This is a genomic window from Bacillus sp. 0102A (genome assembly GCF_036765155.1).
Lineage (GTDB): Bacteria > Bacillota > Bacilli > Bacillales > Bacillaceae > Bacillus > Bacillus subtilis_G.
The window spans coordinates 172,656-230,326 of record NZ_JBAIZW010000005.1; the positions used below are offsets into that span (position 1 = coordinate 172,656).

The 57,671-nt window shown below is 45.3% G+C and carries 56 protein-coding genes (2 of these 56 cut by a window edge); 41 read left to right on the forward strand and 15 right to left on the reverse strand.

What is annotated here, in order from left to right:
• From V6D41_RS13295 to V6D41_RS13305, 3 genes are all read left to right on the forward strand, one after another.
• Positions 1 to 937, forward strand: partial view of a NupC/NupG family nucleoside CNT transporter gene (locus V6D41_RS13295; RefSeq protein ID WP_333518506.1) — the 3' portion only. It extends 278 nt beyond the left edge of the window; the window shows 937 of its 1,215 coding nt (coding positions 279-1,215); the start codon falls outside the window, past its left edge; the stop codon is at positions 935 to 937.
• A gap of 121 nt (positions 938 to 1,058) precedes the next feature.
• Positions 1,059 to 1,913: a diaminopimelate epimerase gene (gene dapF, locus V6D41_RS13300; protein WP_333518507.1), complete on the forward strand. Its 855-nt coding sequence runs from the start codon at positions 1,059 to 1,061 to the stop codon at positions 1,911 to 1,913.
• A 78-nt stretch (positions 1,914 to 1,991) separates the two neighbouring features.
• The gene (locus V6D41_RS13305; protein ID WP_148963999.1) at positions 1,992 to 2,354 is read left to right on the forward strand and encodes a HesB/IscA family protein; all 363 of its coding nucleotides are present in this window, start codon (positions 1,992 to 1,994) and stop codon (positions 2,352 to 2,354) included.
• A gap of 53 nt (positions 2,355 to 2,407) precedes the next feature.
• Here V6D41_RS13305 and guaC read toward each other — a convergent pair whose 3' ends face one another.
• On the reverse strand, positions 2,408 to 3,388 hold the full coding sequence (guaC, locus tag V6D41_RS13310; RefSeq protein ID WP_333518508.1) for a GMP reductase: 981 nt from the start codon (positions 3,386 to 3,388) through the stop codon (positions 2,408 to 2,410).
• A gap of 277 nt (positions 3,389 to 3,665) precedes the next feature.
• On the opposite strand from guaC, the gene V6D41_RS13315 reads away from it, so the two are divergent.
• Complete coding sequence (locus tag V6D41_RS13315; RefSeq protein WP_087993310.1) at positions 3,666 to 3,806, forward strand: hypothetical protein; 141 nt, start codon at positions 3,666 to 3,668, stop codon at positions 3,804 to 3,806.
• A gap of 38 nt (positions 3,807 to 3,844) precedes the next feature.
• On the opposite strand, the gene yumC is transcribed toward V6D41_RS13315, so the two are convergent.
• Entirely contained in the window at positions 3,845 to 4,843 is a 999-nt protein-coding gene (gene yumC / locus V6D41_RS13320; RefSeq protein WP_333518509.1) for a ferredoxin--NADP reductase 2, read from the reverse strand.
• A gap of 330 nt (positions 4,844 to 5,173) precedes the next feature.
• On the opposite strand from yumC, the gene V6D41_RS13325 reads away from it, so the two are divergent.
• The 4 genes from V6D41_RS13325 to spsC all read left to right on the forward strand — a co-directional run bounded on the left by V6D41_RS13325 (position 5,174) and on the right by spsC (position 7,845).
• Positions 5,174 to 6,394 (forward strand): NAD(P)/FAD-dependent oxidoreductase, encoded by a 1,221-nt coding sequence (locus V6D41_RS13325; RefSeq protein ID WP_333518510.1) that lies wholly within the window; start codon positions 5,174 to 5,176, stop codon positions 6,392 to 6,394.
• A 173-nt stretch (positions 6,395 to 6,567) separates the two neighbouring features.
• Positions 6,568 to 6,711, forward strand: a complete 144-nt coding sequence (locus tag V6D41_RS13330; protein WP_003243733.1) for a YuiA family protein — start codon at positions 6,568 to 6,570, stop codon at positions 6,709 to 6,711.
• A gap of 52 nt (positions 6,712 to 6,763) precedes the next feature.
• A complete protein-coding gene (locus V6D41_RS13335) occupies positions 6,764 to 7,084 on the forward strand; it encodes a YuiB family protein (protein ID WP_148963995.1) in 321 nt (106 codons plus the stop codon).
• Positions 7,085 to 7,188: 104 nt separating this feature from the next.
• Positions 7,189 to 7,845, forward strand: a complete 657-nt coding sequence (gene spsC, locus V6D41_RS13340; RefSeq protein ID WP_148963994.1) for a stationary phase survival protein SpsC — start codon at positions 7,189 to 7,191, stop codon at positions 7,843 to 7,845.
• Positions 7,846 to 8,132: 287 nt separating this feature from the next.
• Here spsC and V6D41_RS13345 read toward each other — a convergent pair whose 3' ends face one another.
• Positions 8,133 to 8,609: a divergent PAP2 family protein gene (locus V6D41_RS13345; RefSeq protein ID WP_087993305.1), complete on the reverse strand. Its 477-nt coding sequence runs from the start codon at positions 8,607 to 8,609 to the stop codon at positions 8,133 to 8,135.
• Between the two features lie 157 nt (positions 8,610 to 8,766).
• Here V6D41_RS13345 and V6D41_RS13350 point away from each other — a divergent pair, with 157 nt between their 5' ends.
• Together V6D41_RS13350 and V6D41_RS13355 are read left to right on the forward strand one after the other, a co-directional pair.
• Positions 8,767 to 10,269: a leucyl aminopeptidase gene (locus tag V6D41_RS13350; protein ID WP_333518511.1), complete on the forward strand. Its 1,503-nt coding sequence runs from the start codon at positions 8,767 to 8,769 to the stop codon at positions 10,267 to 10,269.
• Between the two features lie 144 nt (positions 10,270 to 10,413).
• Complete coding sequence (locus tag V6D41_RS13355) at positions 10,414 to 11,742, forward strand: Na+/H+ antiporter family protein (RefSeq protein WP_333518512.1); 1,329 nt, start codon at positions 10,414 to 10,416, stop codon at positions 11,740 to 11,742.
• Positions 11,743 to 11,812: 70 nt separating this feature from the next.
• Here the strand turns inward: V6D41_RS13355 and V6D41_RS13360 are convergent, their stop codons facing one another.
• The gene (locus V6D41_RS13360) at positions 11,813 to 12,415 is read right to left on the reverse strand and encodes a biotin transporter BioY (protein WP_148963990.1); all 603 of its coding nucleotides are present in this window, start codon (positions 12,413 to 12,415) and stop codon (positions 11,813 to 11,815) included.
• Between the two features lie 101 nt (positions 12,416 to 12,516).
• On the opposite strand from V6D41_RS13360, the gene V6D41_RS13365 reads away from it, so the two are divergent.
• From V6D41_RS13365 to V6D41_RS13400, 8 genes are all read left to right on the forward strand, one after another.
• On the forward strand, positions 12,517 to 13,113 hold the full coding sequence (locus V6D41_RS13365; RefSeq protein WP_333518513.1) for a sulfite oxidase-like oxidoreductase: 597 nt from the start codon (positions 12,517 to 12,519) through the stop codon (positions 13,111 to 13,113).
• A gap of 213 nt (positions 13,114 to 13,326) precedes the next feature.
• Positions 13,327 to 14,196, forward strand: coding sequence for a ferri-bacillibactin esterase BesA (gene besA / locus V6D41_RS13370; RefSeq protein WP_333518514.1), 870 nt, complete (start codon positions 13,327 to 13,329; stop codon positions 14,194 to 14,196).
• Positions 14,197 to 14,393: 197 nt separating this feature from the next.
• Entirely contained in the window at positions 14,394 to 15,179 is a 786-nt protein-coding gene (locus V6D41_RS13375; protein ID WP_333518515.1) for a 2,3-dihydro-2,3-dihydroxybenzoate dehydrogenase, read from the forward strand.
• Between the two features lie 25 nt (positions 15,180 to 15,204).
• The gene (dhbC, locus tag V6D41_RS13380; protein ID WP_333518516.1) at positions 15,205 to 16,401 is read left to right on the forward strand and encodes an isochorismate synthase DhbC; all 1,197 of its coding nucleotides are present in this window, start codon (positions 15,205 to 15,207) and stop codon (positions 16,399 to 16,401) included.
• Between the two features lie 28 nt (positions 16,402 to 16,429).
• A complete protein-coding gene (locus tag V6D41_RS13385) occupies positions 16,430 to 18,049 on the forward strand; it encodes a (2,3-dihydroxybenzoyl)adenylate synthase (protein WP_333518517.1) in 1,620 nt (539 codons plus the stop codon).
• Between the two features lie 31 nt (positions 18,050 to 18,080).
• Entirely contained in the window at positions 18,081 to 19,016 is a 936-nt protein-coding gene (locus V6D41_RS13390; protein ID WP_333518518.1) for an isochorismatase, read from the forward strand.
• 19 nt (positions 19,017 to 19,035) lie between these two features.
• Entirely contained in the window at positions 19,036 to 26,172 is a 7,137-nt protein-coding gene (locus V6D41_RS13395; RefSeq protein WP_333518519.1) for an amino acid adenylation domain-containing protein, read from the forward strand.
• A 15-nt stretch (positions 26,173 to 26,187) separates the two neighbouring features.
• Positions 26,188 to 26,397, forward strand: a complete 210-nt coding sequence (locus V6D41_RS13400; protein ID WP_087993294.1) for an MbtH family protein — start codon at positions 26,188 to 26,190, stop codon at positions 26,395 to 26,397.
• 61 nt (positions 26,398 to 26,458) lie between these two features.
• Here the strand turns inward: V6D41_RS13400 and V6D41_RS13405 are convergent, their stop codons facing one another.
• From V6D41_RS13405 to adeR, 3 genes are all read right to left on the reverse strand, one after another.
• Positions 26,459 to 27,136, reverse strand: coding sequence for a YukJ family protein (locus V6D41_RS13405; RefSeq protein WP_333518520.1), 678 nt, complete (start codon positions 27,134 to 27,136; stop codon positions 26,459 to 26,461).
• 113 nt (positions 27,137 to 27,249) lie between these two features.
• Positions 27,250 to 28,386 carry an alanine dehydrogenase gene (gene ald, locus V6D41_RS13410; protein ID WP_333518521.1) on the reverse strand — a complete coding sequence of 379 codons (1,137 nt, stop codon included), beginning with the start codon at positions 28,384 to 28,386 and terminating at the stop codon, positions 27,250 to 27,252.
• A 101-nt stretch (positions 28,387 to 28,487) separates the two neighbouring features.
• A complete protein-coding gene (gene adeR / locus V6D41_RS13415; RefSeq protein WP_333518522.1) occupies positions 28,488 to 29,711 on the reverse strand; it encodes a sporulation transcriptional activator AdeR in 1,224 nt (407 codons plus the stop codon).
• Between the two features lie 563 nt (positions 29,712 to 30,274).
• Here adeR and V6D41_RS13420 point away from each other — a divergent pair.
• The 9 genes from V6D41_RS13420 (at position 30,275) to V6D41_RS13460 (ending at position 42,435) form a co-directional block, all read left to right on the forward strand.
• Positions 30,275 to 30,568: a WXG100 family type VII secretion target gene (locus V6D41_RS13420; protein ID WP_003220661.1), complete on the forward strand. Its 294-nt coding sequence runs from the start codon at positions 30,275 to 30,277 to the stop codon at positions 30,566 to 30,568.
• A 70-nt stretch (positions 30,569 to 30,638) separates the two neighbouring features.
• Positions 30,639 to 30,878, forward strand: a complete 240-nt coding sequence (gene yukD / locus V6D41_RS13425) for an ESX secretion system protein YukD (protein WP_010329928.1) — start codon at positions 30,639 to 30,641, stop codon at positions 30,876 to 30,878.
• Positions 30,879 to 30,892: 14 nt separating this feature from the next.
• On the forward strand, positions 30,893 to 32,245 hold the full coding sequence (gene essB, locus V6D41_RS13430) for a type VII secretion protein EssB (RefSeq protein WP_333518523.1): 1,353 nt from the start codon (positions 30,893 to 30,895) through the stop codon (positions 32,243 to 32,245).
• 60 nt (positions 32,246 to 32,305) lie between these two features.
• A complete protein-coding gene (essC, locus tag V6D41_RS13435) occupies positions 32,306 to 36,793 on the forward strand; it encodes a type VII secretion protein EssC (protein ID WP_333518524.1) in 4,488 nt (1,495 codons plus the stop codon).
• Positions 36,790 to 39,999, forward strand: a complete 3,210-nt coding sequence (esaA, locus tag V6D41_RS13440; RefSeq protein ID WP_333518525.1) for a type VII secretion protein EsaA — start codon at positions 36,790 to 36,792, stop codon at positions 39,997 to 39,999. The genes essC and esaA overlap by 4 nt, the downstream gene beginning before the upstream one ends.
• A 31-nt stretch (positions 40,000 to 40,030) precedes the next feature.
• On the forward strand, positions 40,031 to 40,486 hold the full coding sequence (essA, locus tag V6D41_RS13445) for a type VII secretion protein EssA (RefSeq protein WP_333518631.1): 456 nt from the start codon (positions 40,031 to 40,033) through the stop codon (positions 40,484 to 40,486).
• 63 nt (positions 40,487 to 40,549) lie between these two features.
• The gene (locus V6D41_RS13450; protein WP_333518526.1) at positions 40,550 to 41,281 is read left to right on the forward strand and encodes a (S)-benzoin forming benzil reductase; all 732 of its coding nucleotides are present in this window, start codon (positions 40,550 to 40,552) and stop codon (positions 41,279 to 41,281) included.
• 196 nt (positions 41,282 to 41,477) lie between these two features.
• Positions 41,478 to 42,008, forward strand: coding sequence for an HD domain-containing protein (locus V6D41_RS13455; protein WP_148963974.1), 531 nt, complete (start codon positions 41,478 to 41,480; stop codon positions 42,006 to 42,008).
• A gap of 190 nt (positions 42,009 to 42,198) precedes the next feature.
• Positions 42,199 to 42,435, forward strand: a complete 237-nt coding sequence (locus V6D41_RS13460; RefSeq protein ID WP_087993285.1) for a YuzF family protein — start codon at positions 42,199 to 42,201, stop codon at positions 42,433 to 42,435.
• A 40-nt stretch (positions 42,436 to 42,475) separates the two neighbouring features.
• Here V6D41_RS13460 and V6D41_RS13465 read toward each other — a convergent pair whose 3' ends face one another.
• Complete coding sequence (locus tag V6D41_RS13465) at positions 42,476 to 42,865, reverse strand: DUF2283 domain-containing protein (RefSeq protein ID WP_333518527.1); 390 nt, start codon at positions 42,863 to 42,865, stop codon at positions 42,476 to 42,478.
• Between the two features lie 113 nt (positions 42,866 to 42,978).
• Here V6D41_RS13465 and V6D41_RS13470 point away from each other — a divergent pair, with 113 nt between their 5' ends.
• The 7 genes from V6D41_RS13470 (at position 42,979) to pdeH (ending at position 48,662) form a co-directional block, all read left to right on the forward strand.
• Positions 42,979 to 44,088: an AI-2E family transporter gene (locus V6D41_RS13470; RefSeq protein WP_148963972.1), complete on the forward strand. Its 1,110-nt coding sequence runs from the start codon at positions 42,979 to 42,981 to the stop codon at positions 44,086 to 44,088.
• Positions 44,089 to 44,147: 59 nt separating this feature from the next.
• Positions 44,148 to 44,369: a spore germination protein gene (locus V6D41_RS13475; RefSeq protein WP_087993284.1), complete on the forward strand. Its 222-nt coding sequence runs from the start codon at positions 44,148 to 44,150 to the stop codon at positions 44,367 to 44,369.
• 72 nt (positions 44,370 to 44,441) lie between these two features.
• The gene (locus V6D41_RS13480; protein ID WP_333518528.1) at positions 44,442 to 44,690 is read left to right on the forward strand and encodes a YueH family protein; all 249 of its coding nucleotides are present in this window, start codon (positions 44,442 to 44,444) and stop codon (positions 44,688 to 44,690) included.
• Positions 44,691 to 44,761: 71 nt separating this feature from the next.
• Entirely contained in the window at positions 44,762 to 45,160 is a 399-nt protein-coding gene (locus tag V6D41_RS13485; RefSeq protein ID WP_333518529.1) for a YueI family protein, read from the forward strand.
• 96 nt (positions 45,161 to 45,256) lie between these two features.
• Positions 45,257 to 45,808, forward strand: a complete 552-nt coding sequence (locus V6D41_RS13490) for a cysteine hydrolase family protein (protein ID WP_087993281.1) — start codon at positions 45,257 to 45,259, stop codon at positions 45,806 to 45,808.
• 15 nt (positions 45,809 to 45,823) lie between these two features.
• Positions 45,824 to 47,296 carry a nicotinate phosphoribosyltransferase gene (locus V6D41_RS13495; RefSeq protein ID WP_148963969.1) on the forward strand — a complete coding sequence of 491 codons (1,473 nt, stop codon included), beginning with the start codon at positions 45,824 to 45,826 and terminating at the stop codon, positions 47,294 to 47,296.
• A 136-nt stretch (positions 47,297 to 47,432) separates the two neighbouring features.
• A complete protein-coding gene (gene pdeH, locus V6D41_RS13500) occupies positions 47,433 to 48,662 on the forward strand; it encodes a cyclic di-GMP phosphodiesterase (protein ID WP_087993279.1) in 1,230 nt (409 codons plus the stop codon).
• On the opposite strand, the gene V6D41_RS13505 is transcribed toward pdeH, so the two are convergent.
• A complete protein-coding gene (locus V6D41_RS13505; protein WP_333518530.1) occupies positions 48,641 to 49,006 on the reverse strand; it encodes a hypothetical protein in 366 nt (121 codons plus the stop codon). The genes pdeH and V6D41_RS13505 overlap by 22 nt on opposite strands.
• Positions 49,007 to 49,038: 32 nt before the next feature.
• On the opposite strand from V6D41_RS13505, the gene V6D41_RS13510 reads away from it, so the two are divergent.
• The 7 genes from V6D41_RS13510 (at position 49,039) to V6D41_RS13540 (ending at position 54,330) form a co-directional block, all read left to right on the forward strand.
• A complete protein-coding gene (locus V6D41_RS13510; protein WP_176365307.1) occupies positions 49,039 to 49,176 on the forward strand; it encodes a hypothetical protein in 138 nt (45 codons plus the stop codon).
• 289 nt (positions 49,177 to 49,465) lie between these two features.
• Positions 49,466 to 49,606: a degradation enzyme regulation protein DegQ gene (gene degQ, locus V6D41_RS13515; RefSeq protein ID WP_003220708.1), complete on the forward strand. Its 141-nt coding sequence runs from the start codon at positions 49,466 to 49,468 to the stop codon at positions 49,604 to 49,606.
• A 184-nt stretch (positions 49,607 to 49,790) separates the two neighbouring features.
• Positions 49,791 to 50,660, forward strand: coding sequence for a polyprenyl synthetase family protein (locus V6D41_RS13520; protein WP_333518531.1), 870 nt, complete (start codon positions 49,791 to 49,793; stop codon positions 50,658 to 50,660).
• Entirely contained in the window at positions 50,657 to 50,878 is a 222-nt protein-coding gene (comX, locus tag V6D41_RS13525) for a competence pheromone ComX (protein ID WP_289347988.1), read from the forward strand. The genes V6D41_RS13520 and comX overlap by 4 nt, the downstream gene beginning before the upstream one ends.
• A gap of 15 nt (positions 50,879 to 50,893) precedes the next feature.
• Entirely contained in the window at positions 50,894 to 53,206 is a 2,313-nt protein-coding gene (locus V6D41_RS13530; RefSeq protein ID WP_333518532.1) for a histidine kinase, read from the forward strand.
• An 80-nt stretch (positions 53,207 to 53,286) separates the two neighbouring features.
• The gene (comA, locus tag V6D41_RS13535; protein WP_202328144.1) at positions 53,287 to 53,931 is read left to right on the forward strand and encodes a two-component system response regulator ComA; all 645 of its coding nucleotides are present in this window, start codon (positions 53,287 to 53,289) and stop codon (positions 53,929 to 53,931) included.
• 18 nt (positions 53,932 to 53,949) lie between these two features.
• Complete coding sequence (locus V6D41_RS13540) at positions 53,950 to 54,330, forward strand: hotdog fold thioesterase (RefSeq protein WP_253268529.1); 381 nt, start codon at positions 53,950 to 53,952, stop codon at positions 54,328 to 54,330.
• Between the two features lie 38 nt (positions 54,331 to 54,368).
• Here the strand turns inward: V6D41_RS13540 and mnhG are convergent, their stop codons facing one another.
• The 6 genes in view from mnhG to V6D41_RS13570 are tightly spaced (at most 5 nt apart) and all read right to left on the reverse strand, a layout consistent with a single transcriptional unit that may run on beyond the window.
• Positions 54,369 to 54,743, reverse strand: a complete 375-nt coding sequence (mnhG, locus tag V6D41_RS13545) for a monovalent cation/H(+) antiporter subunit G (protein WP_087993405.1) — start codon at positions 54,741 to 54,743, stop codon at positions 54,369 to 54,371.
• Positions 54,727 to 55,011 (reverse strand): Na(+)/H(+) antiporter subunit F1, encoded by a 285-nt coding sequence (locus tag V6D41_RS13550; protein WP_289347984.1) that lies wholly within the window; start codon positions 55,009 to 55,011, stop codon positions 54,727 to 54,729. Before V6D41_RS13550 ends, mnhG begins: the two co-directional genes overlap by 17 nt.
• Positions 55,011 to 55,487, reverse strand: coding sequence for a Na+/H+ antiporter subunit E (locus V6D41_RS13555; protein ID WP_333518533.1), 477 nt, complete (start codon positions 55,485 to 55,487; stop codon positions 55,011 to 55,013). The genes V6D41_RS13550 and V6D41_RS13555 overlap by 1 nt, the downstream gene beginning before the upstream one ends.
• A 5-nt stretch (positions 55,488 to 55,492) precedes the next feature.
• Positions 55,493 to 56,974: a Na+/H+ antiporter subunit D gene (locus V6D41_RS13560; RefSeq protein WP_333518534.1), complete on the reverse strand. Its 1,482-nt coding sequence runs from the start codon at positions 56,972 to 56,974 to the stop codon at positions 55,493 to 55,495.
• Entirely contained in the window at positions 56,967 to 57,308 is a 342-nt protein-coding gene (locus tag V6D41_RS13565) for a Na(+)/H(+) antiporter subunit C (protein ID WP_010329900.1), read from the reverse strand. Before V6D41_RS13565 ends, V6D41_RS13560 begins: the two co-directional genes overlap by 8 nt.
• Positions 57,308 to 57,671, reverse strand: partial view of a Na(+)/H(+) antiporter subunit B gene (locus tag V6D41_RS13570; RefSeq protein WP_148963957.1) — the 3' portion only. Its footprint extends 68 nt past the window's final position; 364 of the gene's 432 nt are visible here — the last part of the coding sequence; the start codon falls outside the window, past its right edge; the stop codon is at positions 57,308 to 57,310. Before V6D41_RS13570 ends, V6D41_RS13565 begins: the two co-directional genes overlap by 1 nt.

Here is a 57,671-nt window from a genome sequence, read left to right on the forward strand (position 1 = left end):
TGTACTGCCCGTTATCATTTTCTTCTCAGCACTGATTGCCGTTTTATATCATTTGAAAATCATGCAGCTCGTTTTCCGTGTCATCGGGGGCGGATTGTCGAAGCTTCTTGGGACAAGCAAAACGGAATCTCTTGCGGCTTCTGCTAATATTTTTGTGGGACAATCCGAATCTCCGTTAGTGATCAGGCCCCTGATTGCCGGTCTGACGCGCTCTGAATTGTTCACGATTATGACGAGCGGTCTATCGGCTGTTGCGGGTTCAACCTTGTTTGGATACGCGCTTCTCGGTATCCCGATTGAATACTTGCTTGCGGCCAGCTTTATGGCTGCTCCGGCTGGCCTTGTCTTTGGTAAATTGATTATACCCGAAACAGAAAAGCCGCAAACTATAAAAAGCGATTTCAAAATGGATGAAGGAGAAGGCGCAGCCAATGTCATTGACGCAGCTGCAAAGGGAGCTTCAACCGGACTGCAAATTGCCTTAAACGTCGGAGCGATGCTTCTTGCGTTCGTTGCATTAATCGCCGTAGTAAACGGTGTCCTTGGCGGAGTATTCGGCTTGTTCGGCTTAAAAGGTGTCACATTAGAATCCATTCTCGGCTATGTGTTTTCTCCAATCGCCTTTTTAATTGGCGTTCCTTGGCATGAAGCGTTGCAGGCAGGAAGTTATATCGGCCAGAAATTGGTGCTGAATGAGTTTGTCGCTTATTCTAACTTCGGTCCGCACATCGGTGAGTTTTCTAAGAAAACCGCTACGATTATCAGCTTCGCGTTATGCGGATTCGCCAATTTTTCATCAATTGCGATTATGCTTGGTACGCTTGGCGGTTTAGCGCCTAGCCGCCGTTCGGATATCGCGCGCCTCGGCCTGAAGGCTGTTCTTGCGGGAACATTAGCCAATCTGCTCAGCGCAGCCATTGCCGGCATGTTTATATAAACGATAAAAGCTCCTTGCGATTTGCAAGGAGCTTTTATGTATGAAAAACGGGGGATAATTATATTGTGTCCGTTTATAATAGCTCTTATACTAAAAAAAAGAAAAAAAGTTGGAGGCACCTATGAATTCATTTCGATTTACCAAAATGCACGGTCTGGGTAACAGCTATATCTATGTGAATCAATTTGAAGAGCAGCTCCCGGAAGAAAAACTGTCTGAGATTGCCATTCAGGTTTCTTCTGTTTATACAGGGATCGGTTCCGACGGAATGATCCTGATATGCCCTTCAGATCAAGCGCCTGTTAAAATGCGGATTTTTAATAATGACGGGTCTGAAGGAAAAAATTGCGGCAATGGTTTGCGCTGCGTCGCAAAATATGCGTATGAGCATAAGCTGGTTGAGGAAACATCTTTTCTGATTGAAACCCTCTCCGGGCTTGTGAGAGCGGAGGTTCAAGTTGAAAATGGGAAAGTGAATGTGGTTACTGTCGATATGGGCGAACCGCGCCTGACAAAAGCCGAGCTTCCGATGCTTGACGGCGGGGAAGAGCACACGATCAATGAAACGATGGCATTTGGGGAAGTTGAACTAACAGGCACTGCCGTTTCAATGGGAAATCCCCATATCGTTTTTCCGATCGCTGACATTGAACAGGCACCTCTGACGACACTAGGACCGGTGATTGAGAAAGATCCGAGATTTCCGGAAGGCGTCAATGTGGAATTCGTCGAAACCGTGAATGATCATGAGTTGCATTTCCGCGTCTGGGAACGGGGATCAGGTGTTACTCAGGCATGCGGGACAGGAGCATGTGCAGCTGCGGTTGCATCTGTGTTAAACGGCGTATCAAAACGAAATCAGGACATCACGGTGCATTTAGCAGGCGGAGATTTGGTGATTAACTGGAAAGACAACGGCCATGTGATGATGACAGGGCCGGCTGAGACCGTTTGCGAGGGTGTCTATTTTTTGTAAAACACCTCGTTTGAGAATTGGACGAATCATGTTTATAATAAAAGACAACATCCGGTTTTTAAAAGGAGGTTCATAATGATGAGCAACCCGGTAACAATTACAGAAGCAGCTGCTTTGCATATAAAAGATATGATGAAAGAGCATGAAGAAGAAAACGCGCTTTTACGAGTAGGCGTAAAAGGCGGCGGCTGCAGCGGCCTTTCATACGGAATGGGCTTTGAACATGAAAAAGGTGAAAAAGACAGTGTATTTGAGGAACATGGCATCACTGTTCTCGTTGACAACGACAGCCTTGATATCATGAACGGCACGATCATTGATTTTAAACAATCCATGCTTGGCGGCGGTTTCACCATCGACAATCCAAACGCCATCGCTTCATGCGGCTGCGGTTCTTCGTTTAGAACAGCGACGAATGCTGGTAAGCCTGAAGAGTGCTAATAACAGAAAACGCCAAGTCAAGCGGCGAACCGCTGGCTTGGCGTTTTTTATTTTTAATACTTATCCCCATTAAAAATCGAATTCTTCACAATCACATAATCCACATTGCGGATCGCGTCAAGCTTCGTTCCACCTGCATAAGAAATAGAAGATTGCAGATCCTGTTCCATTTCAATCAGTGTATCCTTGATAGAGCCTTTATGCGCCACGTGCATTTTTTTGCCTTCTACATTTTTCTTTTCGCCTTTTTGGAATTCAGAGGCCGAGCCGAAGTACTCTTTGTAGAGCTCTCCGTCTTTTTCGATCGTTTGGCCTGGTGATTCTTCATGTCCGGCAAATAGTGAACCGATCATGACCATCGTTGCGCCGAATCTGATTGATTTTGCGATATCGCCATGTGTGCGGATGCCGCCATCTGCGATAATCGGTTTGCTGGCTGCTTTGGCGCACCAGCGCAGCGCCGCTAACTGCCAGCCTCCTGTGCCGAAGCCGGTTTTGATTTTCGTAATACATACTTTCCCCGGACCGATGCCGACCTTAGTGGCATCCGCTCCCGCGTTTTCAAGTTCTCTGACTGCTTCCGGCGTTCCGACATTGCCGGCAATGACAAAGCTGTCCGGCAAATGTTTTTTGAGATGCTGGATCATTTCGATAACGGCATTTGAATGACCGTGCGCAATGTCAATTGTCACGTAATCGGGAGTCAGGTTTTCTTCTGCCAGCTGGCGGACAAATTCATACTCCTCATCTTTGACGCCCACGCTGATAGAAGAGAATAATCCGCGTGCGTGCATATCTTTCATAAAATCAATTCGTGTTTCAGGTTCAAATCGGTGCATCACATAAAAGTAGCCATTTTCGGCTAATTGAATGGCTAGCTTTTCATCTATAATCGTCTGCATATTGGCAGGAACGACGGGCAATTTAAATGTGCGTCCGCCTAAACGTATGGATGTATCACATTCTGAGCGGCTGTTTACAATGCATTTTGCAGGAATTAGCTGAATATCTTCATAATCAAATACGTTTTCCATGTTTTTCACTCCTAAAAACGAATATTTAAAAGAATAATAAATGAAATGTTCGCCTTGTATAATGTACTCTGTTTTATTTAGGATGTCAAACGTTTTTATTTGCTTACAGGTGTGGGCAAGCGCCGATGCTTGTCATGCACAGTGAGTTTGGGTATGATAGTTTTAACGAATGGTCTTAGAGAGCGGATCAAAATGCGAATCATATACGTTCAGCAAAGCTTAGTCGTTCAGCACCAGGCTTTCTTTATGACATGAACGTGTGAAAGGAGCGAATCAGATGACTCAAAACGAAGGAAAAACACCGAAGTCGCAAAAGATCCAAGATCGCATTATCATGGCAATGATCTGGATCGTCGCAGCCCTTGTGATTGCGCTGGTTATTGGAACTGCGATGAATTATATCAATATCTTCAAATAAAAAAGGAGCTGTGTCGCTGACACAAACTCCTTTTTTTATTATTTATTTTCAAAAAGACTTGTTGAGTGAAGAGGCTGTACGCGGGCTTTTGGATCCATGTAAGCTTTGGCGTTGTTCACTGCTGTCGGCGCCTCGCCGAAGCCGCTTGCGATCAGGTTGACTTTTCCTTCGTATGTGCAAATGTCACCTGCGGCAAAGAAGCCTTCGATGTTTGTTTCCATAGTTGATTTGACGACAATAGAATTTTTCTCGATGTCCAGACCCCAGTTTTTAATCGGTCCAAGAGATGAAACGAAACCGTAGTTGACGATTAAGTCATCAATTTCTAAAATCTCTTTGCGATCGCCTTTCACTTCTTCAAGCACTAGCTGTTCAATTTTGTCTTCCCCGATCAGCTCCGCAGGGACGAATGGCGTCAGGACATTAACCTTCGACGCATGAAGGTTTTCCACACTGTGCTCGTGCGCGCGGAACTTATCGCGGCGGTGAATGATGGATACTTCTTTTGCGATTGGCTCAAGCATAAGCGCCCAGTCAACCGCTGAATCTCCGCCGCCAAGGATTGCAACTCGTCTGCCGGCGAATTTTTGCAAATCGTCAACGAAGTAATGAAGGTTTTTGTTTTCATACTGCTCGGCATTTTCAAGTTCCAGCTTTCTCGGTTTGAATGCGCCGTTTCCTGCAGTAATGATCACTGTTTTGGAGTAGTGGATTTCTTCATTTGTCACAAGCTTAAACACGCCATCCGCTTGTTTCTCAACAGATTCAACGGCTTGCTCCAGACAAATGGTTTGTTCGAATTTCGCCATTTGCTCTTTTAGGTTATTGATAAGCTCTTGTGCGCGGATTTTCGGAAATCCCGCTACATCATATATATACTTTTCAGGGTATAGGGCGCTAAGCTGTCCACCGAGCTGAGGCAGGCTTTCGATAATTTTGACGCTAGCCTGTCTCATGCCTCCGTAAAAAGCGGTGAATAAGCCGACCGGTCCCCCGCCTATAATGGTAATATCATAAACCTTTGTATCCTCTCGCATACGAAAATTGCCTCCTAAATGAAAATTGTTATTAATTATACCATATTGCCGTTCGAATTGACGAGTCAGCAGAAAAAATCGTAAGTGTATAAAGTGCGCATCCATTCTTGAAAAATTTTCCGCAGGCCGATACGATGATAACCAAATGAATTGATCTTTTTCTGAATGTTTCTTGGGCCAGCCGGATAAGTATGATAGTAGTTCTATGCGTAAGGACTTCACAAAAAACTTTTCAATATATTTCATAAAATCCCGCCAATAAGCTGAAGCTAACACAAATGATGATTTTATTATGCGTCTAACAAAAGCAAAAAAGAGAAGGTGGATGTGATGGCATTGAATAAGCCCAAAATCGTGATTTTAGGTGCAGGATATGGCGGATTGATGACGGTAACTAGGCTGACAAAGTTTGTCGGACCGAATGATGCTGATATTACGCTTGTGAATAAACACAATTATCATTATGAAACGACATGGATGCATGAAGCGAGCGCGGGTACGCTCCATCATGACCGCTGCCGTTATCAGATAAAAGATGTAATCAACCAGTCGCGGGTCAATTTTGTACAGGATACCGTAAAAGCAATCAAAATTGATGAGAAAAAAGTTGTGCTTGCGAATGGAGAGCTAAAGTACGATTATGTAGTCATCGGGCTCGGCGCGGTGCCCGAGACGTTCGGTATTAAAGGTTTGAAAGAATATGCGTTTCCGATCTCCAACATCAACACGTCGCGCCTGCTGCGGGAACATATTGAGCTGCAGTTTGCGACTTACAATACGGAAGCGGAAAAACGGCCGGACAGGTTAACGATCGTTGTAGGCGGAGCCGGATTTACGGGGATTGAATTTCTCGGCGAGCTGGCGGCCCGCGTGCCGGAGCTCTGCAAGGAGTATGACATTGACAGAAGCCTCGTGCGAATCGTATGTGTGGAAGCCGCGCCGACCGTTTTGCCGGGCTTTGATCCTGAGCTTGTCGATTATGCGGTTCATTATCTTGAGGAAAACGGAGTTGAGTTTAAGATCGGCACGGCTGTGCAAGAATGTACACCGGAAGGAGTCAGAGTCGGGAAAAAAGATGAGGAACCAGAGCAAATCAAATCGCAAACCGTTGTATGGGCGGCAGGTGTCCGTGGCCATCCGATTGTAGAGGAAGCCGGTTTTGAAAATATGCGCGGCCGGGTCAAAGTCAATCCTGATCTTCGCGCACCCGGGCATGACAATGTCTTTATTCTCGGCGACAGCTCGCTGTTTATGAATGAAGATACAGAGCGCCCGTATCCGCCGACTGCGCAAATTGCGATGCAGCAGGGAATAACGGTTGCTAAAAACCTTGGCAGGCTCATTAAAGGCGGAGATCTTGAGGAATTCAAGCCGGACATTAAGGGAACCGTTGCTTCTCTTGGCGAGCATAACGCGGTTGGGGTCGTGTATGGCAGAAAGCTGAAAGGCACGCCGGCTTCGTTTATGAAAAAAGTCATCGATAACCGCTCGCTGTTTTTGATCGGCGGACTTGGACTGACGTTGAAAAAAGGCAAGTTTAAGTTTTTCTAAAAACCCGCTTCCGCGGGTTTTCTTTATTAAAAAACGCCAAAATAAAAAGATAATAAGAGGAAAATGAATATGTTTCCGCTTACATGAAAAGATTTGTCACATGATCTAACTTTATTGTTGACAGCCTAATATGTTATATTATCAGAAAATTAAGAAAAAAGGGTGATGATCAGATGAAAACTGCAACGACAACCGCTTCACATGCATGCCCATTTTGCTCAGGGAAAGGGTACTTTCAATTGATTCTCGGCGGTTCAGAGACTTGCCCATCTTGCCAGGGGACAGGAAAAGACAGTCATTCTTTTTCCAGCCGTTGACTTTATTTCAGCCCCCGCGTTACACTAAAAACAACGCAGGGGGTGGAATAGGTTGATTAGTCTGCCAGTCGTCATCATCTCAATTGTTCTGTTTTTTGTTTTGTTTTTTGGAATCGGTTTCTTATTAAACATGCTGCTGAGGATGTCTTGGATTATGGCTGTGATATATCCAATTGTATGCCTTTTCATTATCAGCAAGGAAAAGCTGATCAGCTATATCCAGTCGCCGGGAGAATCATTTGCCGGCCTGTTTCATCGTATCGTATCATTAGCGGCTGCCGATGTGCTGATTTTAGCCAGCGGTTTGGCTGGCGCCGTCGTGTCCGGTATCGCGATCAACATGCTCAGAAAAAGAGGATATCAAATGTTTTAAATGCCGCTTTCTTCCTAAAGAAAGCTTTTTTTGTGCTTTCTGCTCATTCACTATATTGAATATTGCTCTCTCCAATTGGGAACAATGATTCGGAGGAGAGGTGGATGATGTTGAATATGATCAGACGTTTGCTGATGACCTGTTTATTTCTGCTTGCATTTGGCACGACACTTTTATCAGTGTCAGGAATCGAAGCGAAGGACTTGTCAAAATGGGTGCAGGAACATCAAGAAAAGCACTTGAAGCATGCAGGACTGACATTAAAAGCATTGCAGCAGAAAAAAACACAAACCATGTCCGCGGACAAGGATAAAACAAAACCGTTAGAAGAAGCTTTTGATTGGAACGAGTATCCGGTCCAAAAAGTAACAGCAACAGGCTACACGGCAGGAGCTGAATCGACGGGAAAAAAGCCCGGTGACCCATTATACGGGCTTACATATTCAGGTGTGAAAGTAAAACGGGATTTATACTCCACGGTTGCCGCTGATCCGTCCGTTTTCCCGATCGGCACGATTTTATTCATTCCGAACTACGGTCTTGGAGTTGTGGCAGACACAGGATCGGCTATTAAGGGAAACCGCCTTGATTTGTACTTTGAAACCGTCAAAGATGTGTACAATGAATGGGGCAAAAAAACCCTTGATGTATATGTGATTAAAAAGGGAACGGGAAAGGTCACCGAGGATGAGCTTGATAAGCTCAATGAAACAAAATCTTTGCAAGTGTTCAGAAATCAATATAAAACAGTGAAAGAATAAAACGCTCCAGCCACCGCTGGAGCGTTCAGCGTGTCGACAACCCCTCGCATTCGTTGTCAGGACTGCGCGTCGGTGCTCACGTGTTATGAAAGGAACGGCGGTTAAATGCTTAGGCGTCCTGCTTAAACACCGCCGTCATCACATCCTGTGAAAGTCTGCTCCGATGCTCGCCCTTCCTAGACTTCAAGGGTTTTCAATCACGCTGAAAAGATGACAAAGTCATAAAACAAAAACCGTTTTATGACTTTGTAACAATCTGAACGCTCCAGCCACGACTGGAGCGTTTTTTACATGAATAAGTAAGCGAGTATCAATGTTAGTAAGATACCTGTTAAACCTCCGAAAAAAACCTCGATCGGCTGGTGTCCGAGAAGCTCCTTCAGCTTTTTTTGCTTTTCTTTTTCTTTGGCTTTCGGGAAGTCCTTTGCTTCATTCACGAAGCGGTTAAAATCAATGACAAGCTTATTGATGACTGTTGCCTGCTCACCGGCATGCCGTCTGACGCCAGTTGCGTCAAACATGGTAATGACGGCGAAAATAGCGGAAACTGCAAAGAGAGAGGAGCTTAGACCATGCTCCAAGGCTACGGCTGTAGAAAGCGCGGTAACCGCTGCGGAGTGGGAGCTCGGCATGCCGCCTGTGCTTGTTACCAGCGTCCAGTCCAGTTTTCTGGATGCGATAAACTGTATGGGCACTTTGATGACCTGAGCAAAAACAATCGCGGCCAGACTTGATAATAAAGGGAAATTTGTTAAAAGTTCCATTGGCGACATCCTTTCTATTTGAAAAAATCCTTCGTGTTTCAAAAGAAAAAAACAAGTCTTAGACTGTTGTTTGATAAAATAAGTGTAATGGAAAGAATGTTTTTCCTATTATACCATTGTTCATAACAAATACCCATTACGTTAGGAGTGTAAGCATATGTTTTATGCGATTCAGCAATTAGAGCATACGGAAACCCTTGTGGTTGGACTTTTTCAAAAAAGCCAGCTGTCAGGCAAAGCGTTGGAAATGGATGAAATGCTGGAAGGCCATCTGACACAGCTTTTGAAAGATGGTGATGTCTCTTCGAAACCAAATCAAGTATCAAAAGTATTCCCTCCATCCTCTGCGGATATGAAACGAATTTATTTCGTTGGTCTGGGGAGAGAAGCCAATTATTCGTTTGAACAGGCGAAGGAATGTTTTGCCCATGTTTTTCAAGCGATTCATAAAGACCGGAAACAAGAAGCGGCTGTCCTGCTTGACACGTTTATTTCGGAAGACGTGCCTGCAGCCGATGCCGCTCATGCTTTAGCTGAGAGCTGCCTGCTTGCTTCCTATGAGGTGCAGGATTATAAGCACAAATCAAATGAGCCGGACAAACAAATTGAAGCCGTGTACGCTGTCACAGATGAAGACACACAAGAAGTGCAGGCGGGACTTCGCGTCGGCCAGGCATACGGGCAAGGGGCAAATTCGGCTAGAACGCTAGTGAATATGCCGGGAAACATGCTGACAGCGACTGACCTCGCTTCTTATGCAGAAGAGCTTGCGGCGAAATATGATTTTGAGTGTGAGATATTGGAGAAATCAGAGATGGAAGAGCTCGGTATGGGCGGAATACTTGCTGTAAACCAAGGCTCGGCCGAACCCCCGAAAATGCTTGTTTTGAAGTATCAGGGCAAAAAGGAATGGGAAGATGTCGTCGGACTTGTAGGAAAAGGGATTACCTTTGACACAGGCGGCTACTCCATTAAAACAAAATCTGGAATTGTCGGCATGAAATCTGATATGGGAGGAGCAGCTGCGGTTCTTGGCGCAATGGAAACGATCGGAGAGCTTCGTCCCGAGCAAAACGTGCTGGCTGTCATTCCTTCAACCGATAATATGATCTCAGGCGGAGCGATGAAGCCTGATGATGTGATCGTATCATTAAGCGGAAAAACAATTGAAATCCTCAATACGGATGCTGAAGGAAGGCTTGTGCTTGCAGATGGCATTACATACGCGAAACAGCATGGGGCGTCAGTTCTTGTTGATGTAGCTACGCTGACCGGCGGCGTTGTTGTGGCATTAGGGACAGAAACGACCGGCGCTATGACAAATGATCAAAGCTTTTATCGGCAGGTAGCTGATGCTGCGGAAGAATGCGGCGAGGCGATCTGGCAGCTGCCGATAACAGAGAAGGATAAAAAGCGAGTGAAGAGCAGCCAAATGGCGGATCTCAGCAATTCGCCGGGACGCGAAGGACATGCGATTATGGCAGGAACGTTTCTTGGTGAATTTGCCGAAGCAACGCCTTGGGTGCATCTTGATATTGCGGGCACGGCGACTTCAAATAAAGCAACCTGCTTCGGGCCGTCCGGGGCTACCGGCGTTATGACCAGAACACTTGCCACACTGGCGGGGCGATTTACATTGGAAGAAGATAAAAGCGAATAATGTTGGACCCCTGCTGCGGAATGCGGCGGGGATTTTTTCTTCCGAAATCTTTAGTTGACTAAAGTGTAGCGATTATGATACGATACGTTCGTACTTTATTTATCTACTACATTAGCAAACTAAAGGATTTTTTGGAGGGTTATCATGAATGCAGTCGTCATCGCAGTGCTGCTTATGCTTGTTTTAAGCCTGCTGCGTGTCAATATCGTTATCGCATTAATCATAGGGGCCCTGGCCGGCGGGTTAACAGGCGGGCTCGGGCTTGGAGAAACGGTTAAAGCTTTTACAGACGGGCTCGGAGGAAATGCCACCGTTGCAGTCAGCTACGCCATGCTTGGCGCGTTTGCTGCGGCATTAACGAAAACAGGTCTTCCGGACGCAATGGTGGAAGCTTCCGTTAAATTGATCGGAAATAAAGAAGACACCCGCAAAAAAGCACTGTCCAAAGTGCTGATTGTCCTGATAATTTTAATCATATCTTGTTTTTCGCAAAACGTGGTTCCGGTTCATATCGCATTTATCCCGGTCCTGATTCCGCCGCTGTTGAAAATCTTTAATGAACTTGAAATGGACCGCCGTCTAATTGCGTGTGTGATTACATTCGGTTTAACGGCGCCTTATATTTTAGTGCCGGTTGGTTTCGGCCAAATCTTCCAAGGCATGCTCAAGGATAATGCAGAAGCCGCCGGATTAAACGTATCTCTCGGTGATATTCCTTACGCTTTAATGATCCCGGTTGCGGGAATGGTTGTAGGTTTGATTATCTCAATCATCGTCTTCCGTAAACCGAAAACATACGAAACAAAAGAAATATCTGGTACGAATGCTTCTCCATATACAAAAAAAAGCCTGGCCATCGCGGTTCTTGCCATCGCAGTGTCACTCGGCGTCCAGCTCTATTTATCTCAGACTTTGGGAGTAGAAGGGATGATTATGGGGGCGCTGGCAGGTCTGATCATTCTGTTTGTCAGCGGTGTGATGAAGCGTGATGAAGCGGACTCACTGATTACTGACGGAATGGTTTTAATGGCTTTTATCGGTTTTGTCATGCTCGTTGCAGCCGGGTTTTCAAATGTATTGACGAAAACCGGAGATGTAGAGTCACTGGTTAAAACAGCAGCTGGCATTATGGGGAACAGCCAGTTAGTGGGCGCATTGTTGATGCTTATTGTCGGTTTGTTCATTACAATGGGAATCGGATCTTCTTTTGCGACGATTCCAGTTATCACAACGATCTTTGTGCCTCTTTGCATGCAGCTCGGCTTCAGCCCGATGGCAACGGTTGCGATTATCGGAACGGCTGCTGCGCTCGGTGATGCCGGTTCACCTGCCAGCGACAGTACACTTGGACCGACTTCAGGTTTGAGTGCTGACGGCCAGCATCATCACATTTGGGACACTTGTGTGCCGACATTTTTATTTTATAATATTCCGCTTATCATCTTTGGCTGGATTGCGGCGATTGTTTTATAGGAAAAAGGCTCCCCTTTACTGGGGAGCCTTTTCTCGTTATGATAAAAAAACCGTCCAAGAGAATGATTTTTTACGTGGACGATATGTGATTTCTATTAAAGCCGGTTGCTTTTTGAATAGAGCGGTAGATCGCAGGTGCGATAAACGCCAGCACCACAGCCAGCGCCGTGTCTTTGACCATAAACCAAGTCATAAAGCCCCAAGCCGTGCCGTAGCTCACTGGCGTATGAATCCACAGCTTCAGCGCAAGATACATATAGGTAGTCCCGATGATATACATGATGGCGGTTCCGATAAGAGAAGCCATCAAAAATCGGATGTTGCTCGGCTGCATTTTGCGTTCTAAAAACCATCCAGCTGCATACGCCGCTGGGATGTATGAGAGAATAAATCCGCCGCTTTTTCCGGCAAACGGTGCGAAGCCCGCTGAAAATTGAGCAAACACAGGCGCTCCGGCCAATCCGACAAGCGCATATACAATCATGGCAATCCCTGCTCGTTTGCTGCCGAGCAACAAACCCGCCAAAATACAGAAGAATGGCTGCATTGAAAGCGGAATGCCGGCTACTTGTAAAAAGGGTGCCACTGATGTAATGTTGGCGCCGACAGCCATAAGTGCGGCGAACATGCCGATCAGGGCCATATCTCCCGCACGAAGTTTTTGTTGTTTCATTGTTGTTCCCCCTTAGGTTGACATACACAATCATAGAGTAATAAAGAATGGATATATTGTCAACATAAAATGAAATAAGGTTAACAAAAGGAGGTCTCCATATGTATTTCGGAAAAACAAAACAGACTGACCAATCTGGGAGAGTGCCGCCAAATCAAAACGTCACAACCTCATTTCCTGTGCTTCATACTGGAAATGTCCCATATTACGAAGATATGACCAAATGGAATCTGCAAGTATATGGATTGGTTGACCAGCCGATGCTGTTGAGTTTCGAAGATGTTAAGGCCTTTTCTCAGTACGAATCGAAAAATGACATTCACTGCGTCACTGGCTGGTCAAGGCTTGATAATGTGTGGCAAGGCGTGCGGGCTCGCGATATAGCGGAAAAAGCGGGTGTAAAAGAAGAAGCGGGTTACGTCATTTTACATGCGGAAGAGGGCTGGACGACCAATCTCACGCTTGATGATTTCAAGGCTGAAACCTCACTTCTGGCTTATGCCCATAATGGCGAGCCTTTAACGCCTGAACACGGCTTCCCGCTGCGGGGCGTATTTCCGCATCTGTATTTTTGGAAAAGCGCCAAGTGGCTGCGCGGCATCCAATTTACGAAAGAGAATCACCCTGGCTTTTGGGAGCAGAACGGCTATCACATGAGAGGCGACCCTTGGCAAAATCAAAGATTTACATGGGATTAAGGTTCTATTTTTGGCAGGACAATCTGCATCTTTATAAGGTTTTTATTTCCATATAGATAGTCTTTAGGTACCTTATTTGATGAAGGTGCCTTTTTTAATTGGAAAAAAGTTGACTTTCTTTGGAAGAAAACCTATTATTTGAGTTGTCTAGTTGATAGTGAAAATCATTATCATATATTGCGATTTAGTTTAAGGAGAGGAATGTCGTACTGCATGAATGAGAAAACAACAGACAGAGTGAAAGGCGGGACGCAAGACGCATTTACCATTCCTGGGACGGAAGTGCGTATGATATCTTCAAGCACTGAAAACCGTGTCTACCAAATTTTCATTTCGAAACCGAGTACCCCGCCGCCGCCCGCTGGTTATCCGGTTATTTATCTGCTGGATGCCAATTCTGTCTTTGGAACGATGGCGGAAGCTGTTCGCATACAGGGGCGCCGTCCTGAAAAAACCGGAGTGATCCCTGCTGTGATCGTCGGCATTGGCTATGAGACAGCAGAACCGTTCTCCTCAACGCGTCACCGGGATTTTACAATGCCGACGGCTCAATCGAAGCTGCCGGAAAGACCCGACGGCAAAGAATGGCCGGAGCATGGCGGGGCAGAGGGCTTTTTCAGATTTATTGAGGAGGATCTAAAACCGGAGATAGAACGAGATTGCCAGATTGACAGAAACAGACAAACGATCTTTGGCCACTCGCTTGGCGGTCTGTTCGTGCTGCAGGTGCTGTTAACAGCGCCGGATGCGTTTCAAACGTATGTCGCGGGAAGTCCGTCTATTCATTGGAATAAGCCATTTATTCTCGAGAAAACGAGCCATTTCGCCTCCCGCTTCAAGAAAAACAATCAGCCTATCAATATCTTGCTTGCTGCAGGTGAATTAGAGCAGCATCATAAAAGCCGGATAAACGATAATGCGAGGGAGCTTTACGAACGGCTGGCCGCTTTATCTGAACAAGGCATGCGGGCAGAATTTTGCGAGTTTTCAGGAGAAGGGCATATTTCGGTTCTTCCTGTTTTGGTCAGCAGGGCGCTGCGTTTTGCGCTTCACCCTGACGGACCGCATATGTCAATGGGCTGAGATATTCTCAGCCTCGCTAATACATATAAAATATTCGTCATTGAAATTATATTTGACTGTCACATGACAATTGGATATGATTATTTTTATAATTGATAATGATAATCATTATCAATAAATTGTGCTTTTCTTTTCAAGGCGCAGCAGTTTTTTCGCTGGATGTCCGTCCGGCATAAGCGAAGAAAGGAATTGATGACATGAATACAAAGGGTATAGAGGGCAAAATTGCGTTGATAACAGGAGCTGCCCAAGGGATAGGTGAAGCTGTTGCTCGGACGCTTGCCAGTCAAGGCGCACACATTGCGGCAGTTGATTATCATCCTGAAAAGCTGCAAAAGGTTGTGGACAGTCTCAAAGCGGATGGCTGCCATGCGGAAGCCTTTCCCGCGGATGTGAGAGACAGCGCGGCGATTGACGACATCACGGCCCGCATCGAACGTGAAATGGGGCCGATCGATATTTTGGTGAATGTAGCGGGTGTCCTTCGCCCGGGGCTAATCCATACACTCAGTGATGAGGAATGGGAGGCCACGTTCTCAGTGAATTCGACCGGCGTGTTTAACGTCTCGCGTTCAGTCAGCAAATATATGATGGACCGGAGATCGGGTTCGATTGTAACGGTCGGATCGAATGCTGCGGGTGTGCCAAGAACATCTATGGCGGCATATGCCTCTTCAAAGGCTGCGGCTGTGATGTTTACGAAATGCCTTGGCCTTGAGCTTGCAGAATATCATATTCGCTGCAATATTGTGTCTCCCGGATCAACCGAAACAGACATGCAGTGGTTATTATGGGCCGATGAAAACGGAGCGGAGAAAGTCATAAAAGGATCACTTGAGACATTTAAGACGGGAATCCCGCTGAAAAAACTGGCTCAGCCTTCGGATATTGCGGATGCCGTGCTCTTTTTGGTTTCTGACCAGGCGGGGCATATTACGATGCATAATTTATGTGTAGATGGCGGCGCGACCTTAGGTGTGTAACTCATTTTAAAGGAGGTTCATGAGAATGTTGGAACAAAACGTTGTACCAGGAACAAAAGCGGAGCATTTGCTTCATGAGTATCAGCCGGGTGCTTTTTTCTTAGCTTCTCCCCATCGCGTGCTGTTAGCGAAAGGCATTAGTGAAATCGTACCGGAGGCAGAAGGGCAAAACCAAATAGAAACCCTTTCCGGCCGTATTGCAGAGACGCTGCGTCAAGCAAAGCAGTCGGGGCAAAGCCGTCCGCTTGTTGTCGGAGCCGTTCCTTTTGATCATGTAAAAGCAGCTCGGCTTGTTGTTCCTGAAGAAGTGCGCTGGTCTGGACCGCTTCAATTTGATTATGCGGAGAAGGAGCAGCAGCCTGAGCATACATACCACATAGAGCCTGTTCCTGCACCGGAAGGGTATAAAAATGGTGTCGAACAAGGACTGGCGCGCATTGCCGATGGGACACTCAGCAAGATTGTCCTGTCCAGATCGCTGCATTTGACATCGTCTGAACCGATTCAGACGGATGAACTGCTTAGACATCTGGCGCAGCATAATACGCATGGCTACACGTTTGCCGCGGACGTGTCCAGACAAGCGGAAACGTCGTCGAGCCGAACTTTGCTCGGTGCAAGTCCGGAGCTTCTCGTTTCAAGAAGGGGAACTCAGGTCGTTTCCAATCCATTAGCCGGCTCAAGGCCTCGCAGTGATAATCCGGCTGAAGACGAGCGCCGGGCTGCCGAATTGCTTTCTTCCGCTAAGGATCTCCATGAGCATGCGGTTGTGGCTGACGCGGTTGCGGCAGCGCTCCGGCCTTTCTGCCGGACGCTGGATATTCCGGAGAAACCTTCACTGATCAAAACGGAGACGATGTGGCATTTGTCCAGCGTGATTAAGGGAGAGCTTTCCGATCCGTCGGTGACCGCACTGGAATTGGCAGCGGCGCTCCACCCGACGCCGGCCGTCTGCGGAACACCGACTGATCTTGCAAGAGAAGCGATTCTCAGCATTGAACCGTTTGACCGCGGTTTCTTTACCGGCATGGTCGGCTGGTGTGATGACGCGGGTGACGGAGAATGGATCGTTACGATTCGTTGCGCAGAGGCAGAAGAACGCTCACTTCGCCTGTATGCAGGAGCGGGTGTTGTTGCCGGATCAAAACCAGAGGACGAGCTTCAGGAGACATCCGCGAAGTTTCAGACAATGCTGCGGGCAATGGGCGTGAATCATATATGATCAGAATGAATTGCTGGAGGGATACAACATGCTGAATGGATTTACTCCTTGGCCTGATGAGGTAGCTGAGACATATCGGAAGAACGGCTGCTGGGCCGGCGAGACGTTTGGAGATATGTTAAGGGACAGGGCTGCCAAACATGGTGATCGCATTGCCATTACATGCGGAAACACACATTGGAGCTATCAAGAGCTTGACACAAGGGTTGATCGTCTGGCTGCCGGATTTCAAAAGCTCGGCATTCAACAGATGGATCGTGTCGTAGTGCAGCTCCCGAATATCGCAGAGTTTTTTGAGGTCATTTTCGCGCTCTTCCGTTTGGGGGCGCTCCCAGTCTTTGCACTGCCTTCTCATCGAAGCAGTGAAATTACATATTTTTGCGAGTTTGCTGAAGCGGCTGCTTACATCATTCCAGACTCTTATTCCGGTTTTGACTACCGTTCACTTGCCAGACAGGTTCAAAGCAAGCTGCCGTCTTTGAAACACGTCATTGTCGCAGGTGAAACAGAGGAATTTTTGCCGCTGGAGGATTTGCATACAGAACCTGTTAAACGGCCTGAAGTCAGCTCTTCGGATGTGGCGTTCCTTCAGCTTTCTGGAGGAAGCACCGGCTTATCAAAACTGATCCCGCGGACTCACGATGACTACATATACAGTCTGCGGCGGAGTGCAGAGGTCTGCTGGCTCGATCACAGTACGGTGTACTTGGCAGCATTGCCGATGGCGCACAATTACCCGCTGAGCTCTCCCGGGGTTCTCGGCGTGTTGTATGCCGGAGGAAGAGTGGTATTATCTCCTTCTCCAAGTCCTGATGACGCGTTTCCTTTGATTGAACGGGAACAAGTCACGATTACCGCTCTTGTTCCGCCCCTTGCAATGGTATGGATGGATGCCGCATCTTCACGCGATGACGATTTATCCAGCCTTCAAGTGCTGCAGGTGGGCGGCGCCAAGTTCAGTGTTGAGGCCGCGCGCAAGGTTAAAGCTGTTTTCGGCTGCACGCTGCAGCAGGTGTTCGGAATGGCAGAGGGTCTCGTCAATTATACGAGACTGGATGACCCTGAGGAAGTCATTGTCAACACCCAGGGAAAACCGATGTCCCCATATGACGAAGTGCGTGTTTGGGATGATCAGGATCGTGACGTGAAACCTGGTGAAACAGGGCATCTGCTTACGCGGGGGCCGTATACGATTCGGGGTTACTATAAGGCAGATGAGCATAATGCCACTTCTTTTACTGAGGACGGTTTTTACCGCACGGGTGATATCGTTAGACTGACAGCAGACGGCTATATTGTCGTTGAAGGCAGAGCGAAGGATCAAATTAACCGCGGGGGAGAAAAAGTGGCGGCTGAAGAAGTAGAAAATCATCTTCTGGCACATCCGGCTGTCCACGATGCCGCAATGGTCTCAATGCCTGACCAATTTCTTGGCGAAAGATCTTGTGTGTTCATTATTCTCAGGGATGAAGGGACGAAATCCGCAGAGCTTAAAGCTTTTTTGAGAGAGCGCGGACTGGCTGCATACAAAATTCCCGACCGCATTGAATTTGTCGAATCCTTCCCGCAGACAGGGGTAGGAAAAGTCAGCAAAAAAGCGCTTCGTGAAGCCATTGCCGAGAAGCTTCTTGCAGGATCAAAAAAATAAAACAAACAACAAGTTGAGAGGAAGTGTTCAAATGGCTATACCTGCCATTCAGCCGTATCAAATGCCGACAGCGTCTGATATGCCGCAAAACAAAGTTTCATGGGTGCCTGATCCAAATCGGGCAGTTCTGTTAATACACGATATGCAAAACTATTTTGTCGATGCTTTCACAGCGGGAGCGTCTCCGGTAACAGAGCTTTCAGCGAATATACGCAAGCTGAAGGACCAATGTGCCCAGCTGGGGATTCCTGTTGTCTATACCGCGCAGCCGGGAAGTCAAAATCCGGAAGACCGGGCGCTGCTGACAGACTTTTGGGGCCCAGGGTTAAACAGCGGCCCTTATGAGGAGAAAATTGTAAACGAGCTGTCACCGGATGATGATGATATCGTGCTGACAAAATGGAGATACAGCGCGTTTAAGAGAACGAATCTGCTTGAGATTATGCGAAAAGAGGGGCGCGATCAGCTGATCATTTCCGGGATTTACGCCCATATTGGCTGTCTCGTTACAGCATGTGAAGCATTTATGGAGGATATCGAAGCATTTTTTGTGGGAGATGCAGTTGCTGATTTTTCATTAGAAAAACATCAAATGGCGTTGGACTATGCGGCTGGGCGCTGCGCGTTTACTGTGATGACCGACAGTCTTCTCGATCAGCTGAAGAATGCGCCTGAACCTGCTCAGAAAACGTCAGTGACGACTGGCAAAGCAGTGTTTACATGTGAGAATATCCGTAAACAAATCGCTGAGCTTCTTCAAGAAACACCTGAAGATATTGCAGATCAAGAGGATTTGCTCGACCGTGGGCTTGATTCGGTAAGGATCATGACATTAGTAGAACAATGGCGCCGCGAAGGAGTCGAGGTGACATTCGTGGAACTGGCTGAACGCCCGACGATCGAAGAATGGCAAAAATTGCTCACAACCCGCAGCCAGCAAGTGCTGCCAAACGCGGATTATTTATAAAGGGAGGGTAAACAAACGGATGCCTGATACAAAAGACCTTCAATATTCTTTGACCGGAGCGCAAACCGGCATATGGTTTGCTCAGCAGCTTGATCCGGACAATCCAATCTACAATACAGCGGAATATATAGAAATCAATGGACCAATCAATATTGCTCTTTTTGAAGAAGCAGTGCGGCACGTGATAAAGGAAGCGGAATCGCTGCATGTCCGCTTCGGTGAAAAGATGGACGGGCCTTGGCAGAAGATAAACCCGTCTCCGGATGTACAGCTGCACATCATTGACGTCAGCTCTGAGCCTGATCCGGTAAAAACAGCATTAAACTGGATGAAGACAGATTTGGCAAAGCCGATCGATTTAGGATATGACCCTTTGTTCAACGAAGCTCTGTTTATAGCCGGGCCTGATCGTTTCTTTTGGTATCAGCGCATTCACCATATTGCGATCGACGGCTTCGGCTTTTCCCTGATTGCCCAGCGTGTGGCAAGTACGTATGCCGCGCTTATGAAAGGACAATCAACTGATGGCCGTTCCTTTGGGGCTCTTCAGGCCATATTGGAGGAGGATGCAGATTATCGCGCATCAGAGCAGTATGAGAAGGATCGTCAATTCTGGCTGGATCGTTTTGCTGATGGCCCTGAAGTTGTGAGTTTGGCTGATCGGGCTCCAAGAACATCTAACAGCTTTCTTCGTCATACGGCGTATTTGCCTCTATCTGATGTAAACGCGTTAAAAGAAGCGGCGCGCTATTTCTCAGGAAGCTGGCATGAAGTCGTGGTTGCGGTGTCAGCTGTTTATGTGCACCGTATGACCGGCTCTGAGGATATTGTGCTCGGTCTGCCCATGATGGGACGGATAGGGTCCGCATCGCTGAATGTGCCGGCTATGGTGATGAATCTTCTCCCGCTCCGGCTGTCTGTCAGCTCTTCGATGAGCTTTTCAGAGCTTATTCAGCAAATTTCCCGGGAAATCCGCAGTATTCGGCGACATCATAAGTATCGCCATGAAGAGCTTCGGCGCGATCTAAAATTGATAGGAGAAAACAATAGATTATTTGGCCCGCAAATCAATCTCATGCCATTTGATTACGGTCTTGACTTTGCCGGGGCCCGAGGAACAACGCATAACCTTTCAGCCGGTCCTGTCGATGATCTATCCATCAATGTATATGACAGAACGGACGGCAGCGGGCTGCGGATTGATGTAGATGCGAATCCTGAGGTATACAGTGAGTCTGATATTAAACATCATCAGCAGCGGATCTTACAGCTGCTGCAAACGGCTTCAGCCGGGGAGGATATGCTGATTGGGCAAATGGAGCTTCTATTACCAGAGGAGAAAGAACAAGTCATTCGTGAATGGAATGAGACAGGGAAATCTGAGAAGCTGCTCAGCCTTCAGGACATGTTCGAGAAGCAGGCAATCCTTACGCCAAAGCGTATCGCTCTCCTATGTGATGACGTTCAAGTAAACTATCAAGAACTGAATGAGGAGGCAAACCGCCTCGCGCACCTTTTAATTGAAAAAGGTCTTGGTCCGGAGCAATTTGTCGCTTTGGCGCTGCCGCGTTCTCCGGAGATGGTAGCTTCGATGCTAGCTGTACTAAAGACTGGAGCGGCGTATCTTCCGCTTGATCCGGAGTTTCCGGCCGACCGAATTTCTTACATGCTCGAGGATGCAAACCCCTCATGTATCATAACGACTGAGGAAATAGCAGCCCGTCTGCCTGATGACCTGTCAGTACCGCAGCTTGTGCTTGATCAGGCTGTTACGCAGGAGGTTCTAAAACGCTATTCGCCTGACAATCCGAATGTATCGGTTTCTCTTGCCCATCCTGCGTATATCATCTATACCTCAGGATCAACAGGAAGGCCGAAGGGTGTCGTTGTTACGCTGAAAAGCTTAAGCAATTTTCTGCTGTCCATGCAGGAGGCATTTTCTCTAGGAGAAGAAGACAGGCTGTTGGCTGTGACGACTGTCGCTTTTGATATTTCAGCATTGGAGTTATATCTTCCGCTTATCAGCGGCGCGCAAATCGTGATCGCAAAGAAAGAAACGATCCGTGAGCCGCAGGCATTGGCTCAAATGATTGAATATTTCGATATCAGCATCATGCAGGCGACACCGACACTATGGCACGCATTGGTGATGAATGAACCTGAGACACTTCGGGGGCTCAGAGTGCTTGTCGGAGGCGAGGCGCTGTCGAGCGGCCTTTTGCAGGCGCTTCAAGAGCTTCATTGTCCAGTCACGAATTTATATGGACCTACTGAAACAACGATTTGGTCTGCAGCAGCTTTCCTTGAAGAAGGGCTGAAGGGCGTTCCGCCGATTGGCAAACCGATTTGGAATACGCAGGTATATGTGCTTGATAACGGTTTACAGCCGGTTCCGCCGGGCGTTGTCGGAGAGCTTTATATTGCAGGAACCGGCTTGGCTAGAGGTTATTTCCGCCGCCCTGATTTAACGGCTGAGCGTTTTGTTGCAGATCCGTACGGACCGCCGGGGGCTCGGATGTATCGGACCGGAGATCAGGCCCGCTGGCGCACTGATGGGTCTTTGGATTATATCGGGCGGGCGGATCATCAAATCAAAATTCGCGGGTTCCGAATTGAACTTGGAGAAATTGATGCCGTGCTTGCCAAGCATCCGGACATTGAACAAGCCGCGGTTGTCGTTCGGGAAGATCAGCCGGGAGACAAACGGTTAGTCGCATATGTAGTCTCTGCTTCGGCTATTGATACTGCCGAGCTTCGCCGATATGTGGGTGCCAGTCTTCCTGATTATATGGTGCCGGCGGCGTTTGTGGAGATGGACGAACTGCCATTAACACCGAATGGCAAGCTCGATCGAAAAGCACTGCCAGCGCCTGATTTTAGCACATCTATCAGCGATCGGGGACCGCGGACTCCTCAGGAAGAAATATTGTGTGACTTATTTGCCGAGGTTCTTGGCCTGGCCCGTGTCGGCATTGATGACAGTTTCTTCGAGCTGGGCGGTCACTCTCTTCTTGCGGCCCGTTTGATGAGCCGTATTCGCGAGGTAATGGGGGCCGAACTCGGTATCGCAAAGCTCTTTGACGAACCGACAGTCGCCGGACTTGCTGTACATCTCGATCAGGCGCAGAGTGCACGGCCCACATTGCAGAGAGCCGAGCGGCCTGATAATATCCCGCTTTCTTTTGCTCAGCGACGGCTATGGTTCCTCCATTGTCTGGAAGGACCGAGCCCTACTTATAATATTCCGGTTGCTGTCCGTCTGTCGGGTGAGCTGGATCAAGAAGTGCTGAAAGCGGCACTATATGATCTCGTCTGCCGCCATGAAAGCCTTCGGACGATTTTCCCTGAATCACAAGGGACATCCTATCAGCATATTTTGGAGGCTGATCAAGCACGTCCTGATTTACATGTTACTGAAATTGCTGAGAAGGAGCTTTCTGAGCGGCTTGCTGAAGCTGTGCGCTACAGTTTTGATCTTGCAGCTGAACCTGCTTTTCGTGCAGAGCTTTTTATCATTGGTCCTGACGAATACGTGTTGCTTCTCCTCTTACATCATATTGTCGGGGACGGCTGGTCCTTAACGCCGCTGACCCGCGATCTTGGGGCAGCTTATGCGGCTCGCTGTCATGGAAGACCTCCCGAATGGGCGCCCCTTGCTGTGCAGTATGCAGACTATGCGCTTTGGCAGCAAGAACTGCTTGGAAGCGGGGATGATCCAAATAGTTTGATTGCCGGACAGCTTGATTTCTGGAAAGAAACCCTGAAGAATTTGCCTGATCAGCTTGAACTGCCAACCGATTATTCACGTCCGGTTGAGCCGAGTCATGATGGGGATACGATTCATTTTCGCATTGAGCCTGAGCTTCACAAGCGATTGCAGGAGCTGGCTCGTACAAATAGGGTGAGCCTGTTTATGGTGCTTCAATCCGGCCTGGCCGCTTTATTGACAAGGCTCGGGGCGGGCACTGATATCCCGATCGGCAGTCCGATCGCGGGGCGGAATGATGATGCGCTGGGCGATCTTGTGGGGCTGTTTATCAATACATTGGTGCTCAGAACCGATACGTCCGGTGACCCCAGCTTCCGTCAGCTTCTTGACAGAGTGCGGGAAGTGAATCTGGCAGCTTATGAAAATCAGGACCTGCCGTTTGAGAGACTTGTAGAGGTGCTCAATCCGGCTCGTTCGCGGGCAACGCATCCTTTATTCCAAATTATGCTTGCGTTCCAAAACACACCAGACGCTGAACTGCATCTTCCTGACATGGAAAGCAGCCTGCGAATCAACAGTGTCGGTTCTGCCAAGTTTGATGTGACGCTGGAAATCAGTGAAAACCGGCTTGCTGACGGGACACCAAACGGATTGGAGGGACTGCTCGAGTACAGCACTGATCTTTTCAAGCGGGAAACTGCCCAGGCTCTTGCTGACCGTCTGATGCGCCTGCTGGAGGCTGCCGAGTCTGATCCTGACCAGCAAATCGGAAATCTGGACATTCTTGCACCGGAGGAGCGCAGCAGCATGGTGACAGATTGGCGAAGTGTTTCTGAAAAGATTCCGCACGCAAGTTTGCCGGAGCAGTTTGAGAAACAGGCAGCTTTAAGTCCAGATGCCATTGCCGTTGTTTATGAAGATCAGGCGCTGAGCTATGCAGAGCTGAATGAACGAGCAAATCGGCTTGCCCGAATGCTGATCAGCAAAGGCGTCGGACCGGAGCAATTTGTGGCATTAGCAATGCCCCGATCACTGGAGATGGCTGTCGGGCTATTAGCGGTGCTAAAAGCCGGCGCGGCTTATCTGCCTCTCGATCCGGACTATCCGGCTGACCGAATCGCATTTATGCTGAAAGATGCACAGCCCGCGTTTATTATGACGAACACAAAAGCTGCGGAGCATATTCCATCAGCGGAAAACGTGCCGAAAATCGTGTTGGATGATCCGGTACTGGAAGAGAAACTAAACACATACTCTGCTGAGAATCCGAATAATACGGATCGGATTCAGCCGCTTTCTCCTTTGAATACGGCGTATGTCATTTATACATCCGGTTCAACGGGAGTTCCAAAAGGTGTGATGATTCCTCATCAAAACGTAACGCGTTTATTTGCAGCGACCGACCACTGGTTCCATTTCAGCTCGGACGATATCTGGACCATGTTCCATTCCTATGCGTTTGACTTTTCGGTGTGGGAGATTTGGGGTCCTTTGCTGCACGGCGGACGTCTTGTGATCGTGCCCCATCATGTCAGCAGATCGCCGGAAGCGTTTCTGCGCCTGCTTGTAAAAGAAGGTGTGACCGTTCTGAATCAGACACCGTCTGCTTTCTATCAGTTGATGCAGGCAGAACGAGAGCAGGCGGATTTCGGACAGGCGCTCAGTCTGCGCTATGTCATTTTTGGCGGAGAAGCGCTTGAACTCAGCCGTTTAGAGGATTGGTATAATCGCCACCCTGAAAATAGACCGAAGCTGATCAATATGTATGGGATTACTGAAACGACTGTGCATGTGAGCTATATCGAATTAGACCGAAGCATTGCAGCTTTACGGGCAAACAGTTTGATCGGCTGCGGGATTCCCGATCTTAGCGTATATGTGCTGGACGAGCGCTTGCAGCCGGTTCCGCCGGGTGTTGCCGGAGAGCTGTATGTATCAGGAGCGGGATTAGCACGAGGCTATCTGGGACGGCCTGGTTTAACAGCGGAACGCTTCATAGCTGATCCATTCGGTCCTCCGGGCACTCGGATGTATCGCACTGGCGATGTGGCCCGCCTCCGCGCTGACGGTTCTCTCGACTATGTCGGCCGTGCCGATCACCAAGTGAAAATTCGAGGCTTCCGGATTGAACTGGGAGAAATTGAAGCCGCGCTAGTTCAGCATTCACAGCTTGAAGATGCGGCAGTGATCGTTCGTGAGGATCAGCCGGGAGATAAACGTTTGGCAGCTTATGTTATCCCTTCGAAAGAAACGTTTGATACAGCGGAACTGCGCAAATATGCTGCTGATAGACTGCCGGATTACATGGTGCCTTCCGCCTTTGTGACGATGAAAGAATTGCCGCTGACACCGAACGGAAAGCTTGACCGTAAAGCGCTGCCCGCTCCGGATTTCGCAGCGGCGGTGACAGGACGCGGACCAAGAACACCGCAGGAAGAAATCCTCTGTGATCTGTTTATGGAAGTGCTTCACTTGCCGCGTGTCGGTATTGATGACCGTTTCTTCGATTTAGGCGGACATTCCTTGCTTGCTGTTCAGCTGATGAGCCGCATTCGTGAAGCGCTCGGTGTTGAACTCAGCATTGGCAACCTATTTGAAGCACCGACTGTGGCCGGGCTTGCTGAAAGACTTGAGATGGGTACAAGCCAAAGCGCACTCGATGTTCTGCTGCCGCTCCGAACAAGCGGAGACAAGCTTCCTTTATTTTGTGTTCATCCGGCAGGCGGACTCAGCTGGTGCTATGCTGGTTTGATGACCAATGTAGGAACAGATTATCCGATTTACGGCTTGCAGGCCCGGGGAATCGGGCAACGGGAGGAGCTTCCGAAAACGCTTGATGACATGGCTGCCGATTATATTAAACAAATCCGAACGGTCCAGCCGAAAGGCCCGTACCACCTGCTGGGCTGGTCCCTGGGCGGGAATGTCGTTCAAGCCATGGCCACTCAGCTGCAAAATCAAGGAGAAGAAATATCTCTGCTAGTGATGCTGGACGCCTATCCGAACCACTTTCTTCCCATAAAAGAGGCGCCGGATGATGAGGAAGCGCTTATTGCCCTTCTGGCGTTAGGCGGGTACGATCCAGACAGCTTAGGGGACAAACCGCTTGATTTTGAAACGGCGATTGAGATTCTTCGCCGTGACGGCAGCGCGCTTGCGAGTCTGGATGAATCAGTCATTTTAAATCTGAAGAATACGTATGTCAATTCTGTCGGCATTTTAGGCTCATATAAGCCGAAAACCTTCCGTGGAAATGTCTTGTTTTTCAGATCAACAATCATACCTGAATGGTTTGATCCGATTGAACCGGATTCGTGGAAGCCTTATATTAACGGACACATTGAACAAATCGACATCGACTGCCGCCATAAAGATCTTTGTCAGCCGGCACCGCTCGCTCAAATTGGCAAGGTTCTCGCTGTCAAACTGGAAGAGATGAATAAATAAGGGGGGAAGAAAGAGATGGCAAATCCTTTTGAAAATACGGATGGCACATATTTGGTGCTGATCAATGAAGAGGGCCAATATTCCCTATGGCCGGGATTTATAGATGTGCCGAGCGGCTGGACAGTCGTTCATGAGCAAAAAGGACGTGAAGCTTGTCTGGACTATATCCAATCGCATTGGAGTGATATGAGGCCAAACAGCTTAAAGCCTGTTGGAAATGTGTAATAGCATACAGAAATGTGTAATAGCACAAAAGAGACTGCTTGCCGCAGTCTCTTTTTCTATCTTACGCAGACGTTTGGGTATGATCACAATCTCTGACCGGGTTTCCGTTTTCATCCGTACACCAAGATTGGGATAAAAACGCTAAAAACACAGCGGCCCACTGATCGGCAAATTGTATCAGAATGCCTCCGTCATGCCAAGAGCCGTTGTCTTTTTTCCAGCGGCTATCCATTGCATTCCCTTGATTCATATGGATATTGTGCATGCCGTTGGTCGGAGTAAAGCCGAATATTTTATCCGCAGCCTGTTCCGGCCCAAATTTTGAACCGAATATATAAACCGGCGCTTTCTCTTCTTGCGCTTTCTTCATATACGTTTCAATAAAATCATTTAAATCATTATCAGGCCCCGTGATTTCATGAGGCAAAGGCTTCATTCCCCGCGGATCAAACAAATTGCCCCGCACATAATCGAGCGCCACTTCACGGTTTGCCTCATTGATCCTTGTATATCCATACGGCATGTTCGGAAGGATGGTGATCGAGCTTGAATCAAACTGATCGTCAGCCACATACAATACTTCAGATTCCTCAGAGCTGGACATCACATTGATGGCGCACCTGTAATACGTATTCTCTTCACCGAGCACTTTGACTTGGAAATGAGGACTGTCATCATCTGTTTCCCGCTTCATGTCTAAGACAATGCCTTTTAAAACGCCATATTGTTGAACAGCCATATGAATCCTCCTTTATGATCAAGTTCATCGTTTTAGTTCGTGAAATGGTTCCTCTTTTCCTTTTAAAAGATGAAAAAAGCCTGCAGAAAATCTTTCTGCAAGCTTAATGTGAATTAAGCACCCGCTACAGATGACTCATCCTGTAAAGCTTTTTCGGCAGGCACATACTCGTATCCTAAATCTTTTGCCACAGCCTCATAGGTCACGTGTCCGTTTGCTGTGTTTAAACCAGCTCTCAGTGCCGCATTGTCTGCGAGCGCTTTTGCTGCTCCTTTGTTCGCGATTTGCAGCGCGTATGGAACAGTAACGTTCGTCAGCGCGATTGTTGATGTTCGAGGGACAGCGCCCGGCATGTTCGCCACAGCGTAGTGGACAACGCCGTGTTTTTCATATGTCGGCTGATCATGCGTGGTAATATGGTCGACAGTTTCGACGATGCCGCCTTGGTCGATCGCAACATCGACAATCACTGAACCAGGTTTCATTTGTTTTACCATTTCCTCGGTGACAAGAGTCGGAGCTTTAGCCCCCGGAATTAAGACCGCGCAAATGAGAAGATCCGCTTCTGCCACAGCATCTGCAATATTGACCGGATTAGACATTAACGTTTTAATCTGATGGCCGAAAATGTCATCAAGCTGGCGCAGGCGGTCTGCGTTTAAGTCGATGATGGTCACGTCTGCACCAAGGCCGACAGCCATTTTCGCCGCGTTTGTGCCGACAGCGCCTCCTCCGATAATCGTTACTTTTCCGCGGGAAACGCCTGGCACTCCGGCAAGCAAAATGCCTTTTCCGCCCTTAGGTTTCTCTAAGAATTGAGCTCCGATTTGCGCTGCCATTCTGCCTGCAACCTCTGACATTGGCGTCAGAAGCGGCAATGTCCGGCCGTCACTAACTGTTTCATATGCGATCGCCGTAACGCCTTTATCTTTCAAGGCTTGCGCAAGCTTAGGCTCGGCGGCTAAATGAAGGTACGTAAACAGCACAAGTCCTTTTCGGAAGTAGACATATTCTTCCGGAAGCGGTTCTTTTACCTTCATGACCATTTCGGCGTCCCACACCTGTTTCGGCTCGGCAATGATTTCCGCTCCTGCTGATTCATAGGCTTCATTTTCAAATCCGCTTCCAAGGCCCGCGCCTGTTTCAACCAGCACCCGGTGGCCGTTTGAAATAAGCTGGGAAACGCCTCCAGGTGTTAGTGCGACACGGTTTTCATTGTTTTTTATCTCTTTAGGAACCCCTATGATCATATCTGTCTCCTCCTGTATACGTGATGTTTTTAGTGTAGAATGATTCTTTAGAAAATTCTTTGTTTGAATAAGAAAATAAAAAAACATGGATTTGTGAAATTTCACAAATCCATGTGCCGAAGCTTAATATCTAAATAGATGGTGAATTTTTGATTTACATTTTTCAAATCGATTTCAGCGATCTGGCTGATACGCTTGAGGCGGTAATTCAATGTATTAACATGTATATTTAACACCTTGGCAGCGGTATTCACGTTGCTGTCAGCTTCAATAAAACGTTCTAGCGTTTCTACCATATTTGACTGGTGATTCCGGTCATACTGTTCCAGTTTGGATAGCGAATAATTAAAATATCCCGTCTGCTTCCGTTTTTCATGTAAGACATCTAAGTATTGATAAATGCCTAGCTCAGAAAAGCTGAAAAGATGTTGGGTCTCTTCTGCGAACCGTTCCTTCGCTTTTAAAACGGACAATGCTTCCTGATACGAGCGGGAGACAAAAGAAATAGAGTTGTATATTCCTCCAAAAGCGATAGAAGCGCCTTCTATTTTATAACGTTCCTTCAGCTGTTTTTGTGTACTCAAAGCAAACTGTTTTAAATCTTGAAAAGGGTGTTCTGTTTTGGGGGCGGTTAAAATAATGAGTTCATTGGAATCTACGGTCGTCAGCAGCACGTGAACCTGCTGGGTCGTTTCCTGCAAATATTGCAGTTGCTGTTCGATTTTTTCCGTCAGTTCGCTGTTTATCCGGATGATCATCACGGAAAACTCAGAAGGGGCAACCATTCCAAGCTTGTGGAACCCATCCGCCATGTCATGCTCCTGGTGAATGTGTCCGGTCAGCATTTTCCAGAAAAACTCTTGGCTTCGTTCTTCATTTTTTGTTTTTCTGATTTGGAGTTTGAGAAGCTTGTTTCTCACTGCTTTTGCCGCCATTTGCAACGTCATCAGATCATCGTCAGACAATGTTTTTTGGATCTCAAGCGCCCATATGAAGCCAAGCACTTGGCTGTTTTTCCAAATCGAAATGGCAACACGGTTGCTTAGCCCCACATCATCTATTTGCTTTACTCTGATCGGCTGGTCCGTTTTTAAGAGGGCTGGAATCGTCCCGTCTTTCCACAACTTATTAATGACCTTCTCAGGTACTCTTCTGCCAATGATAGTAGACGTCCGGGCAGGGTCTGTGCAGTCGCTGTGTGTGCTGTAGGCAAGAAGCTTGTGGTTAACATCCTCTATGGTGATCGGGCACCGCAGCACGTCGCTGATATGATCAGCCACATCTTCAAGTCTGTCAAAACTGTATTTAAACGGATCATTCGGCATGGTCACAAATCTCCCTACTTTTCATGCTTGATTTCTCTTTGACATCTCATTATCTACCTTTTATTATGATTGTTGTTGTTTGTGAAAATCAACAACAAAGAGCGGGAGCCAAACAACAAAGTAAACGGTATACTAGAGAAACGTCTTATATATGATTGGCAGAGTAATCGCCTGCAGTTTTGCGCCTTATATGATGTGAAAGTTTATTCTGGCTATTCTTTTAAGAAGGTCATCGGAGGCGAAAATTAAGGAAAGAAAAAACTCAACCTTTCAGAAATGGTGCTGTAGCATCAAATTTTCTGAAAGGTTTTTTTTGGGAGTTGGAGAATCATTTGGGTCTTTTGGATTATTCGAAGAATGAAGAGAAGATTAAGAAAATGAACCTACTTGTTTAACAATATATGTCATTTTTGAGTGATCCGGGATAAACCATTGGACTCATTTTGTAAAATTAAAACATATTTGTTTGACTGTGCCGGAAAACTGTTTTTATAATAATGACGTTCTAAAAATAAGTGAATTAGCCCATATTTAGGCTGATGGCACAGGAGGTAATGAGGAATATGGCAGGATTAATTCGTGTCACACCCGAAGAGCTAAGAGCGATGGCGAAGCAATACGGCGTCGAAAGCCAAGAAGTATTAAATCAGGTTGATCGTTTAAACCGTATGATCTCTGATTTGAAAAGCATGTGGGAAGGTGCTTCAAGCGAAGCGTTCGCAGATCAATACGAGCAGCTCAAACCTTCATTTATCAAAATGTCAGATTTGCTTCAAGATGTGAATCAGCAGCTTGATCAAACAGCAAATACACTTGAGTCTACTGACCAAGACATCGCAAATCAAATCCGCGGATAACAGTATGAAAGGGAAGGAGCGCCTGATTCACCAGAAGACGGCGCTCTTTCTATGTAAGGGTGATCCTAAAATGTATATTGATATTACAATAGATTTGAAACATTATAACGGCAGTGTCTTTGATCTCAGATTGTCAGATTACCACCCGGTGAAAAAAGTAATTGATATTGCTTGGCAGGCTCAAAGCGTAGCTATACCTCCGCGCGAAGGGCACTGGATCAGAGTGGTTAATAAGGATACGGTGTTTTCCGGAGAATGCAAGCTGTCTGATTGCGGCATTACAAACGGAGACCGGCTTGAAATATTATGAAAGGATCTGGTTGAATGTCAGGTAAACAAAAATCATATTTAGAAAACCAATTAGAAGCCGTTGCCGAGAAAACAGATGCCGGCTATACATTTACCTTTCAGCGGGAAACAATAAAGCTTCTGGACGGTCTCGAAGCCAACGTGATCAAAGATGTAAATCCATTTTTTCATAAAGAGATCGATGTGACGGATGATGAAGTAATCATCACAATCCAACCTCCTCCCTCCTATAAAGCATTCCGCTTCATGAAAGCTAAAGATAAAAAAAGCAAATGGCAGTTTGCCTATCAGCTTGTCCAAGCTGTACAGCAGCACAATCTGTCGAGGCTGAATGTGATTGTCGCTCCTGAAAACATTGTATTCGATAAAGGGCTGACGCCTTATTTTCTCCATTATGGAGTAAAAGAAAGCATTCCTCCTTACGAGCATGATGAGGAAAGAGTGTGGCGGGAGCTGAAAGCGGCAGCGGCTTTGGCAGTTGACGGCGCTTTTGCATTTGAAGAATACCTGAAATTCAATGAAACGCTGACGTTCTCCGCAGAGGCTAAGGCGATATTGGATGCGGCGTCCTATGAAGACTTGCTCGAGCTGATTCAAACCCATATCGATCAGCTTGAAGCCAAAGCGAAAACATACATACATATCCCAAGAAAGAAGTGGAACATCCAGCGATACATCGGCCTGGGGCTTATTGTTTTGCTGGTCCCGGCGCTTATTTATTCGATGTACGCCTTATTTTTCGCACAGCCAAAGCACCAGGCGATAGTGGACAGCAACCGCGCTTTCTTAAACAAGCAGTACAGTGAGGTGATCAGCACGCTGTCGAAGTACGATGCGGAAAGCCTGCCGGAATCGGTGCAGTATCAGCTTGCTTATTCCTATGTAGAAATTGAAAAACAGCTTTTAGATTATCAACGAGATAATATTGAGAAGCTGGTGACATTGCAATCTGAACCGCAGCATTTCCTTTATTGGATTGATATTGGCAGAGGGGATTATAAAGAAGCGATCAGTATTGGACATAAGCTCGAGTATAACCCATACATTTGGCTTGGCCTTTATAAATATAAACAGCAGCTCTTAGCTGAGGATAGTAATGATGAAGCAACTCAAAAAGAACTTGATTCTGTAGACAGCGAACTTGATAAAGTGAATAAAGCTAACGCTGAACAGAAAAAAGAATCGAACACTGAGTCTTCAACAACTGGTACAACCGAACAACAAACACAAACAGACAAAGAAAAACAACAAGCTGAAGAGAAAGCGGCAGAAGAAAAAGCCGCAGCCGAAGAAAAAGCGAAAAAAGAAGAACAAGCGAAGAAAGAAAAAGAAACAGAAAAGAAAGATGAGAAAAAAGATGACAAATAACGTGAGACATGAAGCGCGGGTCATCGGATGCTGCCGTTTGGCCGTTAGGGGGTTCGCCATTTGAGTCTATTATGGGTTTTTTACCAAAATAACGTTCAAAAACTGAAACTGTCTGACCTCCCGTCGTCCCATCCGGCGACCATTGGGCCTGATGTGAAGGATTCCATTACGATCGGCACCATTCCGTTTGAAAGCGGAGTGATTTCTCTTCAAAGAAAGGAATCTGAAGGCCAATACGAAGTTTTCCTGGGAAATGATGGTCTCGGCGTGATTGAGCCGGATACATCATTTTCTCTTCAAACGGATCAGCAGGATATACGCTTGATCTTGACGGGCAATGAGCCGGAGAAATCCGTTTATTTTACGGGGAATCGGGATGGAATCATATGTTCTTCAGAAAACCCGAATGCAGATATTTATCTGAATCCGCAAGATTTAGCTTTTGCAGAACAAAGCACGTTCTCTTTGCTTCGTGTCGGTCAAAGCTGGTCGGTTCAGCCTGATAGCGGGACGGTCTTCTTGAACGGAGAGAAGATCAACGTCAATACACCGCTCCAGCCGGGAGATGAAATCTTCTGGAACTTTACGCAAATGAGAGTGACGGAACAAGACCTTTTAGAAGTTGTTCATTTTGCACCATTTGAAACAGCATTAACAGAAACGGTCAAACCGAGCACAGAGATGCAGAAAAAATATCCGCAGTACAGAAGAACGCCGCGAATGGTGTACGACCTGCCGGATGACCGCGTGTCCTTCAGTTTTCCCTCCCAGGAGAGCGATCAAACCAATAGAGGGCTGTGGCTCGTCATCCTGCCTCCGCTTGTGATGCTGATCGTGATGGGCGTTGTCGCCATCATCCAGCCGCGCGGCATATTCATCCTCGTTTCTCTGGCGATGTTTATGATGACCCTCATTACCTCGACGGTGCAATATTTCCGCGATAAAAACCAGCGGAAAAAACGCGAGGAAAAACGGGAGCGTGTGTATAAGCTTTACTTAGACAACAAGCGGAAAGAACTTCAGGCGCTTGCTGAAAAGCAAAAGCAGGTTCTTGAGTTTCATTTCCCTTCGTTTGAACAAATGAAATACTTAACAAGTGAAATCAGTGACCGGATCTGGGAAAAATCACTTGAAAGCAAGGATTATCTCCAGCTGCGGATTGGGACGGGAACAGTCCCATCAAGCTATGAAATCAATATGAGCGGCGGAGACTTGGCCAATCGTGATATCGATGACCTCATGGAGAAATCGCAGCACATGCAGCGTATCTATAAGGACATTCGCAATGCGCCGGTTACGGTCGATTTGGCGGAAGGTCCGATGGGACTTGTCGGTAAAGCACAAATTGTGAAAAATGAGATTCACCAGCTGATCGGACAATTGTCGTTCTTCAACAGCTATCACGATTTGCGTTTCGTATTTATTTTTCATGAAGAAGAGTATAAAAACTGGGAGTGGATGAAGTGGCTGCCGCAATTTCAAATGCCCCATATTTATGCGAAAGGATTTATTTATAATGAGCAAACCCGAGATCAGCTCCTGTCTTCACTTTATGAATTGATCAGAGAGCGCGATCTCGAAGATGACAAAGAAAAATTGCAGTTCAAACCGCATTTTGTATTTGTCATCACGAATCAGCAGCTGATCTCAGAGCACGTCATTCTCGAATATTTAGAAGGGCAGCATGAACATCTGGGTATCTCTACAATTGTTGCCGCGGAAACAAAGGAAAGCTTGTCGGAAAATATTACGACTCTTGTCCGCTACATCAATGAGCATGAAGGGGACATCTTAATACAAAAGAAAAAAGCGGTAAGGATTCCGTTCCGCCTCGATCATCATCAGCGCGGGGACAACGAACGGTTCTCACGCACGCTGCGGACGCTGAATCACCAGGTTGGCATTACGAATTCCATTCCGGAAACGGTATCGTTCCTGGAGCTTTTCCATGCGAAGGAAGTAAAGGAAATCGGCATTCAGCAAAAATGGCTGACGAGTGAATCGGCGAAGTCGCTATCAGTGCCGATCGGCTATAAGGGGAAAGATGACATTGTGTATCTGAACCTTCACGAAAAAGCCCACGGTCCGCACGGGCTGCTTGCGGGGACAACGGGGTCAGGAAAAAGTGAATTTCTCCAGACCTACATTTTGTCACTTGCGGTGCATTTTCACCCGCATGAAGCGGCTTTCTTATTAATTGACTATAAGGGCGGAGGAATGGCGCAGCCGTTTCGCAACATTCCTCATTTGCTCGGCACCATCACGAATATTGAAGGAAGCAAAAACTTCAGTATGCGTGCGCTCGCTTCGATTAAAAGCGAGCTGAAAAAAAGGCAGCGCCTGTTTGATCAGTATCAAGTCAATCACATCAATGACTATACAAAGCTGTACAAGCAGGGGAAAGCGGAAGTGGCAATGCCTCACTTGTTCTTAATTTCTGATGAGTTCGCCGAGCTGAAAAGCGAGGAGCCTGATTTTATCAGGGAGCTTGTCAGTGCCGCGCGTATCGGGCGAAGCCTGGGCGTTCATTTGATTTTGGCGACACAGAAGCCGGGCGGCATCATCGACGACCAAATCTGGAGTAACTCGCGCTTTAAAGTGGCGCTGAAGGTTCAGGATGCCACCGACAGTAAAGAAATTTTGAAAAACAGCGATGCCGCCAACATTACCGTGACAGGACGCGGGTATTTGCAGGTCGGCAACAATGAAGTGTACGAGCTGTTCCAATCCGCTTGGAGCGGTGCGCCTTACTTAGAGGAAGTCTACGGAACAGAGGACGAAATCGCGATCGTCACGGATACGGGCCTGATCCCGCTTTCTGAAGTGGATACCGAAGATATCGCGAAAAAAGACGTTCAAACAGAAATCGAAGCTATAGTTGATGAAATTGAACGCATCCAAGATGAAATGGGAATCGAGAAGCTGGCAAGCCCATGGCTGCCGCCGCTCGCGGAACGTATCCCGCGCACTCTTTTCCCATCAGACGAAAAAGATCAATTCCACTTCGCGTATGTCGATGAACCTGATCTGCAAAGACAGGCGCCAATTGCTTATAAGATGATGGAAGACGGAAATATCGGCATATTTGGCTCTTCCGGCTACGGAAAATCAATTGCCGCCGCAACGTTCCTGATGAGCTTTGCGGACGTATACACACCTGAACAGCTTCATGTCTATATCTTTGATTTCGGAAACGGGACGCTTCTGCCATTAGCAAAGCTGCCGCATACCGCGGACTACTTCCTGATGGACCAATCACGAAAAATTGAAAAGTTCATGATTCGGATCAAGGAAGAAATTGACCGCCGTAAACGCCTGTTTAGGGAAAAAGAAATCAGCCACATTAAAATGTACAATGCGCTGAGCGAAGAAGAGCTTCCGTTCATTTTCATCACCATTGATAACTTTGACATCGTCAAGGATGAAATGCATGAGCTTGAATCGGAGTTTGTCCAGCTTTCCAGAGACGGGCAGAGTTTGGGCATCTACTTCATGATGACAGCAACGCGGGTGAATGCTGTCCGCCAATCATTGTTAAATAATCTGAAAACCAAGGTTGTCCACTATCTCATGGATCAATCTGAGGGATATTCGATTTATGGACGGCCGAAGTTCAATCTTGAACCGATTCCGGGGCGCGTCATCATTCAAAAGGAAGAACTTTATTTCGCGCAAATGTTCCTTCCTGTTGACGCGGATGATGACATCAGCATGTTCAACGGGCTGAAAGCAGACGTTCAGCATCTTCAGGAGCGCTTTGCTTCACTGGAGCAGCCGGCACCGATTCCGATGCTGCCTGAGAGTTTGTCGACGAGAGAATTTTCTCTTCACTTCAAGCTGGAACGCAAGCCGTTATCTGTACCGATCGGGCTTCATGAAGAAACAGTCAGCCCAGTCTATTTTGATGTGGGCAAGCATAAGCACTGCCTGATTTTAGGCCAGACCCAGCGCGGGAAAACAAACGTCTTAAAAGTCATGCTTGAGCATCTGATTGATGATGAAACCGAAATGATCGGCCTGTTTGACTCGATTGACCGCGGTTTATCCCATTATGCGAAGGAATCAGATGTCTCATACTTGGAAACGAAAGAAGACATTGAGCAGTGGATCGATACAGCAGAAGACATTTTCAAAACAAGAGAAGCCATGTATGTAGAAGCTGTCCGTCAGGGGGACGCGCAAAATCTGCGATTCTCACAAGTGGTGCTGATGATTGACGGAATTACTAGATTCCAACAAACAATTGATACGAGAATACAAGATCGTCTGGCAAACTTCATGAAATCATACGCGCATCTTGGCTTCAGCTTTATTCCGGGCGGAAACCACAGTGAATTCTCAAAAGGCTATGACTCCTTGACGACAGAGATGAAGCAAATCCGCCACGCCATTCTGCTGATGAAAAAATCTGAACAAAATGTCATTCCTCTTCCATACCAAAGACAGGAGCCTGAGATTCAGCCGGGCTTCGGATATGTTGTGGAAAACGGGAAGGAGCAAAAAGTTCAAATTCCTTTATGTTCTGCTGAAAGGGAGAGTGCTAGATGACAGAACAACGAAAAAGCTTGATCAAGTTAATATCCGCCGTCATCATCATTTTGATGCTGCCGGTTTTGTTTTTCCGTTTTATCGGAGAAGACCCGGCGAAAAAAGTAGCCAATTCAACGCGGCAAATCGCGGTGGTGAACGAAGACACAGGCGTATTGAGTGAAGAGGTGAAGTCTGATGAAGAGGACAGATCCGCCCAGTTCGGCAAAGAAGTAGCTGCCGTTCTGGGAGAACGCCCTGATTATTCGTGGACGGTCCTAAACCGAAGCGCGGCCGAGACAGGTCTCGCATCAAAGAAATACGATGCGATCGTCTACATTCCCTCAGATTTCTCAAAAAACATTTTGAGTTATGACAAAGATCATCCTCAAAAAGCAACACTCGAATTCAGCATTCAAGATAACCTGAATGCGGTCAACAAAGAAAAAGTGCAACGCGAGCTTGAGGATGCGCAAAAGACAATGAATAAAAAAATGTCGGCTTTATACTGGAATTTTGTTTCACAAAAAGTGGACAACATCAGAGGAGAATTTGACAATATCGTCAATAAAGAATCTGAATTCCAAAATGTCATGTACAACTTTTACAAACCTAGCTCAAATGATTTAGCAGGTGAAATCAAACAGCAAAAAGACTTAATCGATGAGCTGAAGAAATCAATGAATGAAGCGCAAGGCACGACAAAAGAAAAAGCTTCAACAGCGGAAGAAGCCAAAAACACGCTGAAAGATTTCGTTGATACCGTTGAAAGATACAAAGAATATCAAGAAAATCAGAAAAAGCTGCTTTTGGCAGCCCAGGATTCAACTCAGCAGCAAATCCAGACAGGACTGGATGCCATTTCAGCGCAGCAAAAGGCCAATCAGTTCAGCGAACGCATGAGCGGACTGGCAACAGGAATCAGCCAAGCGAAAACACAGCTTGTACAAACAAGTACAGTGTTGGCAAATGCCCAGCAACTGAGAGAGGGACAAGTTCCTCAGCAGGAGCTTGGCATGGCAAAAATCCAAAGTAATTTAATTGAACAATATCAGGCCGCTTCAAGACAAACTGCATTAAACCAGGTATACGGGCTGCTTGTTGATGCGCGCAAGGAGCTTACTGATGCCAAAGGTGGCCCGCAGCCTGATGGAGGTAATGGTTCAGATGATGAAGGTAAAGACCCGAAGAAAGTAGACCCTGAAGAACTCAAAATTGATCTTGAAAAACAGCGTGAAGAACTGAAAAACATCGCTGCTGATATTCAGGATATTTCAGACAATCTGAAGGAGCCTGAAAAAGAGGACCCTACTCCAGAGCCGGATACAAATTCCGGAAATAATGATGGAGACGGGACGATTCCAAATGATCAAAATGATAATTCTGGAGAAGACAATAACAGCAGTGATACCGAGACTGGCGGACAAACGGACGGCGATACTCAGGATCAAGGCCAGCAGCAGGAAACAGACGGCCAGGAGCAGAACGGCGATGCCTCTAACGGCGAGTCAGACAGCGGACAAACCGAAACGGACACATCTGCCGAACCAACTGCATCATCTGACGCAACCCTTCAAATGATCCAGCTGGCAAATGAAGATGGAGCCGGAGATTCAGGCGATACCGAAGGCGACGGCGGGACGACGCAGCCTGAGGACGAAGATCAAACAGGAAACGATGAGGTTTCTGATATCGCAAAAGCAAAAGAACAGCTCAGCAAAGCGTCTGAGCGAATCAAGCAAATTGAAGAAGAGCTCAAAGAAAAAGAAACTGTCCATAATGAAGCGCTAGATAAGAAATTAAAAGAATTGCAAGAGAAAATAGACAACCTAGATGATGAAATTGTTAAATTGAAGAAACAAGTAAATGATTTAGAAGATCAGTTAAGAGATATGCATGATCAGGTGTATAATAGTGGAATTTATAAAATGATTCGAGAGCTAGAAAATAAAGATCAGCTACAGTATCAAAAAGAATTTCAAGGGGAAATCAATACAGAAAACATTAACGCTTTAATGAGATACTTTAAATATTTATCCGTTTATGACTCTGTATTGTCCGGAACGGTTGACAGCTCTGCGAAAAACAATGCCATTGACGGACAGCAGGGCAAAGTCAAATCCATCCTGGCTCTCACACCGGAAGAATCAGCCAGCTGGGAGGATCTCAAAAACAACATGATGCTAACGGATGAAGACATTAACAGCTTCATCGACGGCATGACCAAATTCACGGAAGACTACAGCGGCTTTATCCGTGACTCTCAAGCAGGTGTTCTCGACGAACTGACGAACATCTCTGACAGCGCCGCAAAAGCGTCGGAACAGCTGGTAACAGGCGCAACGCAAGAAGCGGCGACGTTCAGTAACGACGGGCTGTCTGGCACAATGGCACTGAGTGTCCAAGATACGGTCGGCCAGGAAGTGCTGCAAATGTCTGACATGATGGGGTCATTGTCTGATCGCCAGTCAGGCATTATTGATTACACAACCAACATGCAGCAAAGCGTCAATGATGTTCAGGTGAAAGCTGACACATTAAACAATAACTGGGGGAAAAATGTCGCCTCCACAAAGCTTGTCCGCAGTGATGTATACGGCATATTGGGAAATACATTAGTAGACGGGCAAAACAACGGCTATGTATATGATTACTTGGCGAATCCGCTTAAAATCAGCGGAGAGGTTCCGGAAGAAAAAACGCAGACGGTGCCGCCGGTTGTTATTCTAGTCATTGTATTGATCAGCAGTTTGTTAATCGGCTATTTCAGCTCGTATTACCAAAACGCGCCGCTTCTCGTCAAAGGAGCGCTATTCGGCATTCTGAATATCCTTGTCGGACTGATGATCAGCTTGTTCGGTTTGAATATTTATTCGCTGCCGGACGATCAAACGATCAAGTGGTCTGTATTTACGATTCTCTTGCTCGTGGCAAGCTCTGCCTTCATCCGGGCGGCATTCAGATTCGGATCAATTCCTGGATGGGTTGCTTCAGCGGCAATGATTCTATTCTACGTCGCACCGCTTATTGATTTGATTATGCCGAACTTTACATTTGAAGATCCTGTCTCGAAAGTATTTATCGACATCCAGTACGGCACAGGGCACTTGTTTACAATGGGAATAACAGTTCTGCTGGTCATTACGGTGATTGCCGCGGCTCTGCCGCTTGTGATCCGGCTGATGGCCGAAAAAACAGCAGAAAGCGATGAAACGTATGAAGCGTAATCGCAGTATGGAAAAGGGGATCATGATTTGTATGTTCTCCTTTTCCCTTTTCATACCCTCTGCCGCCGCTGCCGAAACCGAAGAAAATACAGATGTCGCGCCAAACCAATATGAGAAAAAAGACATCGAAATCGATACGAATTATTTGCATGAAGATTCCTACTATGAAGAGAAAACAGAACTGCCTGAGGAACAGAAGGATATTACCTTTGATAAGCCGGAGGACAAGGACGCCGAGCTGATAAAAGGTTTGTTTACATCAACAGATGCCGAGGAATCCAACACGATTGCGGCCCAGTCGAAACAGCTCGGGATTACGTTTGCTGAAAAACCAATCACAAAGACGTCATCCACGGAAACAAAGGAAGAACAAGCAACATCTTCACTGCTGCTTCCGATTCTGTATGTCGTGCTGATTCTGCTCGGAATTGCAGGGATTGTGTTCCTCATCCCAAAAGTCACAGCGCAGGAGAACAAAAAGGTGTAGACAGCGTGCTTGTGTTGTGCAAAAGCGGTACCGTACAATAGGAACGGAAGGAGGAGGTTTCAAATGGAACTTTATATCATCACCGGAGCGTCAAAAGGACTGGGAAAAGCCATTGCATTACAGGCTTTAGAGAAGGGCCATGAAGTCCATGCCTTATCCAGAACAAAAGCTGATGTCTCTCATGAAAAACTGACACAGCATCAAATAGACCTCATCAATCTCGAAGAAGCTGAACAGCAATTTGAAACGTTGCTCTCATCCATTAATCAGGATCGTTATTCAGGTATTACGCTGATCAATAACGCCGGAATGGTAACGCCGATCAAACGCGCCGGCGAAGCGTCTCGTGACGAGCTGCAGCGCCATTATCAGCTGAACCTGACAGCGCCCGTGCTTTTGAGTCAGCTGTTTACAAAACGGTTTGCTTTATACAGCGGCAAAAAGACGGTTGTCAACATTACGTCAGGCGCCGCCAAAAATCCATACAAAGGATGGAGCGCGTATTGCAGCTCAAAAGCCGGGCTCGACATGTTTACGAGGACATTCGGATTTGAACAAGAGGATGAAGAACTGCCGGTGAACATGATTTCCTTCTCACCAGGTGTGATGGACACTGAGATGCAAGCCGTCATCCGTTCTTCATCTAAAAAGGATTTCCACGACATTGAACGATTCCGGAAGTTAAATGAAACAGGAAGCCTTCGCAGTCCGGCCTTTATTGCCGGCACGCTTCTTTCTTTATTAGAAAAAGGGACGGAAAACGGACGCATTTACGATATGAAAGAGTTTTTGTAGAGCAGACATTTTCTGCTCTTTTTTTGATTAAAAAGGCAATCGCCCGCGCGTTTTGTTGAGCAGCCGCATATACTGACTGAAACGCTGCTTTTAGGGTATAACAATGATGATAAGAAGATAAAATGATGTGACATAAGAATTGAGTTTCTCTGCAAATTATGTTAGGATTCTAAAAATATCTAAAGGAGGGGTTTCCATGAGAAAGGTTACATTAATGGATGTTTTCACCCATCCAATTGCACAAAAATATATGCAGCGCTCCGGCGTAGCACATGCGATTGCCTGCGCTTACCATGCGTACAGGCTGTCTATAAAAGCTGACATCAACCCTGATTTAGCTGCGAAAGCGGCGCTGCTGCATGACATCGGCCATTATGAATGGTATACAGACGGCAAGTGGGATTATGAGAAATACAAAAGAAATGACATTCATGCCATTAAAGGGGCGGAACGGGCACATAAGCTTCTGATTCGGCTTGGCGAGGAACCGAAAGCGGCAAAAGAGATTGCCCTTGCCATTTTACTTCATACAGATTCCTATTTGCCTGAAGGCGAATTAGATAAAAACACGCTGCAGCAGATTGTCAAAAAAGCGGACGAACTTGATGAAGAGCCGGGCGGCCGACATCATTACCGCCAGATTGATTCTTCAACGGCACGTAAAAAAATAGAAAAGCTGGATCAATTAATCGACCAAACTCAGGCATCGACGATAAAGTCTGTATAAGTCCCGCTTGTTATACACGGAACAGCGCCAGCTTTCTTCGCTGTCTCCGCTTCACCGCTATTTCCTTTACACCCGCTTCCAAACATCTTCTCCTATAGTCTCCGCACCCCTTGGTTTTATCAGGAAAGCCTGTGTCATTATCCATAATAACGGCATAAGCTGAGATAAAACTTAAAAAGGGGATTGAAGTATGGTCAACCAAGGTAGTCCGCAACTGGTCTCTTTAGTCGATCCTTATGTCTATCAGACCATTAAAAAGCTCATCGGCTCAAGGTTCATTATACAGACAGTACGAGATACGGTCAGAGGCAGACTGATCGATGTAAAACCTGACCATATCACAATTGAAGGAGCCCGAAATTCCGTTTGTTTGATCAGAATCCAGCACATGATTTCCGTCACGCCAGATTACAGTGAGCGGGTTTAACAGTGCTTGCGCATGAAAAATAGGCGTACACCGTGACGTCCTATTTTTCAGTTAAGCGCTGCAAAAACGCACTGTGGTACATCGTTTCGTCAAGATCAAATCCGGCAAATTCCTGATAGAGGGCATCTGAAAAACAAAAAGTAACGCCGTACACTGTATAGCTGGAACTTATTGAAGTATGTTGACGGACACGAAAATGATAGCCGTCTGCATCTTTTACATATATCCGGGATGTTCCGGCAAACGGGGCACAGAGCAAAGCTGCCTCACCAAAACATTCGAATCCGGCAATTTTGCTGTCTAGGCCGATATCCAGCAGGATACAATCATTGACTTTAAGCTCCTCCGACTGTACATTCCCGCGCATATTCGGAGGAAGAAGGTGGATATAAGCCAGTTCTGACTCTTTATCGTATGTCACGGCCTTCATCACCAACACTCCTTTCATCACATTAAGAGTTCTGATATGAGTTCATTTTTGTTACAATGATGGGTATAAGCCCTTTTATCTGACAAACAAAGAAAAACTAGGAGGAACAAAGCTTGTTGAAATCAAAAGTCCATTTTTGGACATTGCAGATTTTATTTGTTTTGCTGATTATTTATGTAGCAACAAAGGTTTCATTTGTGTTTCAGCCGTTTATTGTTTTTATCTCGACACTGTTTTTCCCGATGCTGATAGCGGGAATTTTGTATTTTATTTTTAATCCGGTCGTCCGCCTGCTTGAAAAAAAAATTCCGCGAACCTTATCCATTCTATTGATCTATTTACTATTTATCGGTTTGCTGGCCTTCGTTTCCGCGGCAGTCGGACCTGTCATTACGTCGCAAGTGACCGGGCTGTTTAACAATCTTCCTGATTATATAAAACAGATTCAGTCGCTGACAAACGATTTGTCCCATTCCCAATGGTTTACCTGGATGATGAACCAGGATTATGTATCAATATCAAAAATTGAACAGTCGTTGACAAGCTTTCTCCAAAACCTGCCGCAAAATATCACGTCCAGTTTATCTGCGGTGTTTGGCGTCGTGACAAATATCACGCTTGTTATTATCACTGTTCCATTTATCCTTTTTTATATGCTGAAAGACGGACACCGCTTTCCGCACCTGGCAGTGAAAATTCTTCCGGCTTCTTATCGGACAGAAGGCTTAAAGATTTTTAAAGATTTATCCGATACGCTTGCGGCTTATTTTCAGGGACAGCTGTTAATCTGTCTTTTTGTCGGAACAGCGTGTTTTATCGGCTACTTAATCGCCGGTGTGCCATACGCCCTGATTCTTGGGATTGTCATGGCGATTACCAACATCATTCCTTATGTCGGGCCTTTTCTCGGTGCTGCGCCGGCTGTCATTGTCGGTTTTATGGACTCGCCGGCCAAAGCGCTGTTCGCGATTATTGTGGTGGTCGTCGTTCAGCAGCTCGACGGGAACTTGCTGTCTCCTCTCGTGATCGGAAAGCGGCTCAATACGCATCCGCTTACGATTATTTTACTGTTGATCGGAGCGGGAAGCTTCGGCGGCATTCTCGGCATGATTTTAGCGGTGCCGGTGTACGCGGTAGTGAAGGCATTCTTCCTGAATATTGTCCGCCTAATCAAACTGCGCCAGCGGTCACGCCTTGAAGAAAACGCGAAGCCCGCTGAATAGGCGGGCACCATTTGCGCCTCTTTGCATATGATGCTGTAAATCAATGCGGAGGTGGGGAAATGCCTGCGATTGTAGGTCCGATTTATATTATGTCAATATCAGGTGATGCGGCGGCCAGTTTTGGAGATGTGTTTGCGATTTCGCCGAAAAGCGTCGATCACTCAGGCGTGGGCTCGGGGGCGTTTCAGCTCGGTGATTTTGTGAGCATCAATAACCAAACGAGTAAAACGCTCTTCAAAGATGCCGATATCATTGATGAAACAGTTTCGTTTAACGGGTAACAGCCTTTTCAGGGGAGGCTGTTGCTTTTTTATTGTATAATATGGGTAGTCTTTGAATAGAGAGGTCATGTTATGAAAATAAGAAAAGCGAATATCAATACGCAAACCGGAATGATCACAGACGTGTATCTGCATGAAAACAGAAAAGAACTGCGTACGCTTGTAGCGGTTCCTCAGCTGGAGTGGAGCACGATCATTTCTTATGAAGAAGATAAAGCAGCTCTGCCTGAACGGCTGGAAGCTTCTTTGCGCCGGCATACAGAGAAAGATACGGCAGGTGAGCTGGCCAAAAAAATCATTCATTGGGTAACAGAAATGTAAGCGGCCCTTGAAAGTTTAGCTCCTGCCTGATCAGGTGATAATGAAGACAAACAAGACGGGAGGACGAGCTTTTGAGTGATGATAAAATGGATCTCTATTTGCAGCAAGGAATGTATGGGCCCTTGGAAACAAAGCCTGACGAGCGCCACTTGTTTTTAGGCTCATTAAGGGAAAGAACGCTTTTGGCACTGACGAAAGGACAGGTGCTCAGAAGCAAACCGTATGAAGAAGCGGAGCGTGCGCTCAAAAACAGCAAAAACATCACCCTTTTGATTAATGGAGAGCTTCAGTATCAGTCTTACTCTCCTTATATCCAAATGGCGAACCGGAACGGAGTGCACTTCAAGATCGTATCGGATCTTCAGTTTCATACGCCTCTAGGCCTTGTCATTGCGGCTGACACCGCTGTAAATCGTGAATTGATATATATTCAGGATGACATTTTTAACCAGTCAGTGCTGAAATCTTAAGAGACAAACGGATCGTTTGTCTTTTTATTGATGGCAATTCCCTTACAACTGGAGATAAGATATAATGTTCTCATACTGATGGCGGGGAGGCCAGCTATGAAAAAAGCACTTATTTGTATAGATTATACGAATGATTTTGTGGCGAGTGACGGAAAATTGACTTGCGGAGAGCCTGGCAGAATGATAGAAGAGGCGATCGTCAATTTGACTGAAGACTTCATCACAAACGGTGATTATGCCGTATTTGCAGTAGATTCTCATCATGAAGGGGATCAATATCACCCTGAAACCCGTCTTTTTCCTCCGCATAATATTAAAGGCACGGATGGAAAAGATCTGTACGGAAAGCTTTTGCCTCTATATCAGAAACATGAACATGAACCAAACGTATACTACATGGAAAAAACGAGATATTCTGCTTTTGCGGGTACTGATTTAGAGCTTAAACTCAGAGAGCGGCAGATTGGCGAACTGCATCTTGCCGGCGTCTGCACAGATATTTGTGTGTTGCATACAGCGGTTGACGCATACAACAAAGGGTTCCGGATTGTTGTGCATAAACAGGCTGTTGCCAGCTTTAATCAGGAGGGGCATACGTGGGCTCTTTCCCATTTTGCAAACAGCATCGGAGCGCAAGTGGCAGAGTAAGGAAGGGGAAAAACAGTGTTAGAGTATGGATTTAAAGATGACAGCCTGTCATTACATACAGACCTTTATCAAATCAATATGGCCGAAACCTACTGGAGGGACGGCATTCATGAAAAGAAAGCGATTTTTGAGCTTTTTTTCAGAAGGCTTCCGTTTGAAAATGGCTATGCGGTATTTGCGGGCTTGGAAAAAGCCATCGAATACTTGGAAAATTTCAAGTTTACGGATAGCGACCTGAATTATTTACAGGAAGAACTCGGGTATCATGAAGATTTTATTGAATATTTGCGCGGTTTAACTTTTACAGGTTCACTTTATTCCATGAAAGAAGGAGAACTCGTTTTTAACAATGAGCCGATTATGAGGGTGGAAGCCCCCCTTGTAGAAGCGCAGCTGATTGAAACGGCTTTGCTCAACATTGTGAACTACCAAACATTAATCGCAACAAAGGCTGCCCGGATTAAAGGCGTCATCGGCGATGAAGTCGCGCTTGAATTTGGAACAAGACGGGCGCATGAAATGGATGCGGCCATGTGGGGAGCGAGAGCAGCCTTAATCGGCGGCTTCAGCGCGACAAGCAATGTAAGAGCCGGAAAGCGCTTTAATATCCCGGTCTCCGGCACTCATGCGCATGCGCTTGTGCAGGCCTACCGCGATGAATATACAGCTTTCAAAAAATACGCGGAAACGCATAAGGATTGCGTCTTCTTAGTAGACACGTATGACACGCTTCGTTCAGGCATGCCGAATGCGATTAAGGTTGCCAAGGAATTCGGAGACCGCATCAACTTTATTGGCATCCGCCTTGACAGCGGCGATTTGGCGTACCTGTCAAAAAAAGCCCGGAAAATGCTCGATGAAGCAGGATTTACAGACGCGAAAGTCATTGCGTCAAGTGACTTGGATGAGCATACCATTATGAATTTAAAGGCTCAGGGAGCGCGCATTGATGTCTGGGGTGTCGGTACGAAGCTGATTACAGCCTATGACCAGCCGGCTCTCGGGGCGGTTTACAAGCTTGTTGCCATTGAAGAAGACGGGAAACTGGTCGATACGATCAAAATTTCTTCCAATCCTGAAAAAGTGACGACACCGGGCAGAAAGAAAGTGTACCGTATTATCAATCAGTCCAATCATCATTCTGAAGGTGACTATATTGCGCTTTATGATGAGCAGGTGAATGATCAGAAGCGGCTCAGAATGTTCCACCCGGTTCATACATTCATCAGTAAATTTGTCACCAATTTTTATGCGAAGGATCTTCATGAGCTGATTTTTGAAAAGGGTATTCTTTGCTACCAAAACCCTGAGATATCAGACATACAGCAGTATGTACAGGATAACCTCAGCCTGCTGTGGGAGGAATATAAGAGAATCAGCAAGCCGGAAGAATATCCGGTTGATTTAAGCGAGGACTGCTGGAGCAATAAAATGCAACGGATTCACGAAGTGAAAAGCAGACTTGATGAAGAACTTGAAGAAGAATAAAGAAAACTGGCCTTTCGTTCGCGAAGAGGCCAGTTTTCTTTATGAATATATTATTTTTCATGTTTAGACAATTTTCGTCAAATTATTTGATATACTTAAGAGTGAACGCCGCGCGTAGTGTAAGGGGGATAAATCAATGAGGGTGTTTGTTGCAAGACAGCCTATTTTTAATAGAAAAGAACAGGTTGTTGCTTATGAACTGCTGTATAGAGAAAGCGAAGAGAATGTCTATAGCGCTAAAGACGGCGACCAGGCAACAGCAGATTTGGTGATTAACAGCTTTTTAAACATCGGAATTGAGAAGCTGACGGAAGGGAAACGCTGTTTTGTTAATTTTACGGAAAGCCTGATGTTTTCGAATCTTCCCACCTCCTTTAATCCGAAGCAGCTTGTCATTGAAATCCTTGAAGATATACCGATCACGCCGGCCCTCATCTCAAGATGCAAAGAACTGAAAAAAATGGGGTATATGCTGGCGCTCGATGATTTTTATGCAATAAACCCGCAAAATGAAGACTTACTGGAAAAGCTCATGAGCTATATTGATATATTGAAAATTGATTTTCTTAAAACAACCCGAATGGAACGCAGAAAAATTTTGCAAACCTACGGCTGCAGAGGCTTGATCTTTTTAGCGGAAAAAGTTGAGACCAGAAAAGAATATAAACAGGCGGCCCAAGACGGCTTTCAATTATTTCAGGGCTATTTTTTCAGCGAGCCGCGCATCATCAGCGGGCATGATTTGTCGACTCATTTCTATTCATACTATGAACTGCTTAACGAATTGAGCAAAGAGCAGCCTAACATAAAGCGTGTAACAGAGTACATAGAGCGGGATTTATCACTGTCCTATCAAATCTTAAAATTTTTAAACTCATCCCACAGCCGTTTGAGCCAGAAAATTGAAAGCATTCAGCAGGCTATTATGCTGCTGGGATTTAATGAAATCAAACGGTGGATATACATTCTTTCCTTTAAGGATTTAAGCAGAAAAGGGCATTCCAGCAAGCACGAAATCATTAAGATTTCTTTGATGAGAGCAAAGCTTTGTGAACTGCTGGCGAGAAAAACAGCCCGGCCGCAGCCTGCTTCTTATATGCTGATCGGAATGTTTTCTCTCATAGACACCCTGCTGCATAGAGAAATAGAAGAGATTATTCAAGAATTGCCTTTAAAAGATGAAGTCGGAAAAGCGTTATTAGGTCATCAAAACGACTACTACCACATGCTTGAGCTTGTGAAATGTATTGAAAGCAACAACTGGGACACTCATACAGAATTAGGCAAAGAACTGGATAAAGAAGAAGCGTATGAGTGTTATCTTGAGGCTCTGGAGTGGTGTCATCATCTGATGGACGCAAAATGATTGCGGTCTTCTGACCACCGCAAAGCAAGAATCATTCGGCTTTGCGCCCCGATAAGGCTGATATAAATGCCGTCGGGATTAAAGACCGCATCCACTTCATGCCGTACGCCCATTTGTTTGATCAGGCGCTTTACAGATTGTTTATCTGACTGCTCGGCTGCGGTCAGGATGCGGCGCGAGAGCTCCCGCGAGCCCGCAATGCGGCTGAGAACGAGCTGGGCATCCGCGAACATTCCTGCGGCCTGCTTCGCTGAACGGATAAAGGTATCTGTATTGCCGTCAGGAGCAGGCGGGCGGCGTATCTCATACGGATAGGCGTAAAACCAAGGATAGTGATATCTCATGGGAGCACCTCACTCAAAAGGGATGTTTCTATATGTATAGATTTCTAATCGCCGAATATGACAAAGCGAAAGGCCACAACTTTAGCGTTGCGGTCTTTTCGGTGTTTGTCGGTCAGGATACGGCAAGAATCGCGTATTCAATTTTGAAAATACAGTACGGAGGACTATAGTCTTACTTAGTTAAAATGCGAAATGCGTTCAAATCAAGGGAAGTAAGAATCTTTCTCAATTCCAGCAGAAATATACGCTCCTTCACATAGAAATAAAGTCCCGTTCTCGTTGTGATCCCTTAGAGCATAAAGACCTATTGATATTTGCGGTGTCACGCAGGACTTTTTTGCATACTTTTCGGTGAAAAATAACCTGAAAGCAGATACACTATTAGTAACAGATCAAATACCTAGGACTCGTTCACCATACACAATTCATTGATCTTTCAAAAAAAGGAGTGTGGAAACGATGGAAAAGAAACTTGAAGAAGTAAAACAATTGTTATTCCGACTCGAACTTGATATTAAAGAAACGACAGATTCATTACGAAACATTAACAAAAGCATTGATCAGCTCGATAAATACAATTATGCAATGAAAATTTCGTGAAAAAGACTTGGAAACAAGTCTTTTTTTTCGTTCTACATATACAAATAAAGGATAAAGTATTATATGATTGTTAAAAAACGAAAAACCTGCTGTCCTTTGGATAGCCCATTTAGTAAAATGGAAGGGGAGGGGGGAAGTCGTTATTGAGCAGATATGTTTAGATTCTGTCCGGATCAAGGAGAAAATGAAGGAGATTGTAGATGAAAATATTTTAAATGAGGACTTGAAAGCAAAACTCATATCATTTATTGAAGAAAAAAAACAATTTTCATTTGCTGAATTAGCTTATAACCATTACATAGCATTTGACGGAAAAGATGATACAGCAATTGAGTTGTTGGCTTCCGGTATTGAACTTTTAATTTTATCTGCTGACATTTTTGACGATATTGAAGATAAAGACAATCTTCAGGCTTCTTGGATGAAAATAGATCCTTCTATAGTCATTAATGCAACTACCGCACTTTATACATTGAGTTTGCAAGTAATAAATTCAGTTTCTAACAATCCAACACTTTTAAGTCTGACTTTACAATATTCACTACAATCTTTACAAGGGCAACATGTTGATTTGAATTTAAAAGTCTCATCAGAATCAGAGTATATTGAGATGATTAAATCTAAGTCAGGTTCGCTGGTGACATTGCCAAGTGTCCTTGGTGTTTATTTGGCAACTGAAGAATATAATGAAATAGTCGATGAATATTCACGTTATTTGGGCGTAGTCGAGCAAATTGCGAATGATCACTATGGGCTTTATTATCCAGACAATAATGACTTGAAAACAAGACACACTCTTGCCTTCTACTATCTAAAAAATAAATATAACCAATCATCAATTGACTTATTAAATTTTTATGCGCAAGAAAATAATATGATAAATAATTTGAATGAATTGAAAAGGAAGTTACGTGATTCAGGAGTAATACTGTATTTAAATGTTATTAAAAATTTAGCATTGGAAAATTTTAAGGAAGCATTTAAAAAACTGAGATTAGATGAACAAAGAAAGAATAAACTATTTGTTCAATTATTAAGGGGGAATATAAATTGAAACATATTGATAAAATCATAAGCCATCTAGTAAATAATCCCGAAGCGTTTGATCAATTTAAGAATGGGAACTTAACCTTGCTAAATATAAATGAGAAAGAAAAGAAAGCATTATTATATGCGTTTGAACAAGGAGAAGTGCCAAGAACAAGCAATTGGCCTCCAATAGAAGCTATCAGTAGTTTTTTTGAGGATGATAAAAGAAAAAGTTTTATATAATTACGGGATGATGTGATGCAAAGAAATATTAACTTCTTTAAGTATTTGTCTTTAGCTTTTATCATTTTAAGTTTTATTTATGTTATCTACCTCTCTTATATTTCTGTTTTTAACATCTTCGTAGGAGCGGATGTGAAGATTAATGAACAGGGTAAGTTAGAGGTCACCAACGTTGTAGATTATACAGATGAATATTATACGGGTGTGAAAAAGGGTGACATCATTCTTGAAGTGAATGGGGAAAAAGGCAGTGAAGTCCAGTTAGAAAGCGGAAGATTGGTCAATGTAGAAAGTTTAATTGTTGAGAGAGATAATAAATCATTTCATTTACAAAATGTAAGCTTAATAAGTGAAGAGAATTTATTTATGTATCTCATTCCAATCATCTCTTATTCAATCTGTTTATTTTGTATATTTTTTGTTTACAGAATAAATAAAGTTAGAAAATCATCTTCCGCTTTTGTTTTAATTTTATTTTTGTTATTTGTACCAATAGCGTATGTAAGTGCCTGTGGGGCAAGAAAAGGTGAAGAGGTTAGCACTTACCTACTTGTCCTAACTTTAGTAAGTTGTCCAATTTTATATATTCACTTTATATATAAATACTTTGCTGAATTAGGCACTAAGTTATTCAAAAAGAAGATTTTAATCATTATGTATATGTTTCCACTAATAAACTTGTTATTAGAAGCTATTATGGGTAATAGATTAAATTCTTCGACTTTTTTGTCTAACCTGAACTTAATTTCTTTTTTTGTCTTAGTTCTTACTGTATCTATTCTTATCCATCAAGGGATAAGAAAAATTAAACAAAATGAGCAAAAATCAATTTTGAAGGTACTTTCTTATACAAATATTCTTGCTTTTAGTCCTTTTATTATCTTTTTTGTTATCCCATATGTGTTGTTTAATACGTATCTTTCACCCTTTAGTTTGGCAGCTTTTACACTTGTTATACCTTTTTCTTTAGTATATCAGTTTATGACCAATAGACTTTACAATATTGACTTTGTTGTAGGACGGCTTAAGTACTATGGATTTTTAGCCATTACACCTACTGTGATTGTAGTCACCATATTTAATTATGTCCAGAAACCAAAAGATAACTTCTATTCCGTTAAACTAACAATTGTAATATATTTTCTTATGTTTGCTGTTTTTTACTTTAAAGAGATCATTGACTTTCGTTTCAAGTTGAAAAGATTCACAGAGAAATTTAATTATCAAGATGGAATTTTTAAATTTACTCAGTTAATAAAGCAAGCATCGTCGGTAGATCAAGTACTTAATCATTTTAAAAATACAATCTTAGAAGTACTAAACATAGATAATGCTTGTGTGTATGATAATTCTAAAGGGGAAATTACACTTATTAGCAAGAATAACTTCAAAGATATAACTTATAAGAAATTTGAGCAATATGTCCAAAATTTCTCAGGTGAGATCGGGGAAATAAGAGAGTTTAAACAGGGTTTTATTATTAAAATAGGTGAACGAGGAGACAGGTCATCTTTAGTACTCTGTTTCTCAAGTTATAATACTTTTAAATTAACAAGAGATGAAATTGCATGGCTTCAAACATTAGCGTTTTATACAAATGTTTCATTGGAAAATGTGATGAAAATCGAAGAATTGATGGTGCATCTTGAAGATTTAAAACAACAAGAATCAAACCCAGTTTGGCTCAAAAAACTCATGTACACCATCGAAGAAAAACAACGCTCTGATCTCGCCCGCGATCTCCACGATTCCGTTCTTCAGGATTTGATTTCATTAAAACGTCAGTGCGAGCTGTTTTTGGCTGATTTTAAGAAGGATGATAATCCGTGCCAGGAAGATGTGCAGGACAAGCTTGTACAGATGAATGAGCAGATGTCTGATGTGATTTCGATGACGAGGGAGACGTGTCATGAACTGCGGCCTCAGCTTCTGTATGATCTTGGGCTTGTGAAGGCGCTGTCCAAGCTGGTGGCTCAGCAGCAGGAACGGGTTCCGTTTCATATCCGTTTAAATACCGGCAGATTTACGGCTTCGCTTGATCTGGATTCGCAGCTGAATTTGTACCGGATCATTCAAGAGTTTCTGTCTAATGCGGTCAAGCATTCTCAGGCGACGGATGTGCTGATTATGCTGATCAGTATTCAAAACAAGATCGTTCTTCATTATGAGGACGATGGTGTAGGATTTGATCAAGAGAAAAATAATGAGCATTCCATGAGTATGGGGCTTTCCGGCATTAAAGAGAGAGTCAGGGCTTTAGATGGACGCCTTCGGATTGAAACAAGTGAAGGAAAGGGCTTTAAGGCTGATATTGAAATCGAATTGTAATGGTTTTATAACGGAAACGACTTGGCACAAGCCAAGTCTTTTTTATAAAATGGAAAAGAGTGAGTAAAAGGGAGGAAAACATGAAAAAGATACTAGTGATTGATGACCATCCGGCTGTCATGGAAGGCACCAAGACAATTTTGGAAACGGATTCGAATCTGTCTGTTGATTGTCTCAGTCCTGAACCGAGCGAACAGTTTATCAAACAGCATGATTTCTCGTCATATGATCTCATTTTAATGGATCTGAATTTAGGCGGCGAGATCAATGGGATGGAGCTTTCTAAACAGATTTTACAAGAGAATCCTCATTGTAAAATTATCGTGTATACCGGTTACGAGGTTGAGGATTATTTTGAGGAAGCGATTCGTGCGGGTCTGCACGGTGCCATCAGCAAAACGGAATCTAAAGAAAAGATCACCCAATACATATACCACGTACTCAACGGAGAAATTTTAGTCGATTTTGCTTACTTTAAACAGCTGATGACTCAGCAAAAAACAAAGCCGGCTCCTTCCTCTCAAAAAGAACAAGATGTGCTCACACCTAGAGAATGCCTGATTCTTCAAGAAGTTGAAAAGGGGTTTACAAACCAAGAAATCGCAGATGCGCTTCATTTGAGCAAGCGGTCCATTGAATACAGTCTGACATCGATTTTCAATAAGCTGAATGTCGGTTCCCGAACGGAAGCGGTTTTGATTGCGAAATCAGACGGTGTACTTTAAATAAGGGAGTTGTATAGGATGGACACGAAACACACATTGCTTGAAGCGCTTGGAATTAAGATTGTTGAAAACACAGCGGAACGATGCGTTGCGGTCATGCCGGTGGATCATCGGACGGTGCAGCCGTTCGGCTATTTGCATGGAGGCGCTTCAGTGGCGCTGGCAGAGACCGCGGCGAGCGCAGGTGCGCAAAATCTGATTGATCACACAACACAAGCTTGTGTCGGTTTGGAGATTAACGCCAATCATTTGAAACCCGTCAAGGAAGGAACGGTAAAGGCGGTAGCCGAGCCGGTTCATACAGGCAGAACGACGATTGTCTATCAAATTCACATTTATGACGAGCAAGAAAGGCTGATCTGTATATCCAGATGCACGCTGGCTGTCATCAAGAAATAAAAAAACAGCCGGAACTCTGCCTGTCCGGCTGCTTATTTTTATAAGTAAGAATCCTCTTTTCGTTTAATCACAAAGTTTCTGATTCCGTTGTAGTCATCCTGTACACTTCTCTTATCAAGCTTGACGCCGGAGTTGTACGCGGCACGGCAGATCAAGTGTCCCCCGACAGGCGACGTAATAAAGATAAACAGAATCCCGAGCAGGATTTTAGCGGAAATGTTCCCCGTCACAAACCACAAATAGAAGAAGACACCGAGCAGAATCATATTGACGCCCAACGTTGAGCCTTTAGATGCAGCATGAGAGCGTGTAAACACATCGGGAAGGCGAAGTATCCCAAATGAAGCAACAAGGCATACAAGAGCGCCAAGCAAAATGAATACAGCCACAACGACCTTAGCGATTTCGATCATTTTCGATAATCTCTCCTTTCTCCAGGAATTTGGAAAATGCAATGGTTCCGATAAATGCTAAAATGCCCAGCAGCAAAATAATATCCAGAAACGCATTTGTTTTCAGCAAAATGGAGACAAGCGCCGTGATCGCAATCAGATTGATGCCGATTGCATCCAGAGCCACTACCCGGTCAGGCACAGTCGGCCCTTTAATGACACGAATGACATACAAAAAGGTAGACACTGCCATAATGCCGAGCGCGAGTTGCAGGATCAGCGTAAACATCAGCGGCTCACCTCCTGTATGGCTTTTTCAAATGACTCACGAATATCAAAAATGGCTTTTTCCGCATCCTCAATATCCATCGCATGAATATAAAGTATTGTCTGGTCATCGGAAATATCCATCACCAAGGTTCCGGGTGTTAATGTAATGAGCAGGGAAAGCAGGGTAATTTCCCAATCCTTCGTCAGTTCAGTCTTAAAAGCGAAAATGCCCGGTTTGATATTCATTTTTGGCGATAAAATGGATTTCATTACACTGACGTTGGCAAGGTATAGTTCCTTTAAAAAAATCAAAAAGAGTTTGATGATAGAAATCATTTTCCATAGATAAAACTGGCGAGTAAAAAAGCGCCGGAAGAAAAACAAAGAGAGCATTCCCAGAATATAGCCTGTGATAAATCCTGCGGCGCTTGGATTATTGCTCAAGAACATCCAGCAAAAAGCGAGAAACACATTTAATAAAATTTGAAATGCCATGCGATCTACTCCTTCAAAACAGCTTCAATATATTTTTCCGGATTCAGCAACGTCTCGGCCGCTTGATCAACGTAAGGTGACACCCACTCTGTACCCAACCCGAAGAGAAGAGATAGTAAGAGAAAAATAGCTGCCGGATAAAGAAGTCCTTTAGCTGTTTTATGATTTGGTTTCGGTGTTTCTTTTTCTTCGCCCCAAAACGCATGCATAAAGATCCTCAGTACAGAGTACAGTACGAGCAGACTCGAAAGCAGAATCAGCATGGAAATCGTAAATTCACCTTCTGCGAAACCGCCCTCCGCAATTTTTAATTTACCGACAAATCCGCTGAGAGGCGGGATGCCCGCGAGAGAAATCGCTGAAATGAAAAACATCCATCCGAGCAGAGGATAACGTTTGATCAGTCCGCCCATTTTGTGCAGGCTCGCTGTTCCAGTCAACGCGATCAACGTGCCCGCCAGCATAAACAAAGCGCCTTTAATCAGCATATCGTGAATCAGATAATAAATCGCGCCTTGAATGGATGCGGGGGTATGAACTGCTACCCCGAACAAAATCACGCCGACAGCTGTAATAATGTTGTAGATCACAATTTTCATGACATCTGAATAAGCGAGTGAGCCGATCACACCGAAAATCACAGTCAGCGCCGCCAGCCAAATCATCAGCTGATGAGTAAAGGCTGCATCGTGAATGAAAATCAATGTGAAAACCCTAGTAATCGCATATAAACCGACTTTTGTCAGCAATGCGCCGAACAACGCGGAGATTGCCGCTGGAGGCGCGTAATAAGAGCCTGGAAGCCAAAAGTAGAGGGGGAAGATTCCGCCCTTCATGCCGAATACTAAAAGCAGCAGGACACCAATTACAGTGATCAGCCCGGTTTGTCCTGATTCGCTGATTTTCACACTTAGATCAGCCATGTTTAACGTTCCGGTTACAGCGTATAAATAGCCGACGCCAATGACAAACAGGGCAGACGATACGATATTAAACACAATATATTTAAGGGACTCCCGCAGCTGAATTTTTGTGCCGCCTAATACGATCAGCATATAGGAAGCAATAAGCAGAAGCTCAAAAAATACGTACATGTTAAATAAATCGCCTGTTAAAAACGCTCCGCTGACACCGGCAAGCAAAAACTGAACACCGGAGTAATAAAAGGAACGCTCCCGTTTTTCACCGACAGAACGGAAGGAATAAAGGACAACCAATAAACCGACGACCGCTGTTGTGAGAACGAGCAGGCTGGCGAACTGGTCTGCTACCAGCACAATGCCGTACGGCGCTTTCCAGCCGCCCAAACTGAGTGTCTGGATGCCATTTGTAAAGACAGTCTGTACGAGTATGCAACTGATCACAATCCCGATTGCCGATGCCGCAGTGCTGAAGATCCGCATGAGCATAAGATTCTTCGTCATGAAAATCAGCAGAATGGCCGACAGGAGCGGGATCAGGATTGGCAAAATAACAAAATTATTCATGTTGATCATTTCCCCTCATTTGATCCATATCGTCCGTTTTCAATTCCTGATAAGCGCGGAAGGCCATGACGAGAAGGAATGATGTAACGCCAAATGAAATGACAATGGCTGTCAAAATCAGGGCTTGCGGAAGCGGATCGACAAATGATTTGACATGCTTGCTTAAAATCGGAGCGGCGCCTTCCTTTAATCCTCCCATAGTCAAAAGCATTAAATGAACGCCATGGCTCAAAAGTGCTGTTCCGATAATAACGCGAAGCAGGCTTTTCGAAAGCAGTAAATACGTGGCAGCCATAAAGATAATACCGGCTAAAACAGACATCAAGATTTCCATTATTCTTCCTCTCCAATCGTTTGAATAATGGTCATCGTAATGCCTACGACAACAAGATAAACCCCTAAATCAAATATCGTCGCCGTGGCGAGCTCCGTTTCTCCAAATATCAGCAAATGAAAGTGCCCGAATGTATGGCTTAAAAATGGAGCCCCGAATACAAAGGAACCAACGCCGGTTAATACAGCGAGCAGAAGCCCGGCTCCCGCCACGTAAATGAAATTAACCGGCAAAATTGCACGGACGGTTTTTAAATCATATGCCAGAAGCAACAGAACGATGGAAGCGGACGTGATCAGCCCGCCGACAAAGCCTCCTCCAGGCGCGTTATGCCCTGATAAAAATAAATAGAAAGAGAAAAGC

What these genes read in the sequence shown, in the direction of transcription:
- V6D41_RS13555 (WP_333518533.1), bottom strand. Translation starts at nt 55,487, where the DNA reads ATGGCATTTCAAATTTTATTAAATGTGTTTCTCGCTTTTTGCTGGATG.
- spsC (WP_148963994.1), top strand. Translation starts at nt 7,189, where the DNA reads ATGATGTTGAATATGATCAGACGTTTGCTGATGACCTGTTTATTTCTG.
- V6D41_RS13420 (WP_003220661.1), top strand. Translation starts at nt 30,275, where the DNA reads ATGGCAGGATTAATTCGTGTCACACCCGAAGAGCTAAGAGCGATGGCG.
- essB (WP_333518523.1), top strand. Translation starts at nt 30,893, where the DNA reads ATGTCAGGTAAACAAAAATCATATTTAGAAAACCAATTAGAAGCCGTT.
- besA (WP_333518514.1), top strand. Translation starts at nt 13,327, where the DNA reads ATGAATGAGAAAACAACAGACAGAGTGAAAGGCGGGACGCAAGACGCA.
- yumC (WP_333518509.1), bottom strand. Translation starts at nt 4,843, where the DNA reads ATGCGAGAGGATACAAAGGTTTATGATATTACCATTATAGGCGGGGGA.
- V6D41_RS13355 (WP_333518512.1), top strand. Translation starts at nt 10,414, where the DNA reads ATGAATGCAGTCGTCATCGCAGTGCTGCTTATGCTTGTTTTAAGCCTG.
- V6D41_RS13505 (WP_333518530.1), bottom strand. Translation starts at nt 49,006, where the DNA reads ATGAGATATCACTATCCTTGGTTTTACGCCTATCCGTATGAGATACGC.
- V6D41_RS13520 (WP_333518531.1), top strand. Translation starts at nt 49,791, where the DNA reads ATGAAGGAGATTGTAGATGAAAATATTTTAAATGAGGACTTGAAAGCA.
- V6D41_RS13350 (WP_333518511.1), top strand. Translation starts at nt 8,767, where the DNA reads ATGTTTTATGCGATTCAGCAATTAGAGCATACGGAAACCCTTGTGGTT.
- esaA (WP_333518525.1), top strand. Translation starts at nt 36,790, where the DNA reads ATGACAGAACAACGAAAAAGCTTGATCAAGTTAATATCCGCCGTCATC.
- V6D41_RS13325 (WP_333518510.1), top strand. Translation starts at nt 5,174, where the DNA reads ATGGCATTGAATAAGCCCAAAATCGTGATTTTAGGTGCAGGATATGGC.
- V6D41_RS13305 (WP_148963999.1), top strand. Translation starts at nt 1,992, where the DNA reads ATGAGCAACCCGGTAACAATTACAGAAGCAGCTGCTTTGCATATAAAA.
- comA (WP_202328144.1), top strand. Translation starts at nt 53,287, where the DNA reads ATGAAAAAGATACTAGTGATTGATGACCATCCGGCTGTCATGGAAGGC.
- essA (WP_333518631.1), top strand. Translation starts at nt 40,031, where the DNA reads ATGTTCTCCTTTTCCCTTTTCATACCCTCTGCCGCCGCTGCCGAAACC.
- V6D41_RS13510 (WP_176365307.1), top strand. Translation starts at nt 49,039, where the DNA reads ATGTATAGATTTCTAATCGCCGAATATGACAAAGCGAAAGGCCACAAC.
- V6D41_RS13475 (WP_087993284.1), top strand. Translation starts at nt 44,148, where the DNA reads ATGCCTGCGATTGTAGGTCCGATTTATATTATGTCAATATCAGGTGAT.
- mnhG (WP_087993405.1), bottom strand. Translation starts at nt 54,743, where the DNA reads ATGATCGAAATCGCTAAGGTCGTTGTGGCTGTATTCATTTTGCTTGGC.
- V6D41_RS13530 (WP_333518532.1), top strand. Translation starts at nt 50,894, where the DNA reads ATGCAAAGAAATATTAACTTCTTTAAGTATTTGTCTTTAGCTTTTATC.
- dapF (WP_333518507.1), top strand. Translation starts at nt 1,059, where the DNA reads ATGAATTCATTTCGATTTACCAAAATGCACGGTCTGGGTAACAGCTAT.
- V6D41_RS13465 (WP_333518527.1), bottom strand. Translation starts at nt 42,865, where the DNA reads ATGAAGGCCGTGACATACGATAAAGAGTCAGAACTGGCTTATATCCAC.
- V6D41_RS13450 (WP_333518526.1), top strand. Translation starts at nt 40,550, where the DNA reads ATGGAACTTTATATCATCACCGGAGCGTCAAAAGGACTGGGAAAAGCC.
- yukD (WP_010329928.1), top strand. Translation starts at nt 30,639, where the DNA reads ATGTATATTGATATTACAATAGATTTGAAACATTATAACGGCAGTGTC.
- V6D41_RS13315 (WP_087993310.1), top strand. Translation starts at nt 3,666, where the DNA reads ATGACTCAAAACGAAGGAAAAACACCGAAGTCGCAAAAGATCCAAGAT.
- adeR (WP_333518522.1), bottom strand. Translation starts at nt 29,711, where the DNA reads ATGCCGAATGATCCGTTTAAATACAGTTTTGACAGACTTGAAGATGTG.
- V6D41_RS13565 (WP_010329900.1), bottom strand. Translation starts at nt 57,308, where the DNA reads ATGGAAATCTTGATGTCTGTTTTAGCCGGTATTATCTTTATGGCTGCC.
- V6D41_RS13460 (WP_087993285.1), top strand. Translation starts at nt 42,199, where the DNA reads ATGGTCAACCAAGGTAGTCCGCAACTGGTCTCTTTAGTCGATCCTTAT.
- pdeH (WP_087993279.1), top strand. Translation starts at nt 47,433, where the DNA reads ATGAGGGTGTTTGTTGCAAGACAGCCTATTTTTAATAGAAAAGAACAG.
- V6D41_RS13375 (WP_333518515.1), top strand. Translation starts at nt 14,394, where the DNA reads ATGAATACAAAGGGTATAGAGGGCAAAATTGCGTTGATAACAGGAGCT.
- degQ (WP_003220708.1), top strand. Translation starts at nt 49,466, where the DNA reads ATGGAAAAGAAACTTGAAGAAGTAAAACAATTGTTATTCCGACTCGAA.
- guaC (WP_333518508.1), bottom strand. Translation starts at nt 3,388, where the DNA reads ATGGAAAACGTATTTGATTATGAAGATATTCAGCTAATTCCTGCAAAA.
- dhbC (WP_333518516.1), top strand. Translation starts at nt 15,205, where the DNA reads ATGTTGGAACAAAACGTTGTACCAGGAACAAAAGCGGAGCATTTGCTT.
- V6D41_RS13395 (WP_333518519.1), top strand. Translation starts at nt 19,036, where the DNA reads ATGCCTGATACAAAAGACCTTCAATATTCTTTGACCGGAGCGCAAACC.
- V6D41_RS13385 (WP_333518517.1), top strand. Translation starts at nt 16,430, where the DNA reads ATGCTGAATGGATTTACTCCTTGGCCTGATGAGGTAGCTGAGACATAT.
- V6D41_RS13490 (WP_087993281.1), top strand. Translation starts at nt 45,257, where the DNA reads ATGAAAAAAGCACTTATTTGTATAGATTATACGAATGATTTTGTGGCG.
- V6D41_RS13400 (WP_087993294.1), top strand. Translation starts at nt 26,188, where the DNA reads ATGGCAAATCCTTTTGAAAATACGGATGGCACATATTTGGTGCTGATC.
- V6D41_RS13405 (WP_333518520.1), bottom strand. Translation starts at nt 27,136, where the DNA reads ATGGCTGTTCAACAATATGGCGTTTTAAAAGGCATTGTCTTAGACATG.
- V6D41_RS13360 (WP_148963990.1), bottom strand. Translation starts at nt 12,415, where the DNA reads ATGAAACAACAAAAACTTCGTGCGGGAGATATGGCCCTGATCGGCATG.
- V6D41_RS13345 (WP_087993305.1), bottom strand. Translation starts at nt 8,609, where the DNA reads ATGGAACTTTTAACAAATTTCCCTTTATTATCAAGTCTGGCCGCGATT.
- V6D41_RS13550 (WP_289347984.1), bottom strand. Translation starts at nt 55,011, where the DNA reads ATGTTTACGCTGATCCTGCAACTCGCGCTCGGCATTATGGCAGTGTCT.
- V6D41_RS13390 (WP_333518518.1), top strand. Translation starts at nt 18,081, where the DNA reads ATGGCTATACCTGCCATTCAGCCGTATCAAATGCCGACAGCGTCTGAT.
- V6D41_RS13455 (WP_148963974.1), top strand. Translation starts at nt 41,478, where the DNA reads ATGAGAAAGGTTACATTAATGGATGTTTTCACCCATCCAATTGCACAA.
- V6D41_RS13365 (WP_333518513.1), top strand. Translation starts at nt 12,517, where the DNA reads ATGTATTTCGGAAAAACAAAACAGACTGACCAATCTGGGAGAGTGCCG.
- V6D41_RS13540 (WP_253268529.1), top strand. Translation starts at nt 53,950, where the DNA reads ATGGACACGAAACACACATTGCTTGAAGCGCTTGGAATTAAGATTGTT.
- V6D41_RS13560 (WP_333518534.1), bottom strand. Translation starts at nt 56,974, where the DNA reads ATGAATAATTTTGTTATTTTGCCAATCCTGATCCCGCTCCTGTCGGCC.
- ald (WP_333518521.1), bottom strand. Translation starts at nt 28,386, where the DNA reads ATGATCATAGGGGTTCCTAAAGAGATAAAAAACAATGAAAACCGTGTC.
- V6D41_RS13480 (WP_333518528.1), top strand. Translation starts at nt 44,442, where the DNA reads ATGAAAATAAGAAAAGCGAATATCAATACGCAAACCGGAATGATCACA.
- V6D41_RS13330 (WP_003243733.1), top strand. Translation starts at nt 6,568, where the DNA reads ATGAAAACTGCAACGACAACCGCTTCACATGCATGCCCATTTTGCTCA.